This is a genomic window from Bacteroides sp. HMSC067B03 (assembly GCF_001811315.1).
Classification (GTDB): domain Bacteria; phylum Bacteroidota; class Bacteroidia; order Bacteroidales; family Bacteroidaceae; genus Bacteroides; species Bacteroides faecis.
In genome coordinates this window covers 1-52,155 of record NZ_KV804467.1, presented here as the reverse complement: position 1 = coordinate 52,155, position 52,155 = coordinate 1, and the positions used below count along the sequence as shown (strand labels likewise).

Sequence of the window (52,155 nt, the reverse complement as noted above, 5' to 3'; positions counted from 1 at the left end):
TCAGTCAAGAATACATGAGTCATCAGCTATTAACACCTGATTTCTCAATTATTAACGACTGACATGTCAATCATTAATAGTTGACACAACAGGCGTTAACACCCTGCAAATCAAACAATAACATTAAGAAAACCACATATTGCAAGGCGATGCAGAGTGAGAGCAACAGCTTGCTCCCACTCTGCCACCACAGTTGCTACCATAGCTGAAACGCCGATGAACAAAGCGATACAGGCAGAAAGTGAGAGCATGGGAGCAAAACCTATGTTTAATTCACTTGGAGAGGAAGCCTAAAACTAATTTAATAGAGACTTAATAATGACATATTAGAAAACAATTAATATATTTGCATCACATGTTCACAAGACAGTTACAACTAAATGTAAATAAAATGATAAAACAATCCATCTCCGCTTTCATACTGGCTTCCTTGCTATTACTGGTAAGTTGCGTATCAAACAAGAAGACTTCTCTCGAAGCATTCAATCAGGATATATATACACCGGAATATGCTTCCGGATTTAAAATATTGGGTGCAGACAACGTTCAAAGCACCCTGATACAAGTATTCAACCCGTGGCAGGGAGCCAAAGATGTAGAAATGTCTTACTTCATATCACGAAATGGCGAACAGGCACCCGCCGGATTCACAGGTCCCACCATTCCTGCCGGAGCAAAACAGATTGTATGTATGTCTTCTTCCTACATCGCCATGCTCGACGCGCTGGGACAGGCAGACCGAATTGTAGCCGTATCGGGCATCGACTACGTATCCAATCCGTATATCATTGCGCACAAAGACTCCATTAAAGACATGGGTCCGGAAATGAATTATGAACTATTGCTGGGCCTGAAACCCGACGTTGTATTGCTATACGGCATCGGAGACGCACAAACCGCTGTAACGGACAAACTGAAAGAACTCTCTATACCTTATATGTATGTAGGCGAATATCTGGAAGAATCACCGCTCGGCAAAGCCGAATGGATGGTTGCTCTGTCCGAACTGACGGACAGCCGTGAAAAAGGAATCGAAATATTCAGCGAAATTCCGAAACGCTATCAGACATTGAAAGACCTTACGGCATCGGTAGAGCAGCGCCCTACCGTAATGTTCAATACCCCCTGGAACGATAGCTGGATAATGCCTTCCACCAAAAGCTATATGGCACAACTGGTAAACGACGCAGGAGCAGACTATATATATAAGGAGAACACTTCCAACAGCTCCGCCCCCATCGGACTGGAAACTGCCTACGGACTGATACAAAAAGCTGACTACTGGATTAATGTCGGCATGGCTTCTACACTGGATGAACTGAAAGCCGTCAATCCTAAATTCACTGATGCGAAATCCGTTCGCGAAAAGACTGCATACAACAACAATCTGCGACTGACCGCTACCGGTGGTAACGAGTACTGGGAATCGGCAGTAATACGTCCCGACATAGTACTGCGCGATCTGATTCATATTTTCCACCCTGAACTTGTATCCGACTCACTCTATTACTACAGGCATCTGGAATGAAACAGCCCCACAAACGTACCGCCCTCTTATTCATTACGCTAAGTATGGTTGCCGTACTATTATTACTGATAGATATGGCAACCGGAGATACGTATATCCCCATCTCTAAAGTATGGGCTGTACTCACCAGAGGCGAATGCGACGAAATGACACGCAACATTCTCCTTTCCATCCGGTTTATACGGGTAGTGGTAGCGGCACTGATAGGTGTGGCGCTCTCCGTTAGCGGTCTGCAGATGCAAACGGTATTCCAGAATCCATTGGCGGATCCTTACCTGCTGGGAGTTAGTTCCGGTGCAGGATTGGGAGTAGCGCTCTTTATACTAGGAGCTCCGCTGCTCGGATGGACGGAGTTTCCGGTCCTTCAATCGCTGGGTATCGTCGGCTCGGGCTGGGTAGGAACAGCTGCCATTTTATTGGGAGTAGCCATTGTCAGCCGGAAAGTAAAAAATATTCTCGGTGTACTGATTATGGGGGTCATGATCGGATATGTGGCAGGTGCCATCATCCAGATACTGCAATACCTGAGTTCTGCCGAACAACTGAAAATGTTCACGCTCTGGTCAATGGGATCATTAAGCCACATTACAGCCACTCAACTAGGAATTATGATTCCGATGCTGTGCCTGGGGCTGCTGATTTCCGTAGCCTGCATCAAACCACTAAATCTGCTGTTACTCGGCGAGAACTATGCGCGGACCATGGGAATGAATATCAAGCGCTCGCGTACCTTTATTTTCATATCCACCGCACTGCTCACAGGAACGGTCACCGCCTTCTGTGGCCCTGTCGGTTTCATCGGACTGGCTGTTCCGCACGTCACCCGGTTACTGTTTAACAATGCCGACCACCGAATACTCGTCCCCGGCACCATGCTGACCGGATTCATCAGCATGCTTCTCTGCGACATCATCGCCAAGAAGTTTCTGCTTCCGGTCAACTGTATCACTGCCCTGCTGGGTGTTCCGGTTATTTTATGGGTAATAGCTAAAAACTTGCGTATAATCAAATGATCGAGCTTAAAGAACTGACACTAGGATACGGACAGCGTACGCTGTTGAAAACGGTAAACGCCCGGATCACAGGCGGACAACTTGTTGCACTGCTGGGACGCAACGGAACAGGAAAGAGTACCCTGCTCCGTGCCATGATGGGACTGGAAAAGCCTCAATCGGGAGAAATCATCCTGCAAGGAAAGAATATAACCTCCTTGAAACCGGAAAAGCTGGCACGAAACATCAGCTTTGTAACCACCGATAAAGTACGCATCGCCAATCTGCGTTGCAAAGACGTAGTAGCATTGGGCCGTGCCCCCTACACCAACTGGATCGGACAGTTACAACCGGAAGACCAAAGCCGGGTGGACAATGCCATGCGACTGGTCGGCATGACCGACTACGCAGAAAAGACAATGGATAAAATGTCCGACGGCGAGTGCCAACGAATCATGATAGCGCGTGCCCTCGCACAGGATACCCCCGTCATCCTGCTTGACGAACCAACCGCTTTTCTGGACCTGCCCAACCGCTACGAACTCTGCCTGCTCCTGAAAAGACTGGCACAGGAAGAAGGCAAATGCATCCTGTTCTCCACACACGACCTCGATATCGCCCTATCACTTTGCGACTCTATCATGCTAATTGATAATCCGCAATTATATACCCTTTCCACCTCTGAAATGATAGCCAGCGGCCACATAGAAAGACTATTCCGTAACGAATCAATTACGTTTGACGCCAAAGAAATGCGGGTGCGTATCAAACAGGAATGACCCCACATGAAATAAATACATGCTATCCATCTGGTTTCTCCATAAATTCCTTATCTTTGCCCGTGAATTGGTTTCAGATAGCCATATCAACTGTCTGAATTAAAAGGGAATCGGGTGAAAATCCCGGACAGTCCCGCTGCTGTGAAGCTTCGTTCAACTTCTTGATAATTACTTTAGCCACTGACTTGTTATGATAATGCCAAGTTGGGAAGGCATCAGGGAGGAAGTCAGTCAGAAGACCTGCCATTCAGTATCTTGACAACTGTTTTTACTCGTGGGATAGAAAGACAGTAATAATGTAAACAAACCGTTTATGGAAAAACAATATGCAAATCAAATTGCTGACATCATTAATATCAGCAAAAATAGAGACTATGTTCCGCCCGACATCAACGGAAGAAATTTAAGTGAATGATTCTCTCTATTACAAATAACTAAAGAGACGCCTCAAAGTCGTCATACTCAATGTGTGTGTATCCCTGTAGAAGTGATTTCTCCGGGGATACTTTTAACACTACAAAATATCATGATATAATATAAAAATCAAAATGGAAGTTCTAAGAAATTTATTCGAAGGTTACCCCAACCTTTGGGGTGGCGGAGTGGCACACTCCGTGCTGATTCTGTCGCTGACCATAGCGTTCGGAATCATCCTGGCAAAAATTAAAGTGCGGGGAGTATCTCTGGGAGTCACCTGGATACTCTTTGTCGGAATCGTATTCGGTCATTTCAACATGAATCTGGACGAGCACCTGCTCCACTTCCTGAAAGAGTTCGGATTGATTCTGTTTGTATACTCTATCGGTCTGCAAGTAGGACCGGGATTTTTCTCGGCCTTCAAGAAAGGAGGTTTCACGCTGAATATGCTGGCTGTGCTGGTAGTGGCATTGGGAGTAGGAATCACCGTTATTCTCCACTTTACTACCGGAACTCCGATTACCACCATGGTCGGTATCTTGTCCGGAGCCGTCACCAACACCCCCGGACTAGGAGCTGCACAGCAGGCCAACAGTGACCTGAACGGTATAGACGCCCCCGATATAGCATTGGGATATGCTGTCAGCTATCCGCTGGGTGTCGTAGGCATCATCCTGTCATTGCTCGCCTTGAAATATCTTCTGCGCATCAATACCGCACAGGAAGAAAAAGAAGCGGAAGTAGGCTTGGGACATTTACAGGAACTTACCGTACGTCCTGTCTCCATCGAGGTAAGAAACGAATCGGTAGACGGTATCAAGATTAAAGAACTTCGTCCGTTATTGAATCGTAAGTTCGTCATTTCACGTATCAAACACCGTGAAGGAGGAGAAACAAAATTGGTCAACTCTGAAACGGTCATACATGTAGGAGACATTATCCTAGTCATCTCTACACCGATTGATGTGGAAGCAATCACCATCTTCTTCGGCAAGGAAATTAAAATGGAATGGGAACAGCTGAACAAACAGCTCATCTCACGCCGCATCCTGATAACCAAACCGGAACTCAACGGCAAGACTCTCTCACAACTGAAAATACGAAATAACTTCGGAGCAAGCATTACCCGCATCAACCGTTCGGGAGTGGACTTGGTTGCCGGCCCGCAGCTGCAGTTGCAAATGGGCGACCGTGTCACCATCGTTGGTACCGAGCTTGCCGTTGCTCATGCCGAGAAAGTACTGGGTAACTCAATGAAGCGCCTGAATCACCCTAATCTGATTCCTATTTTTATAGGTATCGCATTGGGTTGTATTCTGGGGAGTATTCCTTTTGCCTTCCCGGGTATTCCCCAACCGGTGAAACTGGGACTGGCAGGTGGTCCGCTCATCGTCTCTATTCTGATCAGCCGTTTCGGACCGAAATATAAGTTGATTACTTACACTACCATAAGTGCCAACCTGATGCTCCGTGAAATCGGTATTTCCATTTTCCTCGCTTGTGTAGGTCTGGGAGCAGGAGAAGGATTCGTAGATACCATCATTCATGGCGGAGGATATATATGGGTGGGTTACGGAGTTATCATCACCATTCTGCCTCTTCTGATTACGGGATTGGTAGGACGTTATTACTGCAAGCTGAATTACTTCACGTTAATCGGTGTTCTGGCAGGCTCTACCACTAACCCGCCGGCACTGGCATACTCCAATGACCTCACTTCCTGCGATGCACCAGCCGTAGGTTATGCTACAGTCTATCCGCTTACCATGTTTCTGCGGGTGCTGACGGCACAATTATTGATTCTATCGTTGGGATAGCTTTGCTAACGATCTATTCCGTCACGCGACAATACGCCTTGTTTATAATAATGCTTTACTTCCCGCATTTCGGTGACAAGATCGGCTATATCAATCAACTCCTGCGGTGCATAGCGTCCGGTAATAACGACCTCCGTTTCCGGACGCTTGCTACGCAACAGTTGTAACGCATCATCCAGTTCCAATAAACCTAAAAAGAGGGCAATGGTCAATTCATCCAATATAACGACTGCATATTCTCCGGAAAGCAGAACATCCCTGCATTTTGTCAACCCTTCGTGTGCCGCACGGATATCTGCTTCCGTAGCTTCACGGGTCAGCATACATCCGTTGCCGAACTGTTCTATCGAAATCCGGTCGAACTTTTCAACCATACGGGTTTCATTGTATTTCATGCTTTTGACAAACTGCCCGATGAATACGCTTTTACCTGCACAAAGGGCACGGACTGCCAGGCCGAATGCTGCCGTCGTCTTTCCTTTTCCATCACCCGTATAAATATGAATGTATCCTTTTTCCATCTGATTTTCCTCTGAATGATTAATAACCGCAGTACAAAAATAAACTATATCTTTGTGATATGAAAACAAGAGAAGACTATATTGCTGAAGACTTTACCGCTACCATTCCCGTTGCCGAATACATGGCAAACTATCGGGATGCCGAAAAATTTATCGGATTCTGCCGGCAATGCACCCGCTATAACACTTATTGGGCATGTCCTCCATTCTCATTCAATGTAGATCATTACCTTTCCCAATGCCAAACAGCTTTGATTATCGGGACGAAAATAACTCCTCTATATCCGGAAAGAATTACAGATGTTATCTCTTTCGGTAAAGAAATAATGGAGACTGAACGGAAACGGACAGATGAATTACTGCTGGAAATGGAAAAAACGTATAAAGGACGTGCATTCTTTCCCGGCTCTTGCCTGCTCTGCCCCACATGTACACGCACAGAAGGAAAACCTTGCCTATATCCCGAACGGGTACGTCCGTCACTGGAAGCCTGTGGGTTCGATATAGGTAAAACAGCATCCGAACTACTACATATTGAATTAAAATGGGGAGATAAAGACAGGATGCCGGAATACTTACTGTTAGTAAGCGGAATATTCGGAGATATACAAAAAGACCTGTAAACGATTCAATATCAGAACAAACAAAAATTCTTTTGATAAAACAAACAAGATATTAACAAAACTTTATACCTTTGTAGCGTTAAGGTTTCCGAAAACAGTGGACATACTGTTAAGGAATGAAAAGGGAATGCCGTGCAAACCGGCAACAGAACCTGCTGCTGTAAATCTTGGCTCTGCCTGTCAGAGCAAAACTGCAACTTGAAACCACTGGGTTCACAAACCTGGGAAGGTGTTGTCAGAAGAGATGAGTCAGAAGACCTGCCTTGATGCTCTGATTTACACCTGCGGGATTTCGGGTTACGGTCAAATAGAAAATAAGCATTTATATTTTATTTGATATAGATATTAGTGTCCCCGTTTGTGTAGATTATAGCTATCTAAACAAACGGGGATTTTTTGTTTAATATCAAATAATTTACATTTATGAGAAAGCAAATGCGTTTCTGGGCAGTCAGACTGATGACCTTCGCCCTTTTTAGTATTCTAATTGCAGGATGTTACAACGACGATGAGTTATGGGATGAAGTGAAGGGGATAAAAACCGAACTCTCTCAGTTAAAAGAAAACCTCAGCAATCTTCAGACAATCGTTTCGGCTTACGAGAATGCCAAGTTTATCACCAACTATGAAGAAACGGACGAAGGTATAAAGATTACTTTCAGCGACAATAAAACGATTATCGTCAAACACGGAGAAAAGGGAGCAGATGCCCCTGTAATCGGAGTGAAAGCAGAAGATGGAATCTATTACTGGACAATCACCGCAAACGGAGAAACCCAATTTCTGCTTGTAGACGGACAAAAACTCCGCGTAACCGGAGCAGCACCACAACTAAGTGTTGATACTGACGGATACTGGACAGTAGATGGAGAACGGCTCAAAGATACGACTGGAAAAGACGTAAAGGCCAACGAGTCCTTCTTTCAGTCAGTGATCCCTTCAGAAATGGAAGTTGTCTTTACTCTGACAAATGGAACCAGTTTCAGCATACCTACCACCAAAGGAGTAAACAGTTTCTCTTTCGTGAAACCGACCGACGGACGTCCTTACTACGTTTTCAACTTCAACGAAAAGAAAACTCTTTCACTGAATATGGACAAAATAATCAGCGTAGATTTCTTGAAGAAACCAGAAGGGTGGACATTCACTCTCAACAAAAATGCAAAAACACTAACAGTAAAAGCTCCTGCTTATACCGACCAATCCTACAATGGAGGTATTGTAACTCTGGTAGGTATCCACGAGAATGGGAATACGATGTTTGCTTCCATCGAAGTATGTGCTTCTATTGACTTTACTGATACAAAAGGTACTTTCGTAGTCTGTGAAGGCAATATGAGTAGTGCCAATGGAACGATCTATTTTTATGATAAAAACGGAGTTGAATACAGCAACGTTTTCGAAAATGCCAATAATGGTATGGAAATAGGAAATGTAGTTCAGGACATGTATATGGCAAATGAAAAGATTTATATAATTGCTCAAAACGGTAGCAGCCAGGGAGGAGCCGGACGTTTCGTGGTATGCGATGCCCATACATTTAAAATGGAATACGCTGATCCTTTGGTAATCATGACTCCGGAAGGTAAATCTACGTGGCCTCAACACTTAGTAGTAGTCAGCCCGACACGTGCATACGTTCAATATTCAGAATCGGGTATGGAAGCCACTTCAGGTATCGCCGCACTGACTTTGAGCGATGGAGCTGTAAAAGTAGAACCAACAGTCGACGGAAGCTTCGGTGCATTTACTGTAGCAGGTGCTACTAAAGGCCGCATGGTTTATTCTCGCGGCAAGGTGTATGCGGGATGCGGACAGAAAGTAATTATCATCGATCCTGCCACTGATCAGATTATCAAATCAATCCCATTCGAAGGACATCAGATTAAGGGTATCGCCAAAGGCGCAGACGGAAATATCTATTGCCCGCTCGCCGCAACTTACACAGGAAGCCTTTACAGCCCGACATTCACCTCTTCTCCTAAAATGGTAGCGCTTGACCATGATGGCAATGTACTCTCCGAAACGGATATGCCGGATGAGATCGAACTTCCAATCGCAAGTTGGTCACCTTCTGTCGGCTTCTGTGCAAGCTTCACCCAGCCCAACTTATACTTTGTGGATACAGACGCATTCAACGCAACCAGTGCCAGCCGCTACAACTATACTACACAGAGCTTCGACGTAAACTTCCTGAAATCCAGCATAACGATTTATGGTATTATGGGTATTCACCCTACTACGGAAGAATATTGGGTAGGACAGTCCACCTATGTAAATAGTGATATATATGTATATGATATTTCAAGTGGCACTCCAACGGAGAAGTCTCACTTCAAATATAACAGCCAACGCGGAGCCAGCCCGGCAGAAATCGATTTTGTATACCGGTTCTCTGACGAATGGATCAATAAATAGCAGAAAGAAGAGATAAAAATTACCAAATGGTAATTTTTATCTCTTTTCATACCTCTACCTTTGCACCCGTTTTAATTATAAAAGGTAGAAAGTCATGAAAGACAGCATTGATTTTGGCAGCATGGACATATCCACGCTATTCCGTAAGTTATTGGTACCGACGGTACTCGGGATGGTTTTCTCTGCGATATTCGTTATTACGGATGGAATATTCGTAGGAAAAGGAATCGGTAGCGACGCACTGGCCGCCGTCAATATCACAGCCCCTCTTTTTATGATTGCCGCCGGAATCGGACTGATGTTCGGAGTCGGAGGATTGGTTGTCGCCTCCATTCACCTATCGCAGGGTAAACGTAAGGCAGCCAATATCAATATTACTCAGGCACTTGTCTTTTCTGCGATTCTTATACTCATCATGTCTGCTTTGTGTTTCTATTTCGTAGAGCCATTGGGACGCTTCTTGGGCAGTTCGGATAAATTGTTGCCGTATGTAATAGAATACATGTCGTGGTATGTACCCTTCCTCGTATTCTATGAAATTTTAAATATAGGCATGTTCTATATCCGCTTGGACGGTTCGCCCAACTATGCCATGATGTGCAATGCCACAGCAGCTATTCTCAACATCCTGTTAAATTATATCTTCATCTTCGAATTTGGTTGGGGAATGATGGGCGCTGCCTTCGCCACCAGCCTGGGCACCGTAGTAGGAGGATTGATGACACTCGTCTATCTCATGCACTACTCTCATGACCTTCGCTTATACCGAATCAAACTAAGCAGAAAAAGTCTGCGAATGACTTTCCGTAACATAGGATATATGGTAAAATTAGGAAATTCGGCCTTTGTCAGCGAAGCGTCCATTGCCTGTATGATGTTCCTCGGCAACTATGTCTTTATCCGGAATCTGGGAGAAGACGGGGTAGCTGCCTTCAGTATTGTCTGTTACTTTTTCCCCATCATATTTATGGTATATAATGCGATTGCACAATCTGCCCAGCCGATTATCAGCTATAACTTCGGAGCCGGACAGCCGGAACGTATACGGAAGGCACTGCGTCTTTCGCTGCGTACAGCTTTGATTTGCGGAATCTGCTTTTTCATACTCACAACGCTATGTTGCCGGAACATAGTCGCACTGTTTATAGACCGCAGCTATTCCGCCTTTGACATTGCAGTAAACGGCATTCCCTATTTTGGCATCGGCTTCATCTTCTTTGCTATTAATATGATAGGAATCGGCTATTACCAAAGTATTGAACGGGGACAGAGAGCTACTATCATTACCCTTCTTCGAGGTGTCGTATTTATGCTGATCGGTTTCTTTGTTCTTCCGCCCATTCTCGGTGTGCCGGGCATCTGGCTGGCTGTTCCGTCGGCAGAGTTATTGACGACACTCTATATTATCGGAATTTATTTCAAAGATCGCTTCATTGTCCGCCGACGATAAGTATCTTTGCACTATGGAAACATTCATCAAAAAGCTTTGCAGCAGATACAAAGTATCGGAAGCCGATGTGCAGTCCTTACTGGATTGCATGGAAGAAGTACACTTCAAAAAAAGAGAACTGATTGTACGAGAAGGGACAAAGAATAGTAACCTTTACTTTATACGGAATGGAATCTGGCGGGCATATTACCACAAAGACGGAGAAGAAACAACCATCTGGTTCGCTTCGGACGGAGAGGCTGCCTTCTCCGTCTGGGGATATGTAGACAACGCCTATTCGCTGGTAAATATTCAGGCAATGTGTGACAGCGTGGCTTACTGTATCTCCCGCGCTGCCCTGAATCAGTTGTTTTCCTCATCTATCGGGCTTGCCAACCTGGGACTCCGACTCATGGATCATCAATTCCTACAACAAGAGAACTGGCTCATAAACTCCGGAAGTCCACGGGCCAAGGAACGCTACCTGAATCTCATCAAAGAGACACCGGAATTATTGCAATATGTACCTCTAAAACATATAGCATCTTATTTGTGGATCACACCGCAGTCGCTCAGCAGGATTCGGGCGGAGATAGTAACAAACAACATCGTAATGACAGATTAAATATTTCTTTCAAACTCAAGTGAATATGTAAAACTATCAGCACGATAATAACCTATATTCCATTCTAGTGGGCATCCATCCGGATCATAAACAAATCTTTTGCGTACAAGAATTGGATCTCCCACCTTTATCTCAAGTTTATTAGCAATATATTTATCGGCTAATCTAGCACTTATATCTTCCTTAGAAACTTTTGCTATCGCATGATAATCTCTTTCTAATATTTCATAAAGGGGACGAGAAAAGTCCTCACTTCCTGTCAAACCAATCTTAGGATTAAAGTAAGATATAAAATATACGAAAGGATATTGATTTTGAAGTGATCCCCCGAAACCAATTCTTCGAAATAACAGACTTTCAAGGACATTCGTTGAAAGTCCAACCGATCCGTTATCGCAGAGAAGGGTGCTACTATGCAATTTTCGCAGAGGATATTCCACCTATGGGATACAAGACGTTTGAGATTGTCTTCAAACAACCGTCTACTGATACAGGAACTGTTACAATAAACAATGCCAGTATCGAAAATCATTTCTACAAACTACAACTCAACCCGGACAAAGGAACGATCCAAAGTTTGTATGATAAAGAATTGAATTGTGAACTGGTCGATAGTTCGTCTCCATGGGAACTGGGTGCTTTTATCTATAATTACAACAGAACAGGATTGAGCGAGTGCCGGATCATTGACAGTTCGAATGGACCTATTTATCAACGTATCCTGTTGCAGGGAAAATCTCCAGGAACAGACGAAGCATTTGGGGTCAATCTGGAGATTAAATTATATCATGATACCAAACGAATAGAACTGGAGTACGCAATCAAGCGTCTGCCGGAGACGGAGCCCTCAGGGATATACGTTGCATTTCCCTTCCAACTGCCCGAAGGGAAACTGGCATTCGACGTTCAGGGCGGAACAGTTATATCTGGCAAGAATCAACTGGAAGGGACATCTACAGACTGGAATACTGTTCAAAACTTTGTATCGGTACAAAATAATCGGGCGCAAATTATTATAGGAAGCAGCCTCATCCCCCTCTATCAACTAGGAGACATAAACCTCGGAAAATTTCAATATCAGAAACAGTACGAAAGGCCTCATGTCTACTCGTGGGTGATGAATAATTACTGGAATACCAACTTCAAAGCTTCCCAAGAAGGAGAGTTCCGTTGGAGTTACCATCTGACCTCTTCCGTTGCCCCATCTAACAACCTTGCTACCAAGTTTGGCTGGAGCTCACGTATTCCTCTATATGCCCGGGTAATGCCGACAGGAACAGAGAATCATAAACCCACAGAGTACTCAGCCTTCCATTTTGAGAAAGACAATTTCCTGATGACTTCATGTACCCCCTCTAAAGAAGAAGGTTACATACTACTGAACATTAGAGAGATAGATGGAAAGAGAACCAACCTCAGGATTTTAAATGAAGACGGGCAAACCGTCCTCTTCACAATAGTAAATGCTATTGAAGAGAAATTGGAAAATGAAACGTCAGAGCATATATTTGAGGGGTACCAGAATAAATTTATAAAGATAAAACGTTTTTAATCAAAAGAATCAAATGCGTAGTCTACCCTAAAAAAACGGAAGAATCATCACCACAAAGAGATGAGGAGATGTCAAAAGTCAGTAGCAACTCTCCTAATACTATTGACTTTTGCCCCCCTCATCATCTGTCAGAGCGACTGGAAAGTATCTGCTCCAAACTTTCATCGACCACTTCCGCCAACTGAAGATTGGACAGCAAGCGGTCATAAGAAACCCTCCCTACGCCTTCCATTTTCAGCAGCCATCTCCATCCCTTTCCCGATACTAATTCCAGCAGTTGCCCTACCGTCCGGATTTCTTCTTTATACAAGACATTAGTCAGCCTCGTATTGGCCACCTTGCCGACAGACAATTGGAGAATTCTTTCTTCCTGATTCAAATTTATATTCTTGCTTTTATCCGCCAAAGACTGAAAACGGGCATCTATAATATGTTTCCGATAAGTAGCCAGCACGTTCTTTCTTACTTTCAACCCTCTGAGATGAGAATTATAAATCTGTAACGCCCTGCCATAAGTAATTCGATGCCGACCGGCAACTTTCTCTATTGATTCCCCCATAGAGATGGAATAGAAAATATCACGGGCTCCGGGATGAACAATCAATTGGGAAAGTTCACGAATAATGATTTCATATAGAGGTTTACACGTCTTCTGTGTTCGCAATACATATAGTAGATCATCATATCTGGAAATAATAAAGTCGCGTTCCAGCTTTTTCTCTTCCACAATCTTTGCCAGATAATCTGCTTGCAATCCAAGCCTTTTGTGAGCTTCGAGATAAGCAGTCAGACTTTCATCGTCCAGAAACAACTGGTTGTTGATTCGTGAACTGGTGATGTAACCGAGATTCGCCCAGTTTCGCAGAGTTGCTTCCTGAACGCCATGTCTTTCAGACATTTGTTTTGTTGTGAGCCAATAGGACATAAAAAAACGGAACTAAGTTAATACTCTTACCTAGTTCCGTACCTTTTATATTATAAAAGAGTACGGAGCTGTCACATCCCGCTAATAGGAGGTAGTAACGGCTACCTGATGTATACGGGCAGACACCCCGTACCCTATGAGAAGTCATAGAAGTACAGGCGTCTTCCCGGCATACATCAAAAAAATCCGTTACAATTTCCTATTAGCCGAGGAAACGCGCAATCGCACACCTTTAAACGGTATGCTACGTTCCGATGACAAAGTTACAAATAGTTTTCGGAAAACAACAAAAGAGGCTAATAAATGTTTGGGGAAATCAGAGACCAAAATAGATTCTGTACGGTTTCATCTGCTTATTTAACAGATAAGAAATCAAAGCAGGTTATCGCTCCTCATTTCTTCTTTATATCAAAATTATTGCTATCTTTGTTCCAGTAATCAGAATATGAATAAAAGATGAAAACAACTGCTGAAATACTTGATATATTACGCGATTTCAAGGCACACTATGCTGAGAAATACGGAATCATCACTTTAGGGTTGTTTGGTTCCGCTGCCAGAGGTGAGCACGACGAAAATAGCGACATTGATATTTGTATAAAGTTACAAGAACCTAATTATTTCATAATATTGGACATAAAGGAAGATTTAGAAAAGATACTCAGCACCAAAGTGGATGTTATTTCATCAGGTGCTATCATGCGTAATTTCTTCCGAAAAAGCTTAGAGCAAGATGCGATCTATATCTAAAGAAAAAATAGTAGGAATGTTACGATTCGTGGAAGAACAAGGTTCTTTCATCGAAAGAACCACGAAACATCTAAATTCACATCATGACTTCTTAACTTCCGACTCTGGCATGGTTTTATTTAATTCGACCTGTATGTACCTTCAGACAATAGGAGAAACGGTTAGGCAAATCGATAATTTAACAGAAGAAAAATTTATAGTGAACTAATAATAAAATTCCTTGGAAACGAATAATAGGTCTACGCAATATTCTCTCACATGAATATGCTGCTATTGATCCAGAAGCTATTTTCAATACTATTAAAATAGGTATACCACCTCTGCTCACTACTCTGAATAATATAGTCATAGACATAGAAAACGGTAAATACGACTTTCTTTTTTAAAAGCAACAACAAACTATAAAAGCATTCAAGAATCATGAACACACAGATAGACTTTAATGACATCCCTAAGAATTATTTATACTGTACCCACAACAAATGCCCACGCCACAACAAATGCCTCCGCTATCAGGCTACATTATGTATGCCCCAAACCCTCCCTTATTATTCGGTAGTCAATCCATCTCACATTACAGGCAACGAAAATAACTGTACTTTTTTCAAACCATTCCGCACGTCACTCTTTGCCTCGGGAATGGATCATTTGCTCGACAACATCCCGCATGCCACAGCAGTCATCATACGCAAAGAGATATACTCTCTGATGGGGCGCAGTATGTATTATCGTATCCGTAACAAAGAGCGCCTGTTACATCCCGAGGAACAAAAACAGATTGCCGCTATCTTCATAAAACACGGAATAAAATATGAACCGACCTTCGATATATACATCGAGAAATACGATTGGTAGAAGCAGAATTATTCTCACCCCTTTGAGAAAGTATTCTCATAGGCATGAGTATTTTTTCTCATCGCAATGAGTATTTTTTCTCAAGGCGATGAGAATAGTTTGAGAATTTTATTGCAGTTGTCCCGCCGCTTTCAAGTAAGCCACATAGTTTACATACAACTGAAAATGGGCATCCACTTTCGTCTGATACGCCTGTTGCCACATAACTTGCGCTTCCAGATAATCCGAAAGGGTTTCCAATCCCACCTCATACTGTTTGCCGCTGACTTTCATATTCTCTTCCGCCTGTTCCAGCGAACGTTCTGAAAGCTCGCATTCCAGTCGGGCCTCATCCAGATTATTAGTGGCCTGCGTCAATTCAAGCAACATCTTTTCATTGGCATTTTCCTGTTCAAGACGAGTCTGTTCCAATTTTACCTTGGCAGAGCGCACCTTATTCATACGTTCGCCAAAATGAAACAGAGGTACTGAAACATTCAGAAAGACGGAGAATGATCCTTTTTTCATCAAAGTTTCGTCATTGATTTCCAATCCATGGAGATAGTCATAACTTCCCTTCACTCCCACACGTGGCAGCAGTTCGCTCCGATTCAGCTTTACCTGCTGCTCGGCCATGGCGATCTGTTTATTCAGAATACCATATTCGGGACGGGCACTGATATCGGCAACCTGTGTCTTCCACTCTTGCTCCACTTCCGGAAATTCATCCGAGATATCAATCCCCGCTGTCAGAGGCCGACCGATATAATGGCAAAGATTCATGCCGGCAAGACGGAGCGCATTATCCGCCTTGCGCAATGCCAGCTCACTCTCGTTAAGTTTCACTTGTACCTTCAACACATCATTCTGAGGTTTCATGCCATGCTGATGGGCACTCTTCACATTCCGAAACAGCTCATTGAGCAACACATGATATTTCTCCGCCACTTTCTTCATTTCTTTGGCTTTCACCAGTTGCACATAAGCCTTGTCTGTATTCAGAATCACTTCGGATGCAGTCAGTTCCTCATTCAGATGTGCCATTTCCTTGCCGAGCAATGACATTTTATAGGCGGCGCGAATCTTTCCGCCCATATAAAGCGGTTGTTCCACTTGTACTCCGCCTGTATAGACGGTCCCGACTTTATAGTCCAGATTCAATCCGGGGAAATAAGCATAACCGCTTGTTACCAACTCTCCAGTAGCGGGATCGGGCAGGAATACCGGCAGATTTCCACCCTGAATGCCCAAGCTGCCGTCTGCCGTACTATACAGTCCGGTTCCGCTTGCTGTAAAATTGGGGAAGAAGTTAGCTTTATAGCTGAGAGACATCAGCCGGGCGGCCTCTGTCTGTTTATCGGCAGCAGCCATTTCCTTGTTATATTTTAGAGCCATTTCACGGCATTGTTTCAGGCTGAGCTTCTCTTGTGCCGAAACAGAAAGAGAAGCCGCCATTCCAAACAAAACACTAACAGCTACAAGAAATTCTTTTTTCATTTGTCTGTCTTTTTGATATGAAAGAATAATGCATACAGAATCGGGATAAAGAGCAACGTGATGAGCGTGCCAAACAGCAATCCCCCCATGATAGAAGCTGCCAACGAGCCGAACATGGCATCGGGCAACAGCGGAATCATTCCCAGAATAGTGGTCAGCGAAGCCATCATCACCGGACGGAGACGGCTCTGGGCGCTATCGATCAACGCAGTGACCGGTTCTACTCCCTGACTGATCTGCAACGTAATTTCATCCATCAGCACAATCCCGTTCTTTATAATCATACCGATCAATCCCAATGTGCCGACAATCGCCACAAAATTGAATGTCTTCCCTGTCAGCAACATCACGGCGACTACACCGACAAAAACCAACGGTATGCAGCAGAAAATGATAATCGGCTTACGATAGTCTTTAAACAGCATAATCAGTATCGAGATCATCAGAATAATGGCAAACGGGAAGTTCTTGAACAAATACTGCATGGATTTCGTACTGGCATTCCTTTCACCCTGCCATTGCAGTTTATAACCGTCGGGCAATGGGATCTGCTCTATCTGCGCGGCAATGGACTGGCGTGCCTTCTCTGTTTCTATTCCCGGAACAGGCGAACACTGCACACGCTGGCTACGTTGCCCGTTATAGCGAGGGACTACGGGATCTTCCCATTGTACATCGATCCGCTTGCTGATCTGTTTCAACGGAGTAGTTCCCATCAAGGTTTCTACCAATTCGTCTTTTGAAAGCGTTCCCGTTTTCAGTTTCATCATCATCTCCTGCGTCAACAAGCCATTCAAAGAAGGAAGAGAAGAAAATATTTGCGTGTTATCCAAATCCTCAATCGGTCTTCCCTGTTCGTCAAGGCAGCGCAGATAAATATTGTCCCGATGGATTCCTTCGTGGAAAGAACCGATGGGAATGCCACTGGTGGCCGAAAGCAACGAGAGGCTTACATCATTACGGCTTAGTCCGATAGCGCGGGCAGTCGGCTGGTCATATTCAATGGTCAGCACGGGAATCTGCGGCTCCCAGTCCGTAGTTATCAGATATACATCCGGACAGCTTTCCATAATGCTGCGGGCACTGTCTGCCAATTGATGCAAAACAACCGGGTCCGGCCCCGTAAACTGTGCCTCGATCGGATATTTCTTGAACATCAGGTTATAACGGTTCAGTTTCACGTAGGCATCGGGGTAACGAGACGAAAGATATTGCTGAATCTCGGGCATATTATCCACCAATGCATCGGGAGAAGTAAAATCTATAATCAATTCACCGTATGCCAAAGAAGGATTGGCTATGTTACGCACCAAATTATAACGACCGGGTGTACCACCGACGGAAGCTGTGACATGGGTCACTTCCGGACGAGTTTTCAGATAGGCTTCAATCTCTTCCAAGTCACGTGTGACACGGGTATAATTTGTTCCTTCCGGCAGTTTATATTCCATATAAAGCTGATCGTACACCATATCCGGAAAGAAACCTTGTTTCATGAACCGATAGCTGAAAGCTGAAAGAACAACCAACGCTACCATCGCAAAGACAAAACTCCAGCGATGAGCCAGACTAAACCGCAGCAAGGAGCGCAGGACGGCATAAATCTTTCCTTCATACACTCGTTTTCCGGTAGTTGACGCTTCTTTCGAAACTTCGGGATGCAAAATTCGGTTGGCCATCAACGGTACGTGCACCAGAGCCAATACCCAGCTAAGCAGTAACGAAACCGCCAGCACGATAAATAAGTCGCGCGTATATACCCCTGCGGTATCGGGAGACATGAAGATAGGCAGGAAAGCAATGATAGCAATCAAAGTGGCTCCGAGCAAAGGCATCGCAGTCTGCCGCCCGATAGCGGTCATTGCCTCCATACGGCTCTTGCCTGCTTTCAGATCGACCAGTATACCGTCAATAATAACAATCGCATTATCAACCAGCATCCCCATAGCAAGCACAAATGACGCCAGCGAAACCCGTTGCATCGTGCCATCCACAAAATACAGGAACAGAAAGGAGCCGAACACCGTTACCACCAGACTGATTCCGATAATAACTCCACTCTTGAATCCCATCGTTATCATCAGAATGACAACTACGATAATGACCGATTCAATCAGATTAAGAATGAATGTTCCCAACGAACCGGATACACGTTCCGGCTGGTAGAATACTTTATGACACTCCACTCCTGTCGGAAGCCGCTCTGCTTTCAATTCGTCCAGTTTCTGTTCTACCCGTTTGCCAATCTTGATGATATCCGAACCGGAAGAAGCCGCAATCAGTATTCCCATGGCACGCTGCCGGTCATAAAAGAGTTCATTGCGGGTAGGATTCTCATAATCTTTCTCAATTCGGGCGATGTCACTCAAACGTAACTGGTCATCATCGTGCCCCTGAATCAGCATACGTCCGATGTCTTCCACCGTCTTGAACTTGTCACTCACCGTCACCCGAATGCGGTTATCGCCATTATCGTAGTATCCGGTATAAGTGGTTTTATTCTGTCCGTTCAAAGTAGCGAGAACTTCGGCAGGTTTCACGCCCAGATTCGCCATCCGGTCCTGCAGTAAAGAGATGTTGATGCATTCCTCACGCTTTCCATACAAGTCAACCCGTTCCACTCCGTCCAGTTCGCTGACTTCCCGCTTTATCAGTTCGGCATAATCAGACAGTTCCCTGTCCTGCAATCCGTCTCCTGTCAGCGCATAAAACATACCGTACACATTTCCGAAATCATCTTTCACAAGGGGAGTAGCAGCACCTTCGGGAAGTTCAGCCTGTGCATTCGCTACCTTACGCCGCAACAAATCCCAGCATTGTTCCACATCTGCCTCCTTGACGGTCGTTTTCAATTCCACCTGAATCAGGGAGAGATCGTTGTAAGAATAACTTTCTACATTATCTATATTCCCCATTGTACGGATATTCTTTTCAAGTACATCCGTCACTTCCAGTTCCACCTGATGTGCGGAAGCTCCGGGATAGGTAGTCACTACCATGGCGACTTTCACCGTTACTTCCGGGTCTTCCAGCTTACTCATTTCATAGCTGGAATAAGCTCCTCCGACTATCAGCACCGCAATCAAGAAGTAAATTAACTTCTTATTTTCAAATGCCCATTTACTTATATCGATCATAGCAATCCTCCCACATTGGTTTTAGAAGCAGGCAAAAGGGGTTCTACCTGCTCTCCGTCTTTCACATGGTGCACTCCCGAAGCAACAATCAAGTCACCGGGCTTCAAGCCCTCCGCAGTCACCAGGCACCTGCCGCTGCCCAGCAAACGGGTGACTGTCACATCACAACGACGGATGGTCCGGCTGGAAGCATCATAAAGGAAAACACTCGCCGTCCCCTTGTCACGAAGAACCGCACCCGTAGGAACGGACAGATGACGCACTTCCCCTTCGGTACATTCTATAGTGACCATTGTATTCATTCCGGGGGAAGGAAGCGCCTGCGCTTCACCTTTCTTCAACTGCAAACGCATCGTATACAGTTGATTGGCATTCGCTTTAGGGGTGACATTTATCAGATCGAGCGCATACTCCTGACCGGGATAAATGTCGAACGTACAAGTGTAGCCGGTGAACTGCCGGCGACGGATATATTCTACTGCCGGAAGATTAATTTCCACCTCCGGTGTCCCCTCGCTGATAATGGAGACAACGGGCATACCGGCCGCAATAGTCTCATGGGAATCGAAAAGACGTTTCTGTACATATCCGCTGAAAGGAGCATACAGACGGGTATATTCCAGCTGATCTTTCGCATGATTGTACTTGGCGGTTATCTGTTTCAACCCGTACATCGCTTTATCATTGGCGTCGGGAGTCGTTACATTCTCCTTATAAAGTGCCATCACACGCTCCGCCTCCGCCTTCACACTTTGATACTCCGCTTCCGCAGCATCCAGCTGAATCTGATAATCAGCAGGGTCCAGTTCGGCAAGCAGCTGTCCTTTGCGCACATACGTTCCGTCGTTGACGTGCATACGCAATATAGTTCCGCTTACACGGAATGACAAACTTATATCCTGCGCCGCCTTCACCCGTCCGGGAAATTGCAAAGCCGTCTGTCCGTCGGCAGAAAATACAGTATCAATCTTCACTGTAGGTTTGCTATCTGTAATCTGTGTACGTTGGCTGCAAGACGCCAACAAAACGACTAAAATTCCTGTTAATAAAAAGTTGAATCGTTTCATATTTTCATTTGTTATTTAGTTCATGCAAAAGTATCCCAAGCAGATAAAAGTAAAAAGGTTGATTTAAGCTATAAATTGTCCGATTTGCAGGTTTTTCGACTTAAAATCCTCAAATACTTTGCTATTTGTATTTATTTATTCGTTTCTTTGCAACAGAAACCACCCAAAAGCAAAGAGGAAATGGAACAACGGATACCTTTTAGTTATGTTATAATATCTCCGGAGAATGTTACGGAAAAAGAAGGCTGTATGATATCTACCATAGACAAGTGTGGTTTCTTTTTTTGCCAGAAAGGAGAAGTGGAAGTTGCCCTGAGTGACAAGTCGTATTTAATAAGTAAAGGAAGCGTCTGCATTTATATGACAGGCAGTCTCTTGCGCATCCAGCGTATCAGCAAGGATATAAAAGGGATTATGCTGGAGGTGGATTTGAATTATATTATTCCGATCGTTAATAAGATAGTCAATTCGGAAAACCTGCTCTATCTACGGGAAAATCCCTGTTTCTCAATTACAGAATATCAATACAGCTATCTGGAACAATTAATCAAAGCCCTGCAACAGCGAATGGATATAAAAGCACATGACATCCCGCTGCAAAGACAGCATCTGATATCCGAGCTCATCAAATCATGGGGGCAAACCTTATGCTATGAGTTGCTGAACGTTTATTTTACCAACCAGCCTCTCAAACCTTTATCGCAAGACAAAAAGGATAAAATCTTTCAGAACTTCGTCATCACCCTCTTCCGCTATTATCAGAAGGAACGGGACGTTACCTTCTATGCCGGCAAACAATACCTTTCTTCCCGGTACTTTTCTGCCGTCATTAAAGAGAAATCCGGTAGTACCGCCCTGCAATGGATTGTACAAATGGTAATTACCGAAGCCAAACAACTGCTCGAAAATTCCGATCTCACCATCAAGGAAATTGCAACAAAACTGAATTTCCCGACTCAATCTTTCTTCGGTAAGTATTTCAAGCAATACGTAGGTGTCTCTCCGAAAGAGTATCGGAATAAACAGATCAGGCAGTTGCCTTCCTGAACTGGCGGAACTGCCACCAAAGCATCCCTCCTGCAATCAGACTGGCTATCAAATCAGAGATAGGCATACTGATCCACACGCCGAGCTGCCCGTAAAACCGGGGAAGAATCAACAGGCAAGGAATCAGTACAAGCACCTGACGGGAAATAGAGAGAAAGATAGCCTTGCTCGCCATGCCGATACTCTGGAAAAAGTTGGAAGTCACCATCTGAAAACCGACAATCGGGAAAAACATCACAACAATCCGTAAGCCCTTTGCCGAGATATTCACCAATTCTTCGTGCGTCGTAAAGATGGAAACAGCCAGTTGCGGAATAAACATTCCCATCAGAAAACCGATGGTTGTAACAATGGTCGCGGCATAAATCGTTATTTTCAGCACTTGCGTCACGCGCGGATACTGTTTGGCGCCGAAGTTATAGCCGGCAATGGGCTGCATTCCCTGATTCAAACCCATCACAATCATAACGAAAAAGAATACCAGGCGGTTGACAATGCCGAAAGCTCCGATAGCCAGATCCCCTCCGTGCTGTTTCAGCCCCTTATTAATAAGGATGACGATAAAGCAGGCGGCAAGATTCATCAGGAAGGGAGCCATACCGATGGCCAGAGAATCAAAAACAATCTTCTTCTTCAGACGGAAAATGCCTTTATGAAAATGCAGGAGTTCGTCTTTATTACTGAACAATTTGAATTGCCAGAGAAGTGCGATGACCTGTGCGGTAATCGTAGCGATAGCCGCGCCTTGTATCCCCCAGCCGAAGCCGTAAATAAAAATAGGGTCGAGTATCGTATTAATGACCACGGTAGCAATCGTGGCATACATCGCCTTCTGCGGATGCCCTGCGGAACGAAGTACCGCATTCAAGCCCAGGTATAGATGAGTGATGACATTTCCCCAGAGGATAACCACCATATAGTCGCGGGCATAGCCGACAGTCGCCTCACTTCCCCCGAAGAAGTAAAGAATCGGATCGAGGAACATCAGGGTAAGAACCGTAAAAGCCAGTCCGATGATAATATTTAATACCAGCACATTGCCAAGCACCCGTTGTGCCGTATCATAATCTTTCTGTCCCAGCTTCACCGATACCAGTGTAGCCGCTCCCACACCTACCAGCGAACCGAAAGCCGCCGCAAGGTTCATCAGCGGAAACGTAAGTGCCAGCCCCGAAATAGCCATTGCCCCCACCCCGTGGCCGATGAAAATACTATCTACCATATTATAAAGAGAAGACGCCGTCATGGCGATAATTGCCGGAATGGCATACTGCATTAAAAGCTTCCCGATCTTTTCCGTACCCAGCGCAGTGGGTGTCTTTTGTCCTGTCATACCTATTGTTTTGAGGGCGCAAAGATACAAAAAAGAGACGGATTACAGGATATATGAGAAAAGTTTCGTATTTTTGCCTCCAAAATTGAGTTAATACATAACGAAATGAATATATTAGAACTAAGTGAACAGGAAATTATTCGGCGCAATAGTCTGAATGAGCTTCGTGCAATGGGTATCGATCCGTACCCCGCTGCAGAGTATGTAACCAATGCTTTCTCTACTGATATAAAAGCAGAATTCAAAGATGAAGACGAACCGCGTCAGGTTTCTGTAGCGGGCCGTATTATGAGCCGCCGCGTGATGGGCAAGGCTTCGTTCATCGAACTGCAGGACTCTAAAGGTCGTATACAGGTATACATTACACGTGACGACATCTGTCCGGGAGAAGACAAGGAATTATATAACTCTGTATTCAAACGCCTGCTCGACTTAGGTGACTTCGTAGGTATCGAAGGTTTCGTGTTCCGTACACAAATGGGCGAAATCAGTATCCATGCCAAGAAACTGACCGTACTTGCCAAGTCTATCAAACCGCTGCCTATCGTAAAATATAAAGACGGCGTAGCTTACGACTCTTTTGAAGATCCCGAACTCCGTTATCGCCAACGTTATGTGGACCTGGTAGTAAACGAAGGCATCAAAGAGACATTCGAAAAGCGTGCCACCGTAGTGAGAACACTGCGCAACGCCCTCGACGAAGCCGGATATACGGAAGTAGAAACTCCGATCCTGCAATCCATCGCCGGCGGAGCAAGCGCACGTCCGTTCATCACTCACCATAACTCACTGGATATAGACCTCTACCTGCGCATCGCAACGGAACTTTATCTGAAACGACTGATCGTGGGAGGATTTGAAGGTGTATACGAAATAGGAAAGAACTTCCGTAACGAGGGAATGGACAGAACCCACAACCCCGAATTCACTTGTATGGAACTTTACGTACAGTACAAGGACTACAACTGGATGATGAGCTTCACTGAAAAGTTGCTGGAACGCATCTGTATCGCCGTGAACGGAAGCACCGAAACCGTTGTAGACGGAAAGACAATCAGCTTTAAAGCTCCTTACCGCCGTCTGCCTATCCTGGACGCTATCAAAGAAAAGACAGGATACGACCTCAACGGCAAGAGCGAAGAAGAAATCCGTCAGGTCTGCAAAGAGCTGAAGATGGAAGAAATCGACGACACGATGGGCAAAGGCAAACTGATCGACGAAATCTTCGGCGAATTCTGCGAAGGCACTTATATACAACCGACTTTCATCACTGACTATCCGGTTGAAATGTCTCCGCTGACGAAGATGCACCGCTCTAAACCGGGACTGACCGAACGTTTCGAATTGATGGTAAACGGTAAAGAACTAGCCAACGCTTACTCGGAATTGAATGATCCGCTCGATCAGGAAGAACGTTTCAAAGAACAGATGCGTCTGGCTGACAAGGGAGATGATGAAGCAATGATTATCGATCAGGACTTCCTGCGTGCTCTGCAATACGGTATGCCTCCTACATCAGGTATCGGTATCGGAATCGACCGTCTGGTAATGCTGATGACCGGACAGACCACTATTCAGGAAGTATTGTTCTTCCCGCAAATGCGTCCGGAAAAAGTAGTGAAAAAAGACGCGGCTTCTAAATACATGGAACTGGGAATTGCAGAAGACTGGGTTCCGGTAATCCAGAAAGCCGGATACAATACGGTGGAAGAAATGAAAGATGTCAATCCGCAAAAGCTACACCAGGACATTTGCGGCATCAATAAAAAATACAAATTAGAACTGAACAATCCAAGCGTGAACGACGTGACCGAGTGGATAAATAAACTTAAATAAATTAAGAATGAAGAATTAAGAATGGAGAATCGTTTCGGCTTTTCATTCATAATTCTTCATTCTTCATTCTTAATTTTTAATTAAAGAAATGAAACTACCCGGTAAGATAGCGATAATGGGCGGAGGAAGTTGGGCTACAGCAATCGCAAAGATGTGTCTGGCTCAGGAAGACTCTATCAATTGGTATATGCGACGAGATGACCGTATTGCTGATTTCAAGAGGCTTGGACATAATCCCGCCTATCTGACAGGGGTGAAGTTCGACACGAAGCGTATCACTTTCAGTTCTAACATCAATGATGTTGTGAAGGAATCGGATACGCTGATTTTCGTCACCCCCTCTCCTTATCTGAAAGCTCATCTGAAGAAACTGAAAACGAAGATCAAGGACAAGTTCATTATCACAGCTATCAAAGGAATCGTACCCGATGACAACGTAATCGTATCGGAATATTTCACGAAAGAATATAGTGTACCACCCGAAAATATCGCTGTACTGGCAGGTCCCTGCCACGCAGAAGAAGTAGCTCTGGAACGCCTCTCTTATCTAACCATCGCCTGCCCGGACAAAGACAAAGCGCGCATCTTCGCCCGCCGACTGGGAAGCAGCTTCATCAAGACCTCTGTCAGTGACGATGTAGCCGGTATCGAATACAGTTCGGTACTCAAAAACGTATATGCCATCGCTGCCGGTATCTGCAGCGGACTGAAATACGGTGACAACTTCCAGGCTGTACTGATTTCAAATGCAATCCAGGAAATGAACCGTTTCCTGAATACGGTACACCCGCTGAACAGAAATGTGGATGATTCTGTTTATTTAGGAGATTTATTAGTGACGGGATACTCCAACTTCAGCCGCAACCGCACCTTCGGTTCGATGATAGGCAAAGGGTATTCTGTAAAAAGTGCGCAGATTGAAATGGAAATGATCGCGGAAGGTTACTACGGTACGAAGTGTATCAAAGAAATCAACAAGCATCACCATGTCAACATGCCGATACTGGATGCCGTGTACAACATCTTGTACGAACGCATCTCACCAATGATTGAGATTAAATTGCTAACTGATTCTTTTAGATAAGAATAACTCAAAACTTATAGATATGATTAGCTTGAACATTGAAAAAACATTTGGATTCATTTCCAAAGAGAAGGTTTCTGCTTATGAAGCCGAGGTAAAAGCCGCACAGGAAATGCTGGAAAAAGGAACAGGAAAAGGAAACGACTTCTTAGGATGGTTGCACCTTCCCTCTTCTATCAGCGACGAACATCTGGCTGACCTGAACGCTACTGCAAAAGTATTGAGAGACAACTGTGAAGTAGTGATCGTTGCAGGTATCGGTGGTAGCTATCTGGGCGCACGTGCTGTAATCGAAGCGCTGTCCAACAGCTTCACTTGGCTGCAGGAAAAGAAAACTGCTCCTGTTATGATCTACGCAGGACACAACATCAGCGAAGACTATCTGTACGAACTTACTGAATATCTGAAAGACAAGAAATTCGGTGTTATCAATATTTCCAAATCAGGAACTACCACCGAAACGGCGCTTGCTTTCCGCCTGTTGAAAAAACAATGCGAAGACCAGCGCGGTAAAGAAACTGCCAAAAAAGTAATCGTTGCCATCACAGACGCCAGGAAAGGTGCCGCACGCGTTACTGCCGACAAGGAAGAATACAAAACCTTTATCATTCCGGACAACGTAGGCGGACGTTTTTCTGTATTGACTCCGGTTGGTTTACTGCCGATTGCAGTGGCAGGATTCGATATCAACAAACTGGTTGCCGGTGCTGCAGATATGGAAAAAGCATGCGGCTCTGACGTTCCGTTTGCCGAAAACCCTGCTGCCATCTATGCTGCTACCCGTAACGAGCTGTACAGAAACGGCAAGAAAATTGAAATCCTTGTCAACTTCTGCCCGAAACTGCACTATGTAAGCGAATGGTGGAAGCAACTGTACGGAGAATCTGAAGGTAAAGATAACAAAGGTATCTTCCCTGCAGCCGTAGACTTCTCTACTGACCTCCACTCTATGGGACAGTGGATTCAGGAAGGTGAACGTTCTATCTTCGAAACAGTTATCTCTGTAGATAAGGTGAACCACAAACTGGAAGTTCCATCTGACGAAGCTAACCTCGACGGCCTGAACTTCCTGGCAGGCAAACGGGTAGACGAAGTGAACAAGATGGCAGAACTGGGAACTCAACTGGCTCACGTAGACGGCGGTGTACCCAATATGCGCATCGTTCTTCCGGAACTGAGCGAATATAATATCGGCGGCCTGCTGTATTTCTTCGAAAAGGCATGCGGTATCAGCGGTTATCTGCTGGGCGTGAATCCGTTCAACCAACCGGGCGTGGAAGCATACAAGAAAAATATGTTTGCTTTGCTGAACAAACCGGGATACGAAGAAGAGTCAAAAGCTATCCAGGCAAGACTGTAATATCCTAAATCATATAATAAAAGAAGCGACCTCTCCGAGATCGCTTCTTTTATTATATTTCCTTCGTAACGTAAAAGTGATTCACTCCTTTTCGGGGTTTATTTTTCCTCCCTTACTTCTGTTCTTAAGTCAATCACTTCCTGCGCTCCTTCACACTCCGCTTTTGAAGACAGATAAAAAGATAATTGTACGTCACCATTCTTATCTACATGCTCAATAGTGGCATGAACCAGCACCTTAGTCTTTGTCACGCCATCTTTAAAGCGTAACTGTCCTTTTTCTTCGTCTGTCAGATTTCCTTCGGTAGTAACTTCCGTTTTTTCATAACGGAGTTCAGTCTTCATCTCTTCACCATTCTGAAGCTGGAAAGCTTTCAGTTCAGCTCCGTTCCCATCCAAAGACAAAAATGCGTCCACCTTATCTCCTACTTTCAAAGCAGGCAATTCGCTCATTCGGTTCGCATAGTCTTCGCGACTGGTTTCTCCATCGCCCTGATCTACTTTCACATATAGCTTTTCTATCGTGATAACAGGGCTTTCTCCGCTATCCGAACAAGCACCTAGAAACAATGGCAGCAGAAACAATACTCTTTTTTTCATGCTATCGACTCGTTTTATCATGCTACAAAGTTACTACAAAAAAGTGAAATGCGGAAAGTTATAGTGATAGAATTGAGTTACAAGGGTTTTAGTTGAAGTGGCGATAATTCGTGAAGCCATTACAATCCCTGCCGAAGCCAAATCCTGACGCCGCAACGTTACTTGTTCGTAACCATGCCCGAAAATGCGACAAACGGGTACGGATAGCGAAACAATACGTTAAGGAATAGTGAGTTACCGATAACTCACGCAAAAATTTCGGTTACGGAAAAAGATTGCTCCGTTCCTCCCCGTTTTGCGTACCGACACCGGACTCTTCACCAACTAATTTTGAAACCAAAAAATTAAGGACGATGAAGAGTACATTTTCAGTAATCTATTACCTCAAGCGTCAGGTAGTGAAAAAGGACGGGACAGTACCCGTCATGGGACGCATCACGGTGGACGGCAGCCAGACGCAGTTCAGCTGCAAGCTGACAGTCGATCCGAAACTGTGGGACACCAAAGGTGGACGTGTCACAGGCAGAAGCGCGGCGGCACTCGAAACGAACCGTATGCTTGACAAGATGCGGGTGCGCATCAATAGGCACTATCAGGAAATCATGGAACGTGACAACTTCGTCACGGCTGAGAAGGTGAAGAACGCTTTTCTCGGACTGGAACACCGCTACCACACGCTGATGCAGGTGTACCGTCGTCACAATGAGGACTATGAGAAACAGGTGGAAGCAGGCATGAAAGCAAAAGGTACACTGGAAAAGTACCGTATCGTTTACAAGCACCTGCAAGAGTTCCTCGACATCCGCTACCATGTGAAGGACATCGCACTGAAAGAGCTTACCCCCGCTTTCATCTCCGACTTCGAGATGTTCCTGCGCACGGACAAACACTGCTGCACCAATACCGTGTGGCTGTACGTCTGCCCGCTACGGACGATGGTGTTCATCGCCATCAACAACGAGTGGCTGACACGCGACCCGTTCCGCGAGTATGAAATCAAGAAGGAGGAAACAACACGCAGTTTTCTGACCAAAGAGGAAATACGCCTGCTGATGGACGGGAAACTGAAAAACGCCAAACAGGAACTGTACCGTGACCTCTACCTGTTCTGCGCTTTCACCGGGTTGTCGTTCTCGGATATGCGCAACCTCACGGAAGAGAATATCCGCACCTACTTCGACGAACACGAGTGGATAAACATCAACCGCCAGAAAACGGGCGTGGTGTCCAACATCCGCCTGCTTGACATCGCCAACCGCATAATCGGCAAATACCGTGGGCTGTGCGAGAACGGCAAGATATTCCCCGTCCCGCATTATAACACGTGCCTTGCCGGTATCCGTGCCGTCGCCAAGCGTTGCGGCATCACCAAGCATATCACGTGGCATCAGAGCCGCCACACGGCAGCCACGACGGTATTTCTCTCTAATGGCGTACCTATCGAAACCGTCAGCTCCATGCTCGGACACAAGAGCATAAAGACGACGCAGATTTACGCGAAGATAACCAAAGAAAAACTCAATCAGGACATGAAGAACCTTGCCGCAAGGTTGAACAGTGTTGAGGAATTTGCAGGTTGCACCATCTAAAAAAGAGAAGCCATGAAACGTGACATAATCATCATAGAGGACAAGGCGGTCAGCGTAACCGGTAACGACGTGTGGATGACCGCCACCGAAATCGCCGGACTGTTCCATACGACCGTCCCGGCAGTGAACGCCGCCATCAAAGCCATCCGCAAGTCGGACGTGCTTAACGACTACGAGGTGTGCCGCTACATGCAACTTGAAAACGGACTGTACGCAGATGTGTACGCGCTTGAAATCATCATCCCCGTCGCCTTCCGGCTGAACACCTACAACACCCACCTGTTCCGCACATGGCTGGTGGGAAAAGCTCTCGCCAAAGAGAAACGGCAGGCATACGTGATGTTCATACAGAACGGAAAAGCCGGGTACTGCTGATTGCGCATACCACATAAGACAAGGAAACGGGCAGCACCACAAAAAGTGTCGCCCGTTTCCTTTTTTCTTGCCAACCGCGCTCACTCCAGCGGCTTGCGGTAATTTGCTTCCAGCACTTCACGCAGCCCCGTTTCCGGGTAAAGCACCTTCCCTCCCAAAAGTATGAAGGGCAACACGCGGTTGTTGCGGTATTCCTGCAATGTGCGTCGGCTTACGCGGAGCAGTTCCGCCACCTCGCCGTCCGTCAGGTAACGTTCCCCGTCCAGCAGAGGACGGTAACTTTCCAGAAAGGCGGACAGCCATTTCGAGCCTTTGCGCATATCCTGCACCACAGAGGCTATCGGCTCGTCTTCCATCGTAAAAACATCGTTGTTCTCGTTCATCATAACTTCGGATTCAGTGGGTGAATAAATCAAATCATCTGCCGTGCGGATAGAGCGTGCCGATAAGCGGTATCAGCCGCTTCACCTCCTCCGGCTTGTAATAAAACCTGCGGTTTATCTGCGAGTAGCCGATAAGCCGCCTGTCGCGCAGCGTCTGCAACGTGCGCGAACTTATTCTCAACTGCCTACAGACTTCCTCGCCCGTGAGCCATCTTTCCATGCGCCTCGTGTCGCTTTTGCGCCTCAGGGCGGCGACCTTCTCCGAGAGTGCGCCGAATGCCGCCACCATCATCTCGAAAGTCTTTTTCTCGATAGATACTATTTCCATATTCATGCAATTATCGGTTTGCCCGCAAAGGTAACGGTACGGTCCTGAACACGTGCCGTTTTCCGCTGAAAGGCTGCCTGTTGCGCCGTTTGACCGGGTTACGGAGCCATCTTCCGTAAAAATCTTACGTGAGTCACGTAGTGAGTTGTTAAAGCCCCTTTTGTTTATTGCCGATTTTTGCTGCAGAAACAAAAAGAAAGGACTGAATATGAAAGTGATAACGATGGAAAGTTCCGCCTTCCGGTCATTGACGGAACAGATAGCGGAGATTGCGGCACACGTCCGTGCCGCCTCCGGCGACAAGAAAGCGGCATCGCCCGACAGGTTGCTCACCACACGCGAGGCGGCGCACCTGCTTAACGTGAGTACCCGCACCCTCCAGCGTATGCGCAGCGAGCAACGCATCGGTTATGTCGTGCTTCGCGGTAAATGCCGCTACCGGCAGTCGGAAATAGACCGCCTGCTTGAAGCGTGTGCCGTCAACGAGGACGCGGCGACACCGCAGGAATTGAAACGCAACCACACGCTGCGCACTGGCGGCAAACCAAAAGGAAGGAGGACATAGGTCATGGAACTGCTCACACGAAACAACTTCGAGGGCTGGATGCAGAAGCTGATGGAACGGCTCGACCGTCAGGACGAACTGCTGCTGGCGATGAAGGCTGAGGGGAAACAGCCTACTATCACGGAAAGCATCCGCCTTTTCGACAATCAGGATTTGTGCATGCTGCTCCAGATAAGCAAGCGCACACTGCAACGCTACCGCAGTGTCGGCGCATTGCCCTACAAGACACTGGGCAAGAAAACCTATTACAGCGAGGAGGATGTGCTGACATTCCTTTCCAACCATATCAAGGACTTCAAAAAAGAAGATATAGCCTTCTACAAGGCTCGTATCCATAATTTCTTTCATAAATAACCCATTAAAACATTTTTCAAATGGCAAAGAAAAAAGACGAAAAGGACGTGCTGGTAGTCCGTGATGAGAAGACGGGCGAGATCAGCGTGGTAGCCGGGCTGAATGCAGACGGCACACCCAAGCGTACCCCTGCGAAAGCTGAGAACGCGCAGAGTTTCCTGCAATTCGACCGACACGGCGACGTGCTGGACAACTTCTTCAAGAACTTCTTCCGGCAGTGCAAGGAACCCAGCCGCTTCGGTTTCTACCGCATCGCGGCAGACCAAGTGGATTCCATGCTTGGCGTGATGAAAGACCTGCTTCAGCATCCGTACCAGAACAAACAAATCCTTGCACCGCACAAAATCGACACCTTCCCTTATCAACAGCAGGTGCAGGAAGAGATGGCGGCACAAAAGACAGAGAAACAAGAACCTCAAAAACAGGAAAACATGGAACAACAGAAAGAACAGCAGGAAAGCCCGCAACAGACGCAGGGCAGACAGGGCTACCAACCCATCAACGAGAGCAAAATCAACTGGCAGGAGCTGGAGGACAGATGGGGCGTGAAGCGTGACGACCTTGAAAAGTCCGGAGACCTTACGAAGATGCTCCACTACGGCAAGTCCGACTTGGTAAAGGTCAAGCCCACCTTCGGCGGCGAATCATTCGAGCTGGACGCCCGCCTCTCCTTCAAGAAGGACGGTGAGGGAAATGTCAGCCTCGTGCCGCACTTCATCCGCAAGGAGCAGAAGTTAGATGAGTACAAGGAACACAAATTCTCCGACGATGACCGGAAGAACCTGCGCGAAACGGGCAACCTCGGCAGGGTCGTGGACATTGAGGACAGGGAAACGGGCGAAATCATCCCCTCCTACATCAGCATCGACCGCAAGACGAATGAAATCACGGACATTCCGGCAAACAAGGTGCGCATCCCGGAGCGCATCGGCAAGACGGAAATCACCAAACAGGAGCAGGACATGCTCCGCGCCGGACTGCCCGTGCGCGACAAGCTCATCGAGCGCAACGACGGCAGGAAGTTCGTCACCACCCTTCAAGTGAACGTGGAGCAGCGCGGCGTGGAGTTCGTGCCGGGAACCGGAAGGTCGCCCCGTACCGCACAGACGCAGGAAGCCAAAGGTGACACCTCGAAAAGTCAGGCGCAAGGCGGGGAAAATGCCGCACAGACCAAGAAGGAGCAACGCCGCAACACGTGGATGAACGAGGACGGCAGCATCCGCCCCATCAGCAAATGGAGCGGCGTGAACTTCACCGACAAGCAGAAAGCCGACTACGTGGCGGGTAAAGCCGTGAAACTGGAGAACGTGACCGACAAGCAGGGCTTCCATGCCACGATGTATATCAAGTTCAACCCGGAGAAGGGCCGCCCGTACCACTACGAAACGAACCCCGACAACGCCCAGCAGGTCGCCCCGTCCAACGAGAGCCGCACACAGGTGGCGGTGAACAACGAGGGCAAAACCAACGAGGCGACAAAGAACCTGAAAGAGCCTTTGCAGAAAGGTCAGACCGCCCCGAAGGACGACCGCCAGCAACAGCAGCAGGAGAAGCCGAAAAAGAAGAACAACAAAGGCATGAAAATGTAATCCCGTGTCCGCCACTGAATCCAAAATAAAATCCAAAGTATCAACAAAAAAGCAAGAAAACATGAAGACAATCATTGCAGAAAAGCCCTCCGTGGCACGTGAAATCGCCCGCATCGTGGGCGCGACAAAGAGAGAGGAAGGATATTTCGAGGGAGGCGGCTATGCCGTGACATGGGCATTCGGACACCTCGTTCAGCTTGCCATGCCCGACGGCTACGGCGTGCGCGGATTTGTCCGTGACAACCTCCCGATTATTCCCGACACATTCACGCTCGTCCCCCGTCAGGTCAGGACGGAGAAAGGTTACAAGCCCGACAGCGGCGTGGTGTCGCAGATAAAAGTCATCAAAAGACTGTTCGACACAAGCGAACATATCATCGTGGCGACCGATGCCGGACGCGAGGGAGAGCTTATCTTCCGCTACCTCTACCACTATACGGGTTGCACCACTCCTTTCGTGCGCCTGTGGATCAGCTCTCTCACCGACAAAGCTATCCGTGAGGGACTGCGGAAACTCGAAGACGGCAGCAAATACGACAACCTCTACCTCGCCGCCAAAGCGCGGAGCGAATCCGACTGGCTCGTGGGCATCAACGGCACACAGGCGTTATCCATCGCCGCCGGACACGGCACGTATTCCGTGGGGCGGGTGCAGACACCAACGTTGGCTATGGTATGTGAACGCTACTGGGAGAACCGCCGCTTTACGTCCGAAGCATTCTGGCTGCTCCATATCGCAACGGACGGTTGCGACGGCGAAGTCGTGAAATTCTCATCCTCCGAGAAATGGAAAGAGAAAGAACCGGCGATGGAACTATATAATAAGGTAAAGGCGGCAGGTTGCGCCACTGTCACGAAAGCCGAGCGCAAGGAGAAGACGGAGGAAACTCCCTTGCTCTACGACCTGACCACGCTCCAGAAAGAAGCCAACGCCAAGCACGGCTTCACGGCGGAACAGACGCTTGAAATCGCGCAGAAACTCTACGAAAAGAAGTTGATAACCTATCCGAGAACGGGAAGCCGCTACATCCCCGAAGACGTGTTTGCCGAAATTCCCAAACTGCTCGCTTTCATCGGCACACAGCCCGAATGGAAAGACAAGGTGCGGGCAAAAGCCGCCCCGACACGCCGCAGCGTGGACGACGGCAAGGTGACAGACCACCATGCCCTGCTCGTCACGGGTGAGAAACCGCTCTTCCTCTCCAAAGAGGACAATACCATCTATCAGATGATTGCCGGGCGCATGGTCGAGGCATTCTCTGAGAAATGCGTCAAGGATGTGACCACTGTCACGGCGGAATGTGCCGGAGTGGAGTTTACCGTAAAAGGCAGCGTCGTGAAGCAAACCGGATGGCGTGCCGTCTATGGCGAGGAAAAAGAGGAAATTACCATCCCCGGCTGGCAGGAAGGCGACACGCTGACACCGAAAGGCTCGTCCATTACCGAAGGAAAGACCAAACCCAAGCCGCTGCATACCGAAGCCACCCTGCTCTCGGCAATGGAAACGGCGGGCAAGGAAATTGAGGACGACGCACTGCGGCAGGCGATGAAGGACTGTGGCATCGGTACTCCCGCCACACGCGCCTCCATCATCGAAACGCTTTTCAAGCGCGGTTACATGGAACGCTGCAAGAAGTCGCTTGTTCCCACCGAAAAAGGACTTGCCCTCAATTCCGTCGTCAAGACGATGCGCATCGCCGATGTTGCCATGACGGGCGAATGGGAAAAGGAGCTGGCGCGTATCGAGCGCGGGGAACTGTCCGCCGACACCTTCCGCAAGGAGATAGAGGCGTACACACGTGAGATAACCTCCGAACTGCTCTCGTGCGACAAGCTCTTCGGCAGCCGTGACTCCGGCTGCGCGTGTCCCAAGTGTGGCACGGGCAGGATGCGGTTCTACGGCAAGGTGGTACGCTGCGACAACACGGAGTGCGGACTGCCCGTGTTCCGGCTGAAAGCGGGACGCACCCTGTCCGACGATGAAATCAAAGACCTGCTCACCGAAGGGCATACCAAGCTGCTCAAAGGGTTCAAGAGCAAACAGGGCAAGAGTTTCGATGCTGTTGTCGCCTTTGACGGGGAATATAACACGACTTTTGTGTTCCCGGAGGCTAAAAAGGGCAAGAAATTTTCAGGACGGAAGAAATAGTATTAACTTTGCCACTTGTTCAGAGTAATGAATTGTTCTTCGATACCGGATTACACTCATACTTTGGATTTAGTGGTGGCACTCGGAGGGATACCGAGTGCCTTTTTCTTCCTTTTTCCAACCGATTATCCCGTTAATTATCAATCCGCTAAATCCAAAGTAATGAACAACAAGAAGAAAAACGAGGGTCAGACCGACTTTTCCTATTACGGTCTGTACCTGCTGGACTATCTCCGCACGAACAAGTTTGAACAGGCTGACGACACCGCTTTCATACGGGAACGGGCCGACCGTGCCGCCGAAACGTATGAGAGGGCACGGCTTGAAGGCTATCCCGCCGATGGTGCGCAGGAACTGGCGATGGACACGCTGCTGCGCGGGCTGCATTATTCCCGTTACGCCATCCTCCGCGAAGTCGTGGAAAACGAGTTTGCCGATGAAGTGCCGGAAGAGAAGCGTGAAGCCTTTGTCCTGAAACTGCTGCCGCTTGTCGGCAACGTGTTCTCCGTCTATGACCTCTCGGATGACAATTTCGCCCTGTCTTCCGATTACGACCTGCTCTACACGGAGCTGACGGGAGCAACCGTCCTTTACTTAGACGAATATGGCGTTTAACCGCAAACAGAAACTGCGGGACAACATCGAGGCGATACGGACGGCATTCATCCTTGACAGGGAAAACAGGACAGCGACAACCGAAGAGCGTGCCATACTTCAAAGGTACTGCGGTTTCGGCGGTCTGAAATGTATCCTCAACCCTGCAAAGGAACTGACGGATGCCGTCCGGTGGGCGAAATCCGACCTCGAACTGTTCGCCCCGACGGTGGAGCTGCACAGGCTTATCCGTGAGAACAGCAAGGACGAAACAGAGTACAAGCGGTTTGTGGATTCGCTGAAAGCGTCCGTGCTGACCGCTTTCTACACCCCCAAAGAGATAACCGACACCATCGCGGACGTGCTGGCAGATTACAGCGTCCGCCCCGCCCGTATGCTCGAACCGTCGGCAGGTGTCGGCGTGTTCGTGGATTCCATGCTACGGCACAGCCCCAATGCGGATGTGATGGCTTTCGAGAAGGATCTGCTCACGGGTACAATCTTGAGGCATCTCTATCCCGACCAGAAAATGCGCACCTGCGGTTTTGAGAAAATCGAAAGACCGTTCAACAATTATTTCGACTTGGCGGTGTCCAACATTCCGTTCGGTGACATTGCCGTGTTCGACGCGGAGTTTCAGCGGAGCGACTCTTTCGGCAGACGCTCCGCCCAGAAAACCATCCACAACTATTTCTTTCTCAAAGGACTGGATGCCGTGCGTGACGGCGGTATCGTGGCGTTCATCACCTCGCAAGGGGTATTGAATAGCACCAAGACCTCCGTGCGTAACGAGCTGTTCAGTCAGGCCAATCTGGTATCCGCGATACGCCTGCCCAACAACCTGTTCACGGACAACGCGGGGACGGAGGTGGGCAGCGACCTGATTGTCCTGCAAAAGAACCTCAGCAAGAAGGAAATGTCGCAGGACGAGCGGCTGATGACCGTGATACAGACGGACACGAAAACCGACCTGACCGACAACGCCTATTTCATCCACCACCCGGAACGCATCGTGCATACGACGTCGAAACTTGACACTGACCCCTACGGGAAGCCCGCTATGGTTTATCTGCACGAGGGCAAGACCGCAGGTATCGCCGGGGACTTGCGCCGGATGCTCAACGAGGATTTCCATTACAGGCTCGCCATGCGTCTGTATTCGGGAACAATCTGGCAGTCGGGAACGGAAGAAAAGGTTACCGTTCAAAAGGAGGCGGAGCGTCCTGCTATAAAATTGGAAACGGTATCTTCGGCGCAGACGGTGGAAACTCCGACGGAAAAACCGCAACCCGTTGAGGAAAAACCGGAGATAGAGCCACGTCCGAAATATTCTGACGGGGTGCAGCTCTCCTTGCTCGACCTCTGGGGGATGACGGAAGAGGTCAGCCAACCGAAAACCTCCAAAAAGAAAAAGACGGTGAAAAAGGCAGTTACGGCAAAGTCCACTCCGCCCAAACCGAAAGTCACGGTTACACCGACAGCTCCAACTGCAAAACCCGCTATGGAGAATAAGGAGGTGAAAGCGGAGAACACCGCCAAGCCTGCCGACCCGGACGACATCTATGCAAAGCTGGACTGGGAAACCAATCCTCCCATCAACGGCTTCTACGAGATGATGATGGAACTCACGCCGGAGCGCAGGAAGGAACTTCGGGAGCTGGCAAGGCAGCATAATGAAAAACATGAAAACAGAACGGTTGCGACGATCACGCCGGAAGTACCACGTGAACAACCCCGGCAGGAGGAAACACAGCCGGAAGCAGTCGCCGCACCTGCTGTTACCGATGCTCCACCGGAAACGGTGGCTACTTCCCTTTTTCCCGACATCGAACCGGAAAAGCCGAAGGAGGAAGTCGCGGACCTTACGCCGCGTGCCTACCATCGCACGCCGGAGATGCACCTGCGCGAAGGCTCGCTGGTGGCTGACCGGGGGCGTCATAACATCGGCTATCTGAAGGACATCACGCCATACGGGGCTACATTCCAGCCGCTCGACCTGAAAGGATACCAGAAGGAAAAGGCGTTGTTGTATGTGTCGCTGCGTGACGCCTACGAGCGTCTGTACCGTTATGAATCGCTCCGGCGCGAGGCAAATGTTCCGTGGCGAGAGCATCTGAATACCTGTTACGATGAGTTTGTCATGCGCTACGGCAACCTCAACGCCAAGCAGAACGTGAAGTTAGTGATGATGGACGCGGGCGGGCGTGACATCCTTTCGCTGGAACGGGTGGAGAACGGAAAGTTCGTCAAGGCGGACATCTTCGAGCATCCCGTTTCCTTCTCCGTGGAGAGCCATGCCAACGTAGGCTCTCCCGAAGAAGCCCTGTCCGCGTCGCTCAACAAATATGGCACGGTCAATCTCGACTATATGCGGGAGATAACCGACAGCACGGCGGAGGAGTTGCTCACAGCCCTGCAAGGACGCATCTATTACAATCCGCTCGTGACCGGTTACGAAATCAAAGACCGCTTCATAGCCGGGAACGTGATAGAGAAGGCGGAACGCATAGAGGCTTGGATGGGCGAAAACCCCGAAAGTGAGCGTATGCCGGAAGTGAAACAGGCGTTGGAGGCTCTGAAAGATGCCGAACCGCCGCGTATCGCCTTCGAGGATCTGGACTTCAATTTCGGGGAACGCTGGATTCCGACGGGTGTCTATGCCGCCTACATGAGCCGGCTGTTCGACACGGAGGTGAAAATCGCCTATTCCGCAAGCATGGACGAGTTTTCGGTTGCGTGCGGCTACCGCACCATGAAAATCACGGACGAGTTTCTGGTAAAGGGGTATTACCGGAACTATGACGGTATGCACCTCTTGAAACACGCCCTGCACAACACCTGCCCCGACATGATGAAGTCCATCGGCAAGGACGAGCATGGCAACGACATCAAGGTGCGCGACAGCGAGGGCATACAGCTCGCCAACGCCAAGATTGATGAAATCCGCAACGGTTTCTCCGAATGGCTCGAAGAACAGTCGCCGCAGTTCAAGGAACGGCTGACGACAATGTATAACCGCAAGTTCAACTGTTTCGTGCGCCCGAAGTATGACGGCTCGCACCAGACCTTCCCCGACCTCAATCTGAAAGGCTTGGCAAGCCGGGGTATCAAGAGCGTCTATCCCTCGCAGATGGATTGCGTCTGGATGCTGAAACAGAACGGCGGCGGAATTTGCGACCACGAGGTGGGAACCGGCAAGACGCTGATAATGTGCATCGCCGCGCATGAGATGAAGCGTCTGAAATTGGCACATAAGCCGATGATTATCGGGCTGAAAGCCAACGTTGCGGAGATTGCCGCCACCTATCAGGCGGCATATCCCAACGCACGTATTCTGTACGCTTCGGAGAAGGACTTTTCGACCGCCAACCGTGTGCGCTTCTTCAATAATATAAAGAACAACGACTACGATTGTGTCATCATGTCGCACGACCAGTTCGGCAAGATACCGCAGTCGCCGGAGTTGCAGCAGCGCATCCTGCAAGCGGAGCTTGACACGGTGGAGGAAAACCTCGAAGTGCTGCGGCAGCAGGGAAAGAACGTGTCGCGGGCTATGCTGAAAGGTCTGGAGAAGCGCAAACACAACCTTGAAGCGAAGCTGGAGAAGGTGGAACATGCCATAAAGTCACGCACGGACGACGTGGTGGATTTCAAGCAGATGGGCATCGACCACATCTTCATAGATGAGAGCCACCAGTTCAAAAATCTGACGTTCAACACGCGCCATGACCGTGTGGCGGGACTGGGCAACAGCGAGGGAAGCCAGAAGGCACTGAACATGCTCTTTGCCATACGCACCATACAGGAGCGCACGGGCAGAGACTTGGGAGCGACCTTCCTTTCGGGTACTACCATCAGCAACTCGCTGACGGAGTTGTATCTGCTGTTCAAGTATTTGCGTCCGAAGGAGCTGGAACGGCAGGACATCCGATGTTTCGACGCTTGGGCGGCGATATTCGCCAAGAAGACGACGGATTTTGAATTTAACGTGACGAACAACGTGGTTCAAAAGGAGCGTTTCCGCTACTTCATCAAGGTGCCGGAACTTGCCGCCTTCTATAATGAAATCACGGACTACCGCACGGCAGAGGACGTGGGCGTAGATCGTCCCAACAAGAATGAGATACTGCACCACATACCGCCCACGCCGGAGCAGGAGGACTTCATACAGAAGCTGATGCAGTTCGCCAAGACTGGCGATGCCACACTTCTGGGCAGGCTGCCGCTTTCGGAAACGGAGGAAAAGGCGAAGATGCTTATCGCCACCGACTACGCCCGCAAGATGGCACTCGACATGCGCATGATAGACCCGCATTATGAAGACCACCCCGATAACAAGGCGAGCCACTGTGCCAAGATGATCGCGGAGTATTACCAAAAATACGACGCGCAGAAAGGCACGCAGTTCGTTTTCTCGGACTTGGGGACATATCAGCCGGGCGACGGGTGGAACGTCTATTCGGAAATCAAGCGCAAGCTGACGGAGGATTACGGCATACCGCCAAGCGAGGTGCGCTTCATTCAGGAGTGCAAGACCGACAAGGCTCGGAAGGCGGTGATAGACGCCATGAATGCCGGAACGGTGCGTGTTCTGTTCGGCTCCACCTCCATGCTCGGAACGGGTGTGAACGCACAGAAAAGGTGTGTGGCAATTCATCATCTCGATACGCCGTGGCGACCGTCCGACCTGCAACAGCGTGACGGACGCGGAGTTAGAGCCGGAAACGAAATTGCCAAGCATTTCGCCGGGAACAACGTGGACGTAATCATCTACGCGGTGGAGAAGTCACTGGACAGCTACAAGTTCAACCTCCTGCACTGCAAGCAGACTTTCATCAGCCAGCTCAAAAGCGGTGCTATGGGGGCGCGTACCATCGACGAGGGGGCAGTGGACGAGAAATCGGGCATGAACTTTTCGGAATATATGGCGTTGCTATCCGGCAACACCGACCTGCTGGACAAGGCGAAACTTGAAAAGCGCATCGCCTCGCTCGAAGGGGAACGCAAGTCGTTTAACAAGGGCAAGCGTGATTCGGAGTTCAAGTTAGAGTCGAAGACGGGCGAGTTGCGTAACAACACGGCTTTCATAGATGCCATGACGGAGGACTGGAACCGCTTCCTTTCGGTGGCGCAGACCGACAGGGAGGGCAACCGCCTTAATATAATAAAGGTGGACGGTGTGGATTCCGCCGATGAGAAGGTTATCGGAAAGCGTTTGCAGGAGATAGCGAAAAACGCCACTACGGGCGGGCTTTACACACAGGTCGGAGAACTGTACGGTTTTCCGATAAAGGTGGTGAGCGAGAGGATACTCAAAGAGGGATTGGAGTTTACCGACAACCGCTTCGTGGTAGAGGGGAACTACAAGTACACCTATAACAACGGACATCTGGCAATGGCTGATCCGATGGCTGCCGCCCGAAACTTCCTGAACGCGATGGAGAGGATACCCTCCATTATCGACCAGTACAAGGCGAAGAACGAGGTGCTGGAGAGGGAGATACCGCAGTTGCAGGAGATAGCGGGCAAGGTGTGGAAGAAGGAGGACGAGCTGAAGCAGCTGAAATCCGAACTTGCCGCCCTTGACCGAAAAATACAGCTGGAACTTGCGCCGCCCACGCCCGAAGTCGCCGAAAAGGAGAAAGAAGGGCAACAGGTCAAGCCGGAAGCGGAAGATGTGAGGAACAGGCAGGCGCAATATCCCGAAAATGCACCGCCGCAGATACGCAGTCCGGCGGATAGTATCGTTGCCAACCATGTCATAATCGGGCGTCCGGGACTGTATGCCAAGGAGGAAACCCGGTTCAAAGGATTGAAAATATAACCTTAGGAATTTTATCTGAAGTATTAATAAGGGCTATCCCAAAAGGTCTAAAAGTAAATTTTATCCTTTCTGCAAGTATCTGTAGGATGGCAACTGCATTTTTTTCTTTTTGGGCAGCCCTTATTAAAATTTATTCTTATTTTAGGTTATATACATTCATGTCCATTTATGTAAAAAATCCTGCTGACCTTGTTTATGTCTTGTCAGTCACCATTTGCAAAACCATATTTGACCCTCAAAGAGGCTGAATTTGATAAGCAACTTGCTACATACTCATAATAAGGAGCTAAATAGAACACGAATGGGAAATACTCAAATGCCAAACTAAAGAAGATATTGGCCAAAATAAACGCTATACCGAGAGAGAAACTTGATTTTTCAACTTCCTAAAACAGTGTTGTTCAAACATTTCTACTTATTTGTACTTACCAGTTGAACCTACGTTTCCCTAATAAAATGTCTATGGTAAAAAGTTAAAAAATCCTCCTACTTTTGTTAGATATATTTTTTTGTGTAATTTTGTAATCGTTATGCGGCAGTAATAATATACATATTAATACGAGTTAGGAATCCTGTAGTTCTCATATGCTACGAGGAGGTATTAAAAGGTGCGTTTCGACAATGCATCTATTGTAGTATATTATTGCTTAATCCAAATGAATATTATAAATTTAGGAATTCTTGCTCACATTGATGCAGGAAAAACTTCCGTAACCGAGAATCTGCTGTTTGCCAGTGGAGCAACGGAAAAGTGCGGCTGTGTGGATAATGGTGACACCATAACGGACTCTATGGATATAGAGAAACGTAGAGGAATTACTGTTCGGGCTTCTACGACATCTATTATCTGGAATGGTGTGAAATGCAATATCATTGACACTCCGGGACACATGGATTTTATTGCGGAAGTGGAGCGGACATTCAAAATGCTTGATGGAGCAGTCCTCATCTTATCCGCAAAGGAAGGCATACAAGCGCAGACAAAGTTGCTGTTCAATACTTTACAGAAGCTGCAAATCCCGACAATTATATTTATCAATAAGATTGACCGAGCCGGTGTGAATTTGGAGCGTTTGTATCTGGATATAAAAGCAAATCTGTCTCAAGATGTCCTGTTTATGCAAAATGTTGTCGATGGATCGGTTTATCCGGTTTGCTCCCAAACATATATAAAGGAAGAATACAAAGAATTTGTATGCAACCATGACGACAATATATTAGAACGATATTTGGCGGATAGCGAAATTTCACCGGCTGATTATTGGAATACGATAATCGCTCTTGTGGCAAAAGCCAAAGTCTATCCGGTGCTACATGGATCAGCAATGTTCAATATCGGTATCAATGAGTTGTTGGACGCCATCACTTCTTTTATACTTCCTCCGGCATCGGTCTCAAACAGACTTTCATCTTATCTTTATAAGATAGAGCATGACCCCAAAGGACATAAAAGAAGTTTTCTAAAAATAATTGACGGAAGTCTGAGACTTCGAGACGTTGTAAGAATCAACGATTCGGAAAAATTCATCAAGATTAAAAATCTAAAAACTATCAATCAGGGCAGAGAGATAAATGTTGATGAAGTGGGCGCCAATGATATCGCGATTGTAGAGGATATGGATGATTTTCGAATCGGAAATTATTTAGGTGCTGAACCTTGTTTGATTCAAGGATTATCGCATCAGCATCCCGCTCTCAAATCCTCCGTCCGGCCAGACAGGCCCGAAGAGAGAAGCAAGGTGATATCCGCTCTGAATACATTGTGGATTGAAGACCCGTCTTTGTCCTTTTCCATAAACTCATATAGTGATGAATTGGAAATCTCGTTATATGGTTTAACCCAAAAGGAAATCATACAGACATTGCTGGAAGAACGATTTTCCGTAAAGGTCCATTTTGATGAGATCAAGACTATATACAAAGAACGACCTGTAAAAAAGGTCAATAAGATTATTCAGATCGAAGTGCCGCCCAACCCTTATTGGGCCACAATAGGGCTGACTCTTGAACCCTTACCGTTAGGGACAGGGTTGCAAATCGAAAGTGACATCTCCTATGGTTATCTGAACCATTCTTTTCAAAATGCCGTTTTTGAAGGGATTCGTATGTCTTGCCAATCCGGGTTACATGGATGGGAAGTGACTGATCTGAAAGTAACTTTTACTCAAGCCGAGTATTATAGCCCGGTAAGTACACCTGCTGATTTCAGACAGCTGACCCCTTATGTCTTCAGGCTGGCCTTGCAACAGTCAGGTGTGGACATTCTCGAACCGATGCTCTATTTTGAGTTGCAGATACCCCAAGCGGCAAGTTCCAAAGCTATTACAGATTTGCAAAAAATGATGTCTGAGATTGAAGACATCAGTTGCAATAATGAGTGGTGTCATATTAAAGGGAAAGTTCCATTAAATACAAGTAAAGACTATGCATCAGAAGTAAGTTCATACACTAAGGGCTTAGGCATTTTTATGGTTAAGCCATGCGGGTATCAAATAACAAAAGGCGGTTATTCTGATAATATCCGCATGAACGAAAAAGATAAACTTTTATTCATGTTCCAAAAATCAATGTCATCAAAATAATGGAGCGGTCAGGAAATTTCTATAAGGCAATACAGTTGGGATATATACTTATCTCCATTCTTATCGGATGTATGGCATATAATAGCCTCTATGAATGGCAGGAGATAGAAGCATTAGAACTTGGCAATAAAAAAATAGACGAGCTCCGAAAAGAAATAAACAATATCAATATTCAAATGATAAAATTTTCTCTATTGGGTGAAACAATACTGGAATGGAACGATAAAGATATCGAGCATTACCATGCACGGCGTATGGCAATGGACAGTATGCTTTGCCGTTTCAAGGCCACCTATCCAGCAGAGCGCATCGATAGTGTGCGCAGTCTTTTAGAGGATAAGGAACGACAGATGTTCCAGATAGTCCGGTTAATGGATGAACAACAATCTATTAACAAGAAGATAGCCAATCAAATTCCGGTTATTGTGCAGAAAAGTGTGCAGGAACAGTCCAAAAAGCCAAAACGAAAAGGTTTCTTGAGCATCTTCGGCAAAAAAGAGGGAACGAAGCCAACGACAACAACGACTACGCTCCGTTCATCCAATAGAAACATGGTCAACGAACAGAATGCGCAGAGCCGTCGATTGTCAGAACAAGCCGATAGTCTTGCTGCCCGTAATGCAGAACTTAACAGACAACTGCAAGGATTGATTTGCCAAATCGAAAAGAAGGTGCAATCTGATTTACAAAATAGAGAAAGCGAGATAACAGCCATGCGTAAAAAATCATTTATGCAGATAGGCGGCTTGATGGGATTTGTTCTTTTGCTGTTGGTCATTTCCTATATCATCATACACCGTGATGCAAAGAACATTAAACGATACAAACGCAAGACAACGGATTTGATCGAGCAATTGGAACAGTCCGTGCAACAAAATGAGATACTCATAACCTCCCGAAAGAAAGCGGTATATACTATTACCCATGAGTTGCGTACACCACTGACGGCAATAACCGGCTATACCGAACTTTTGCGGAAAGAATGCAATAGCGGTAATAATGGGCAATATATCCAAAATATACTGCAATCCTCCGACCGTATGCGGGATATGCTCAACACTTTGCTTGACTTCTTCCGCCTGGACAACGGCAAGGAACAGCCCCGTCTGTCACCCTGCCGGATTTCTGCAATCACGCACACACTTGAAACGGAGTTCATGCCTGTTGCCGTGAACAAAGGGTTGTCCTTGTCCGTGAAGACTGGACACGATGCCATTGTATTGACCGACAAAGAGCGAATAATACAAATCGGGAATAACCTGCTGTCAAACGCTGTCAAGTTCACAGAAGAAGGCGGTGTTTCTTTGATTACTGAATATGATAATGGAGTTCTGACACTGGTCATTGAAGATACAGGTACAGGCATGACAGAAGAGGAACAGAAACAAGCGTTCGGTGCGTTTGAACGTCTATCAAATGCCGCTGCAAAGGAGGGTTTCGGGCTTGGGCTTGCCATAATGCGTAATATTGTGTCGATGCTTGGCGGAACAATCCGTTTGGACAGCAAGAAAGGGAAAGGCAGTCGTTTCACAGTTGAAATTTCTATGCAGGAAGCTGAAGAACAGCTTGGATATACAAGCAATACACCTGTTTATCATAACAATAAATTCCATGATGTTGTCGCCATTGACAATGATGAGGTATTACTTCTAATGCTGAAAGAGATGTATTCCCAAGAAGGAATACACTGCGACACTTGCACCGATGCTGCGGCACTGATGGAAATGATACGCCAGAAAGAATACAGCCTGTTGCTGACAGACTTGAATATGCCTGGTATAAACGGTTTCGAATTGCTGGAACTGTTGCGTTCGTCCAACGTGGGCAATTCACCAACAATCCCGGTGGTTGTGGCAACCGCTTCGGGCAGTTGTAACAAAGGGGAACTATTGGCAAAAGGCTTTGCCGGATGCCTGTTCAAGCCGTTCTCCATATCGGAACTGATGGAGGTTTCCGACAGGTGTGCCATAAAAGCGACACCGGACGGGAAACCGGACTTTTCCGCCTTATTGTCCTATGGCAATGAAGCCGTCATGCTGGAAAAGTTGATAACTGAAACAGAAAAGGAAATGCAGGCGGTACGGGATGCAGCAAAAGAAAAAGACCTGCAAAAGCTGGATTCCCTGATCCACCACCTGCGCAGTTCGTGGGAGGTGCTCCGTGCCGACCAACCGCTGAATGTACTTTACGGATTGCTTCGTGGCGATGCTCTCCCGGATGGTGAAGCGTTAAGCCATGCCGTGACTGCTGTGCTGGATAAGGGAGTGGAAATAATACGGTTGGCAGAAGAGGAAAGGAGAAAATACGAAGATGGATAAGACAAAAATAATTGTGGTGGAAGACAACATCGTGTATTGCGAATATGTCTGCAATATGCTGTCACGGGAGGGCTACCGCAATATGAAGGCTTACCACCTCTCAACCGCGAAGAAACATCTGCAACAGGCAACAGATAATGATATCGTGGTTGCCGACCTGCGTCTGCCTGACGGCAGTGGCATAGACCTTTTGTGCTGGATGCGAAAGGAGGGAAAGATGCAGCCCTTCATCATTATGACCGACTACGCCGAAGTTAATACCGCCGTGGAAAGCATGAAACTCGGCTCGATAGACTATATTCCCAAACAGCTTGTGGAGGATAAACTTGTCCCCCTGATCCGTTCCATACTGAAAGAACGTCAGGCAGGACAACGCCGTATGCCTGTATTCGCCCGTGAAGGTTCCGCTTTTCAGAAAATCATGCACCGGATAAGGCTGGTAGCCGCCACCGACATGAGCGTGATGATATTTGGTGAGAACGGCACGGGTAAGGAGCATATTGCCCATCTGTTGCATGACAAGAGCAAACGTGCAGGCAAGCCATTTGTGGCGGTGGACTGCGGTTCACTCTCCAAAGAGCTTGCACCGTCGGCTTTCTTCGGACACGTCAAGGGAGCGTTTACAGGTGCGGACAATGCCAAGAAAGGATATTTCCATGAGGCGGAAGGCGGCACGCTTTTTCTGGACGAGGTAGGAAACCTCGCGTTGGAAACCCAACAGATGTTGCTCCGCGCCATACAGGAGAGGCGGTATCGCCCGGTCGGAGACAAGGCAGACCGGAATTTCAATGTCCGCATCATCGCTGCTACCAATGAAGATTTGGAAGTAGCGGTGAATGAAAAGCGTTTTCGGCAGGATCTTCTGTACCGCCTGCACGACTTCGGGATAACCGTTCCTCCGTTGCGTGACTGTCAGGAAGACATCATGCCGCTGGCAGAGTTCTTCCGTGATATGGCAAACAGAGAGCTGGAGTGTAGCGTGAGCGGGTTCAGTTCCGAAGCACGTAAAGCGTTGCTGACACACGCATGGCCGGGCAACGTGCGGGAACTTCGGCAGAAAGTTATGGGTGCTGTATTGCAGGCGCAGGAAGGTGTTGTCATGAAAGAGCATCTGGAACTTGCCGTGACGAAACCGACCTCTACTGTCAGCTTCGCCTTGCGCAATGACGCGGAGGATAAGGAGCGGATATTGCGTGCGTTGAAACAGGCAAACGGCAACCGGAGTGTCGCCGCAGAACTGCTCGGCATAGGCAGGACAACACTATACAGCAAACTTGAAGAGTATGGACTTAAATATAAATTCAAGCAATCATAGCCCGTAATTCACTGAATTTGGCTATCTTTGCATAACATTTGAGAAAAACGGCGATTGGCAGGAGCTTTTCGCCGCCAACATATAGGATAAGACCGCAAGGCGTTTCAAGCGAAAATCTGGTAAATTGGAACTACGGAGACGATTGCGTGATGCTTATGCTATGCTTACGCATAGCGTGCATTCACGTACTCTCCGTAAAGGCTTTACCAGAGCCATCGCTTGAAGGTAGTGTGAATTGCACGCTACTTTTTTACCCTTGCCTAACGAAAGGAAACGATTATGGGTAAAGTTCAGATTCTCGCCGTACTGACGATGGACGGATGTCTTTCTTCAGAGTTATATGATAAAGCACATCAGGATTTGTGCCTTGACCGTTGCGGTCTTGATGAAATCAGGAAGAAAGCCCTTTACCGTGTGACACCGGACTATTCCATTTCAATGCTGCACGAATGGAGAAAAGACGGCACAAACATCCGTTACCTCGCGGAAGCCACACTGGATACGGCAGATTATATAAACGGACTACTGCGTATGCACGCTGTGGATGAAATCATACTATACACCGTTCCTTTCATATCCGGAAGCGGACGACATTTTTTTAAGTCGGCTCTGCCAGAGCAACACTGGACGCTTTCCTCCTTGAAAAGCTATTCCAACGGTGTATGTCGCATTATCTATATCCTTGATAAAAAAGCAAGATAGCCAAAATGTGCGGCAAGCATACATTTCTATTTTCAGGAATAGAATAAATGTTCTGATTACAAACAATTTAAGTCGGAGATAATTTGTCCTTGTGAAAAAATATTGAATTTTATACCTCTGAAATCCAGTACTTTGTAAAATTGAGTGTTGGATTTTTTATTTTCTGCCGCGTTTTTTGCCAATTATATTCATGTGCGCACGCAGAAAACAAAGTGTAATTTTCAAAATTGACAGAACCATGAATTATTTCTTGCTGGCGGAAACCGACTTTTTCCGCCTGATAAACGAAGCCGGTGACTGCAATATGGAAACGGCATACACGGCTTTTGCCACCCAAGTGATCGAACTGTGTAACGGTAGCATGGACGCGAACCTTACCGTCATCGCGCTTGCCTACATCGAAATCGAGTTGCAGCACCATCCCGTGCGCAACCTGTCAGAAGAAAAGAGAGAGATTGCCGCCTATGTCAGCAAGGCCCTGTCTTTCGTGAGGAAGATGCAGAAATTCCTTGCCACGCCCCAAGTGCCGCCACTGATATCCGCCAACAACACAACAGAAACCGCCACCAGCCTCCTGCAATGGACGGGCAATGCCATCGACCTCGTGGAACTTATCTACGGCATCGACGAGATGGGCTGCATCAACAACGGCAACATGCCGCTCAAACAGCTTGCCCCGCTCCTTTACAAGATATTCGGGGTTGAGTCGAAGGACTGCTACCGTTTCTACACCGATATCAAACGCCGGAAGAACGAAAGCCGCACCTACTTCCTTGACAGAATGCAGGAGAAATTGAACGAGAGGATGCTGCGCGATGATGAGTTGGATCGTATGAGGAGATAAAAAACAAATTCATTAGAATAAATCACATCAATTCAATTCATTATTTTGTTATATTAGAAAAAGATATTAACTTTGCATTGAAATTGATATAGTCATAATTCAGATGAACTCAATACACGATATAACAGACTACATTATCTTACGAGTAAAATCGGAAGATAGATTTGCGTCTTTAATAAATTTAAAGTTGCAGAAGTTATTGTATTATGTTCAAGCATGGTCTTATGGTATCAATAAAAAACCTATGTTTGACGGCGAGTTTGAAGCATGGATTCATGGTCCGGTAAATCGAGAAATCTACAATCGATTTAATTCTACAAAATATCTCTATTCAGAAATCAATATTGATGATTGCATGAATCACAATGTGAGTTTATCATCAGAAGACGCTGAATTCATTGACTTTATATTGGAGAATTATCTTAAATATAGCGGTGCTGAATTAGAACGATTGTCCCACAATGAGATGCCTTGGATTGAAACACGTGGAGATTTAAATGTAAATGAGCGTTGTGACAAGGTTATTACTCCAGAACTAATGATTGAGTATTATGGGAAAAAATGGGAAACTATTAAATCTTAATTCAGATTCTCCTAAATACGGAAACAAATCATTAGTTACCAAAGAACAAGAAAATGAGTTAAAGAGAAGGAAGATAACTTTTTCCTTCTCTTACTTTAAGCAGATACCTAATTTTCAGATTGGAGAGTGTTCTAAGGGATGGCATATTGGGCTTCTTGAAAGATTAGGTGCTTTGGGTACTATGACACCGCAAGAAGTATTAGAAGAAAATAGAGGTAGTATTGCATTAAGATGTCATCCAATAGATTGGAGTGCTAAAAACATTCCTATTCAACGAAAAGATTTAGATTGGCTACCAAAAGAAATATTGGACAATGAGACAGATTTTCCAATAATGCAATTTTCGATAACAAAAAGTACGGGGCGTATTGTAGGTTATTTTGATCGGGATTCTTCTATATTTCACATAGTATTATTAGATCCTGAACATAATATACAACCGGCAAAGAAAACTAATTATCAAATACAACCAACTACAAAAGGGTTATCTCAATATGATGATTTATTAAATAAGTTGGAACGAATTAAAAGTATCGTATCAGATTGTTCTGATAAAAAGTGCAAATTGCATTCACATATTAGTGTTATAGAAGAATTACATGACAATATTGTTTATATAGGACTTGATAATGACTTCTATAGCACTTATCAAGAAATCTTAAAGAAAATTCCATTGCAAAAAATTTTGGAAAACGGAATCTTAGTAAGTATGGATAATGCTTAAGTTCTAAAAAAATGAAGAAAGGTTTATGGTAAGCCTTTCTTCATTTTTTTATTTACTTCTGCTGCAACAGATATTTCAGGTTATCATCGCCCGCGATGCGCTCCAGTTCCTCCTGCACAATCTGCTTCACCTCTTCCTTGATACGCCGGTAGTTCGCCTGCACCGTTTCTTTCATGCGGTCGTTGCCGTCCTCGTCCGTGAAATCGGTAATGACCGGAATTTTCTTGTAGGCACGTTCCTCCCGCTTCACCTTCTCGGCATCCACCACAATCTCGCAGTGAAAAATTTTCTGTTCGATACGTTCGTTGAAGTTGTCGGACACCGAACCGACAAACATTCCCTGCGTCAGACCGGAAATCTTGCTCGGCGGAATGAGCGCATCCATCTGCGTGTTGATGGAGGTGGAAACATCCTGCCGGTTGATGGAGATAGACTGCCGTTTCTGCAACACCTTACCGAACCGTTCCGATAGTGTCTTTGCCGTTTCACCTACCACCTGCCCGGAGAAAATGTTACCGACCGTATTCATCACCACTTTCGCCTCCTTATCACCGTAGTCGCGCACCAGCTGGCTGAAATCCTGAAATCCCAGACACACGGCAACCTTGTTGCTTCGGGCGGTGGCTATAAGGTTGTCCAACCCCTTGAAGTATATCGTGGGCAGCTCGTCGATGATGACCGATGACTTCAGCATTCCCTTCTTGTTGATGAGTTTCACGATACGGGAGTTATACAATCCGAGAGCCGCCCCGTAGATGTTCTGACGGTCGGGATTGTTGCCCACGCATAGGATTTTCGGCTCTTCGGGATTGTTGATGTCCAGCGTAAACTCGCTGTCCGACATCACCCAATAGAGCTGCGGGGAAATCATCCTCGAAAGCGGGATTTTCGCCGACGCTATCTGCCCCATGAGCTGCTCCGCAGCCCCTCCGAGCCAAGCATCCATGAACGGGGAAAGGTAGTTTTCCAGCTCCGGGTAAGAGGTCAGTATCGGGAAAATATCCTCGTAGCGGCGGTTCAAAAACTCGATGGCATGGGGAAACGTGCAATACTTCCCGTTCTGATAGATTTTGAGATACCAGATAATGCTGGCAAACAAAATGATAGGTGACTCCACGAAGAAGTCGCCCTGCTTTTGCACATCGGGTAAGTCAAGGGCATTGCTGC

At 46.9% G+C, this 52,155-nt stretch carries 41 protein-coding genes, 2 pseudogenes and 2 riboswitches; of the genes and pseudogenes, 32 read left to right on the top strand and 11 right to left on the bottom strand.

The features are described 5' to 3' along the window. Window positions 1-156 precede the first annotated feature (156 nt). The 5 genes from HMPREF2794_RS29135 to HMPREF2794_RS23740 all read left to right on the top strand — a co-directional run bounded on the left by HMPREF2794_RS29135 (window position 157) and on the right by HMPREF2794_RS23740 (window position 5,533). Window positions 157-294 (top strand): hypothetical protein, encoded by a 138-nt coding sequence (locus HMPREF2794_RS29135; protein WP_153880773.1) that lies wholly within the window; start codon window positions 157-159, stop codon window positions 292-294. Between the two features lie 97 nt (window positions 295-391). Beyond that, window positions 392-1,528 carry an ABC transporter substrate-binding protein gene (locus HMPREF2794_RS23755; RefSeq protein ID WP_070752900.1) on the top strand — a complete coding sequence of 379 codons (1,137 nt, stop codon included), beginning with the start codon at window positions 392-394 and terminating at the stop codon, window positions 1,526-1,528. Beyond that, window positions 1,525-2,541 carry a FecCD family ABC transporter permease gene (locus tag HMPREF2794_RS23750; RefSeq protein ID WP_070752878.1) on the top strand — a complete coding sequence of 339 codons (1,017 nt, stop codon included), beginning with the start codon at window positions 1,525-1,527 and terminating at the stop codon, window positions 2,539-2,541. Before HMPREF2794_RS23755 ends, HMPREF2794_RS23750 begins: the two co-directional genes overlap by 4 nt. Continuing rightward, window positions 2,538-3,299 carry an ABC transporter ATP-binding protein gene (locus tag HMPREF2794_RS23745; RefSeq protein ID WP_070752877.1) on the top strand — a complete coding sequence of 254 codons (762 nt, stop codon included), beginning with the start codon at window positions 2,538-2,540 and terminating at the stop codon, window positions 3,297-3,299. The genes HMPREF2794_RS23750 and HMPREF2794_RS23745 overlap by 4 nt, the downstream gene beginning before the upstream one ends. Window positions 3,300-3,350: 51 nt before the next feature. Continuing rightward, window positions 3,351-3,562: riboswitch (cobalamin riboswitch) on the top strand. A gap of 285 nt (window positions 3,563-3,847) precedes the next feature. Continuing rightward, a complete protein-coding gene (locus HMPREF2794_RS23740; protein WP_070752875.1) occupies window positions 3,848-5,533 on the top strand; it encodes a putative transporter in 1,686 nt (561 codons plus the stop codon). Window positions 5,534-5,538: 5 nt separating this feature from the next. Here the strand turns inward: HMPREF2794_RS23740 and cobO are convergent, their stop codons facing one another. After that, the gene (gene cobO / locus HMPREF2794_RS23735; RefSeq protein ID WP_255323281.1) at window positions 5,539-6,078 is read right to left on the bottom strand and encodes a cob(I)yrinic acid a,c-diamide adenosyltransferase; all 540 of its coding nucleotides are present in this window, start codon (window positions 6,076-6,078) and stop codon (window positions 5,539-5,541) included. A 35-nt stretch (window positions 6,079-6,113) separates the two neighbouring features. Here cobO and HMPREF2794_RS23730 point away from each other — a divergent pair, with 35 nt between their 5' ends. The 4 genes from HMPREF2794_RS23730 to HMPREF2794_RS23715 all read left to right on the top strand — a co-directional run bounded on the left by HMPREF2794_RS23730 (window position 6,114) and on the right by HMPREF2794_RS23715 (window position 11,149). Further along, window positions 6,114-6,677, top strand: a complete 564-nt coding sequence (locus HMPREF2794_RS23730) for a DUF2284 domain-containing protein (protein ID WP_070752873.1) — start codon at window positions 6,114-6,116, stop codon at window positions 6,675-6,677. A 65-nt stretch (window positions 6,678-6,742) separates the two neighbouring features. After that, window positions 6,743-6,958: riboswitch (cobalamin riboswitch) on the top strand. 142 nt (window positions 6,959-7,100) lie between these two features. Beyond that, window positions 7,101-9,095, top strand: coding sequence for a DUF5074 domain-containing protein (locus tag HMPREF2794_RS23725; RefSeq protein WP_083312177.1), 1,995 nt, complete (start codon window positions 7,101-7,103; stop codon window positions 9,093-9,095). A gap of 94 nt (window positions 9,096-9,189) precedes the next feature. Further along, window positions 9,190-10,545, top strand: a complete 1,356-nt coding sequence (locus tag HMPREF2794_RS23720; RefSeq protein ID WP_070752869.1) for an MATE family efflux transporter — start codon at window positions 9,190-9,192, stop codon at window positions 10,543-10,545. 13 nt (window positions 10,546-10,558) lie between these two features. Next, window positions 10,559-11,149 carry a Crp/Fnr family transcriptional regulator gene (locus tag HMPREF2794_RS23715; RefSeq protein WP_070752898.1) on the top strand — a complete coding sequence of 197 codons (591 nt, stop codon included), beginning with the start codon at window positions 10,559-10,561 and terminating at the stop codon, window positions 11,147-11,149. Here HMPREF2794_RS23715 and HMPREF2794_RS23710 read toward each other — a convergent pair. After that, window positions 11,146-11,466 (bottom strand): annotated as a pseudogene (locus tag HMPREF2794_RS23710) (GntR family transcriptional regulator); the annotation flags it as partial. The gene HMPREF2794_RS23715 and the pseudogene HMPREF2794_RS23710 sit on opposite strands and share 4 nt — an antisense overlap. Window positions 11,467-11,591: 125 nt before the next feature. Between HMPREF2794_RS23710 and HMPREF2794_RS23705 the strand changes: the two are divergent. Next, window positions 11,592-12,701 carry a glycoside hydrolase family 38 C-terminal domain-containing protein gene (locus tag HMPREF2794_RS23705; RefSeq protein WP_234076538.1) on the top strand — a complete coding sequence of 370 codons (1,110 nt, stop codon included), beginning with the start codon at window positions 11,592-11,594 and terminating at the stop codon, window positions 12,699-12,701. A 121-nt stretch (window positions 12,702-12,822) separates the two neighbouring features. Here the strand turns inward: HMPREF2794_RS23705 and HMPREF2794_RS23700 are convergent, their stop codons facing one another. After that, window positions 12,823-13,599 carry a hypothetical protein gene (locus HMPREF2794_RS23700; RefSeq protein ID WP_022302013.1) on the bottom strand — a complete coding sequence of 259 codons (777 nt, stop codon included), beginning with the start codon at window positions 13,597-13,599 and terminating at the stop codon, window positions 12,823-12,825. 483 nt (window positions 13,600-14,082) lie between these two features. Here HMPREF2794_RS23700 and HMPREF2794_RS23695 point away from each other — a divergent pair, with 483 nt between their 5' ends. The 3 genes and pseudogenes from HMPREF2794_RS23695 to HMPREF2794_RS23685 all read left to right on the top strand — a co-directional run bounded on the left by HMPREF2794_RS23695 (window position 14,083) and on the right by HMPREF2794_RS23685 (window position 15,231). Continuing rightward, window positions 14,083-14,376 carry a nucleotidyltransferase family protein gene (locus HMPREF2794_RS23695; protein ID WP_055271853.1) on the top strand — a complete coding sequence of 98 codons (294 nt, stop codon included), beginning with the start codon at window positions 14,083-14,085 and terminating at the stop codon, window positions 14,374-14,376. Further along, window positions 14,360-14,762 (top strand): annotated as a pseudogene (locus HMPREF2794_RS30020) (DUF86 domain-containing protein). The gene HMPREF2794_RS23695 and the pseudogene HMPREF2794_RS30020 overlap by 17 nt, the downstream one beginning before the upstream one ends. Window positions 14,763-14,796: 34 nt before the next feature. Beyond that, window positions 14,797-15,231 (top strand): DUF6078 family protein, encoded by a 435-nt coding sequence (locus tag HMPREF2794_RS23685; RefSeq protein WP_010539352.1) that lies wholly within the window; start codon window positions 14,797-14,799, stop codon window positions 15,229-15,231. A gap of 108 nt (window positions 15,232-15,339) precedes the next feature. Here the strand turns inward: HMPREF2794_RS23685 and HMPREF2794_RS23680 are convergent, their stop codons facing one another. Genes HMPREF2794_RS23680 through HMPREF2794_RS23670 form a run of 3 tightly spaced genes read right to left on the bottom strand, consistent with a single transcriptional unit; the run spans window position 15,340 to window position 20,911 of the window. Next, window positions 15,340-16,707 (bottom strand): TolC family protein, encoded by a 1,368-nt coding sequence (locus HMPREF2794_RS23680; protein ID WP_022302015.1) that lies wholly within the window; start codon window positions 16,705-16,707, stop codon window positions 15,340-15,342. Then, window positions 16,704-19,844 (bottom strand): efflux RND transporter permease subunit, encoded by a 3,141-nt coding sequence (locus tag HMPREF2794_RS23675; protein ID WP_010539354.1) that lies wholly within the window; start codon window positions 19,842-19,844, stop codon window positions 16,704-16,706. Before HMPREF2794_RS23675 ends, HMPREF2794_RS23680 begins: the two co-directional genes overlap by 4 nt. Continuing rightward, on the bottom strand, window positions 19,841-20,911 hold the full coding sequence (locus HMPREF2794_RS23670) for an efflux RND transporter periplasmic adaptor subunit (RefSeq protein ID WP_022302016.1): 1,071 nt from the start codon (window positions 20,909-20,911) through the stop codon (window positions 19,841-19,843). The genes HMPREF2794_RS23675 and HMPREF2794_RS23670 overlap by 4 nt, the downstream gene beginning before the upstream one ends. A 180-nt stretch (window positions 20,912-21,091) precedes the next feature. Between HMPREF2794_RS23670 and HMPREF2794_RS23665 the strand changes: the two genes are divergently transcribed. Continuing rightward, window positions 21,092-21,958, top strand: a complete 867-nt coding sequence (locus HMPREF2794_RS23665) for a helix-turn-helix domain-containing protein (protein ID WP_022302017.1) — start codon at window positions 21,092-21,094, stop codon at window positions 21,956-21,958. On the opposite strand, the gene HMPREF2794_RS23660 is transcribed toward HMPREF2794_RS23665, so the two are convergent. After that, entirely contained in the window at window positions 21,939-23,321 is a 1,383-nt protein-coding gene (locus tag HMPREF2794_RS23660) for an MATE family efflux transporter (protein WP_022302018.1), read from the bottom strand. The two genes, HMPREF2794_RS23665 and HMPREF2794_RS23660, sit on opposite strands and share 20 nt — an antisense overlap. Before the next feature lie 75 nt (window positions 23,322-23,396). On the opposite strand from HMPREF2794_RS23660, the gene lysS reads away from it, so the two are divergent. The 3 genes from lysS (at window position 23,397) to HMPREF2794_RS23645 (ending at window position 27,571) form a co-directional block, all read left to right on the top strand. Continuing rightward, window positions 23,397-25,127 carry a lysine--tRNA ligase gene (gene lysS / locus HMPREF2794_RS23655; protein ID WP_055271510.1) on the top strand — a complete coding sequence of 577 codons (1,731 nt, stop codon included), beginning with the start codon at window positions 23,397-23,399 and terminating at the stop codon, window positions 25,125-25,127. A gap of 88 nt (window positions 25,128-25,215) precedes the next feature. Next, the gene (locus HMPREF2794_RS23650; RefSeq protein WP_055271513.1) at window positions 25,216-26,211 is read left to right on the top strand and encodes an NAD(P)H-dependent glycerol-3-phosphate dehydrogenase; all 996 of its coding nucleotides are present in this window, start codon (window positions 25,216-25,218) and stop codon (window positions 26,209-26,211) included. A gap of 22 nt (window positions 26,212-26,233) precedes the next feature. Then, window positions 26,234-27,571, top strand: coding sequence for a glucose-6-phosphate isomerase (locus HMPREF2794_RS23645; RefSeq protein ID WP_070752865.1), 1,338 nt, complete (start codon window positions 26,234-26,236; stop codon window positions 27,569-27,571). A gap of 98 nt (window positions 27,572-27,669) precedes the next feature. On the opposite strand, the gene HMPREF2794_RS23640 is transcribed toward HMPREF2794_RS23645, so the two are convergent. After that, window positions 27,670-28,170, bottom strand: coding sequence for a DUF5035 domain-containing protein (locus tag HMPREF2794_RS23640; protein ID WP_070752863.1), 501 nt, complete (start codon window positions 28,168-28,170; stop codon window positions 27,670-27,672). 353 nt (window positions 28,171-28,523) lie between these two features. On the opposite strand from HMPREF2794_RS23640, the gene HMPREF2794_RS23635 reads away from it, so the two are divergent. Together HMPREF2794_RS23635 and HMPREF2794_RS23630 are read left to right on the top strand one after the other, a co-directional pair. Next, entirely contained in the window at window positions 28,524-29,759 is a 1,236-nt protein-coding gene (locus HMPREF2794_RS23635; RefSeq protein WP_004348478.1) for a site-specific integrase, read from the top strand. A gap of 12 nt (window positions 29,760-29,771) precedes the next feature. Continuing rightward, complete coding sequence (locus HMPREF2794_RS23630) at window positions 29,772-30,134, top strand: hypothetical protein (RefSeq protein ID WP_004348477.1); 363 nt, start codon at window positions 29,772-29,774, stop codon at window positions 30,132-30,134. Window positions 30,135-30,214: 80 nt separating this feature from the next. On the opposite strand, the gene HMPREF2794_RS23625 is transcribed toward HMPREF2794_RS23630, so the two are convergent. Both HMPREF2794_RS23625 and HMPREF2794_RS23620 read right to left on the bottom strand, forming a co-directional pair. Next, complete coding sequence (locus HMPREF2794_RS23625) at window positions 30,215-30,520, bottom strand: helix-turn-helix domain-containing protein (protein ID WP_004348476.1); 306 nt, start codon at window positions 30,518-30,520, stop codon at window positions 30,215-30,217. 31 nt (window positions 30,521-30,551) lie between these two features. Next, window positions 30,552-30,851: a helix-turn-helix domain-containing protein gene (locus HMPREF2794_RS23620; RefSeq protein WP_004348475.1), complete on the bottom strand. Its 300-nt coding sequence runs from the start codon at window positions 30,849-30,851 to the stop codon at window positions 30,552-30,554. 202 nt (window positions 30,852-31,053) lie between these two features. Between HMPREF2794_RS23620 and HMPREF2794_RS23615 the strand changes: the two genes are divergently transcribed. The 13 genes from HMPREF2794_RS23615 to HMPREF2794_RS23555 all read left to right on the top strand — a co-directional run bounded on the left by HMPREF2794_RS23615 (window position 31,054) and on the right by HMPREF2794_RS23555 (window position 50,988). Beyond that, window positions 31,054-31,410 (top strand): helix-turn-helix domain-containing protein, encoded by a 357-nt coding sequence (locus tag HMPREF2794_RS23615; protein WP_002561004.1) that lies wholly within the window; start codon window positions 31,054-31,056, stop codon window positions 31,408-31,410. 3 nt (window positions 31,411-31,413) lie between these two features. After that, window positions 31,414-31,764 (top strand): helix-turn-helix domain-containing protein, encoded by a 351-nt coding sequence (locus tag HMPREF2794_RS23610; protein ID WP_004291454.1) that lies wholly within the window; start codon window positions 31,414-31,416, stop codon window positions 31,762-31,764. 20 nt (window positions 31,765-31,784) lie between these two features. After that, complete coding sequence (locus HMPREF2794_RS23605; protein ID WP_007482795.1) at window positions 31,785-33,353, top strand: DUF3945 domain-containing protein; 1,569 nt, start codon at window positions 31,785-31,787, stop codon at window positions 33,351-33,353. A gap of 61 nt (window positions 33,354-33,414) precedes the next feature. Further along, complete coding sequence (locus HMPREF2794_RS23600) at window positions 33,415-35,502, top strand: type IA DNA topoisomerase (RefSeq protein WP_005790822.1); 2,088 nt, start codon at window positions 33,415-33,417, stop codon at window positions 35,500-35,502. Between the two features lie 27 nt (window positions 35,503-35,529). After that, window positions 35,530-36,117 carry a DUF1896 domain-containing protein gene (locus HMPREF2794_RS23595; protein WP_004291461.1) on the top strand — a complete coding sequence of 196 codons (588 nt, stop codon included), beginning with the start codon at window positions 35,530-35,532 and terminating at the stop codon, window positions 36,115-36,117. Then, window positions 36,107-41,920: an N-6 DNA methylase gene (locus HMPREF2794_RS23590; RefSeq protein WP_007482790.1), complete on the top strand. Its 5,814-nt coding sequence runs from the start codon at window positions 36,107-36,109 to the stop codon at window positions 41,918-41,920. The genes HMPREF2794_RS23595 and HMPREF2794_RS23590 overlap by 11 nt, the downstream gene beginning before the upstream one ends. Window positions 41,921-42,576: 656 nt before the next feature. After that, a complete protein-coding gene (gene tet(Q), locus HMPREF2794_RS23585) occupies window positions 42,577-44,502 on the top strand; it encodes a tetracycline resistance ribosomal protection protein Tet(Q) (RefSeq protein WP_004293868.1) in 1,926 nt (641 codons plus the stop codon). Beyond that, entirely contained in the window at window positions 44,502-46,820 is a 2,319-nt protein-coding gene (locus HMPREF2794_RS23580) for a hybrid sensor histidine kinase/response regulator (protein ID WP_004348456.1), read from the top strand. The genes tet(Q) and HMPREF2794_RS23580 overlap by 1 nt, the downstream gene beginning before the upstream one ends. Next, complete coding sequence (locus HMPREF2794_RS23575) at window positions 46,813-48,135, top strand: sigma-54-dependent transcriptional regulator (RefSeq protein ID WP_004293870.1); 1,323 nt, start codon at window positions 46,813-46,815, stop codon at window positions 48,133-48,135. The genes HMPREF2794_RS23580 and HMPREF2794_RS23575 overlap by 8 nt, the downstream gene beginning before the upstream one ends. 279 nt (window positions 48,136-48,414) lie before the next feature. Beyond that, a complete protein-coding gene (locus tag HMPREF2794_RS23570; RefSeq protein WP_004293871.1) occupies window positions 48,415-48,837 on the top strand; it encodes a dihydrofolate reductase family protein in 423 nt (140 codons plus the stop codon). 238 nt (window positions 48,838-49,075) lie between these two features. Next, on the top strand, window positions 49,076-49,681 hold the full coding sequence (locus HMPREF2794_RS23565) for an RteC domain-containing protein (RefSeq protein ID WP_004293872.1): 606 nt from the start codon (window positions 49,076-49,078) through the stop codon (window positions 49,679-49,681). Window positions 49,682-49,784: 103 nt separating this feature from the next. Beyond that, window positions 49,785-50,264, top strand: coding sequence for a Panacea domain-containing protein (locus tag HMPREF2794_RS23560; RefSeq protein ID WP_004293873.1), 480 nt, complete (start codon window positions 49,785-49,787; stop codon window positions 50,262-50,264). Continuing rightward, window positions 50,233-50,988: a hypothetical protein gene (locus tag HMPREF2794_RS23555; RefSeq protein WP_004293874.1), complete on the top strand. Its 756-nt coding sequence runs from the start codon at window positions 50,233-50,235 to the stop codon at window positions 50,986-50,988. Before HMPREF2794_RS23560 ends, HMPREF2794_RS23555 begins: the two co-directional genes overlap by 32 nt. A gap of 52 nt (window positions 50,989-51,040) precedes the next feature. On the opposite strand, the gene HMPREF2794_RS23550 is transcribed toward HMPREF2794_RS23555, so the two are convergent. Continuing rightward, a partial coding sequence (locus HMPREF2794_RS23550) for a TraM recognition domain-containing protein (protein ID WP_139147295.1) occupies window positions 51,041-52,155 on the bottom strand: 1,115 nt, incomplete at its 5' end.

Bases quoted from the DNA above. Each gene is read 5' to 3' on its own strand.
- HMPREF2794_RS23755 (WP_070752900.1), top strand. From the start codon at position 392: ATGATAAAACAATCCATCTCCGCTTTCATACTGGCTTCCTTGCTATTA.
- HMPREF2794_RS23750 (WP_070752878.1), top strand. From the start codon at position 1,525: ATGAAACAGCCCCACAAACGTACCGCCCTCTTATTCATTACGCTAAGT.
- HMPREF2794_RS23745 (WP_070752877.1), top strand. From the start codon at position 2,538: ATGATCGAGCTTAAAGAACTGACACTAGGATACGGACAGCGTACGCTG.
- HMPREF2794_RS23740 (WP_070752875.1), top strand. From the start codon at position 3,848: ATGGAAGTTCTAAGAAATTTATTCGAAGGTTACCCCAACCTTTGGGGT.
- HMPREF2794_RS23730 (WP_070752873.1), top strand. From the start codon at position 6,114: ATGAAAACAAGAGAAGACTATATTGCTGAAGACTTTACCGCTACCATT.
- HMPREF2794_RS23725 (WP_083312177.1), top strand. From the start codon at position 7,101: ATGAGAAAGCAAATGCGTTTCTGGGCAGTCAGACTGATGACCTTCGCC.
- HMPREF2794_RS23720 (WP_070752869.1), top strand. From the start codon at position 9,190: ATGAAAGACAGCATTGATTTTGGCAGCATGGACATATCCACGCTATTC.
- HMPREF2794_RS23715 (WP_070752898.1), top strand. From the start codon at position 10,559: ATGGAAACATTCATCAAAAAGCTTTGCAGCAGATACAAAGTATCGGAA.
- HMPREF2794_RS23705 (WP_234076538.1), top strand. From the start codon at position 11,592: ATGGGATACAAGACGTTTGAGATTGTCTTCAAACAACCGTCTACTGAT.
- HMPREF2794_RS23700 (WP_022302013.1), bottom strand. From the start codon at position 13,599: ATGTCTGAAAGACATGGCGTTCAGGAAGCAACTCTGCGAAACTGGGCG.
- HMPREF2794_RS23695 (WP_055271853.1), top strand. From the start codon at position 14,083: ATGAAAACAACTGCTGAAATACTTGATATATTACGCGATTTCAAGGCA.
- HMPREF2794_RS23685 (WP_010539352.1), top strand. From the start codon at position 14,797: ATGAACACACAGATAGACTTTAATGACATCCCTAAGAATTATTTATAC.
- HMPREF2794_RS23680 (WP_022302015.1), bottom strand. From the start codon at position 16,707: ATGAAAAAAGAATTTCTTGTAGCTGTTAGTGTTTTGTTTGGAATGGCG.
- HMPREF2794_RS23675 (WP_010539354.1), bottom strand. From the start codon at position 19,844: ATGATCGATATAAGTAAATGGGCATTTGAAAATAAGAAGTTAATTTAC.
- HMPREF2794_RS23670 (WP_022302016.1), bottom strand. From the start codon at position 20,911: ATGAAACGATTCAACTTTTTATTAACAGGAATTTTAGTCGTTTTGTTG.
- HMPREF2794_RS23665 (WP_022302017.1), top strand. From the start codon at position 21,092: ATGGAACAACGGATACCTTTTAGTTATGTTATAATATCTCCGGAGAAT.
- lysS (WP_055271510.1), top strand. From the start codon at position 23,397: ATGAATATATTAGAACTAAGTGAACAGGAAATTATTCGGCGCAATAGT.
- HMPREF2794_RS23650 (WP_055271513.1), top strand. From the start codon at position 25,216: ATGAAACTACCCGGTAAGATAGCGATAATGGGCGGAGGAAGTTGGGCT.
- HMPREF2794_RS23645 (WP_070752865.1), top strand. From the start codon at position 26,234: ATGATTAGCTTGAACATTGAAAAAACATTTGGATTCATTTCCAAAGAG.
- HMPREF2794_RS23640 (WP_070752863.1), bottom strand. From the start codon at position 28,170: ATGAAAAAAAGAGTATTGTTTCTGCTGCCATTGTTTCTAGGTGCTTGT.
- HMPREF2794_RS23635 (WP_004348478.1), top strand. From the start codon at position 28,524: ATGAAGAGTACATTTTCAGTAATCTATTACCTCAAGCGTCAGGTAGTG.
- HMPREF2794_RS23630 (WP_004348477.1), top strand. From the start codon at position 29,772: ATGAAACGTGACATAATCATCATAGAGGACAAGGCGGTCAGCGTAACC.
- HMPREF2794_RS23625 (WP_004348476.1), bottom strand. From the start codon at position 30,520: ATGATGAACGAGAACAACGATGTTTTTACGATGGAAGACGAGCCGATA.
- HMPREF2794_RS23620 (WP_004348475.1), bottom strand. From the start codon at position 30,851: ATGAATATGGAAATAGTATCTATCGAGAAAAAGACTTTCGAGATGATG.
- HMPREF2794_RS23615 (WP_002561004.1), top strand. From the start codon at position 31,054: ATGAAAGTGATAACGATGGAAAGTTCCGCCTTCCGGTCATTGACGGAA.
- HMPREF2794_RS23610 (WP_004291454.1), top strand. From the start codon at position 31,414: ATGGAACTGCTCACACGAAACAACTTCGAGGGCTGGATGCAGAAGCTG.
- HMPREF2794_RS23605 (WP_007482795.1), top strand. From the start codon at position 31,785: ATGGCAAAGAAAAAAGACGAAAAGGACGTGCTGGTAGTCCGTGATGAG.
- HMPREF2794_RS23600 (WP_005790822.1), top strand. From the start codon at position 33,415: ATGAAGACAATCATTGCAGAAAAGCCCTCCGTGGCACGTGAAATCGCC.
- HMPREF2794_RS23595 (WP_004291461.1), top strand. From the start codon at position 35,530: ATGAATTGTTCTTCGATACCGGATTACACTCATACTTTGGATTTAGTG.
- HMPREF2794_RS23590 (WP_007482790.1), top strand. From the start codon at position 36,107: ATGGCGTTTAACCGCAAACAGAAACTGCGGGACAACATCGAGGCGATA.
- HMPREF2794_RS23580 (WP_004348456.1), top strand. From the start codon at position 44,502: ATGGAGCGGTCAGGAAATTTCTATAAGGCAATACAGTTGGGATATATA.
- HMPREF2794_RS23575 (WP_004293870.1), top strand. From the start codon at position 46,813: ATGGATAAGACAAAAATAATTGTGGTGGAAGACAACATCGTGTATTGC.
- HMPREF2794_RS23570 (WP_004293871.1), top strand. From the start codon at position 48,415: ATGGGTAAAGTTCAGATTCTCGCCGTACTGACGATGGACGGATGTCTT.
- HMPREF2794_RS23565 (WP_004293872.1), top strand. From the start codon at position 49,076: ATGAATTATTTCTTGCTGGCGGAAACCGACTTTTTCCGCCTGATAAAC.
- HMPREF2794_RS23560 (WP_004293873.1), top strand. From the start codon at position 49,785: ATGAACTCAATACACGATATAACAGACTACATTATCTTACGAGTAAAA.
- HMPREF2794_RS23555 (WP_004293874.1), top strand. From the start codon at position 50,233: ATGGGAAAAAATGGGAAACTATTAAATCTTAATTCAGATTCTCCTAAA.